51 protein-coding genes and 1 pseudogene (1 of these 52 only partly in view) are annotated in these 57,671 nt (G+C 37.7%); 30 read left to right on the forward strand and 22 right to left on the reverse strand.

Annotation, left to right across the window (positions count from 1 at the left end; translation table 11 throughout):
• Window positions 1-42: 42 nt before the first annotated feature.
• Both def and ASF86_RS00535 read left to right on the forward strand, forming a co-directional pair.
• The gene (def, locus tag ASF86_RS00530) at window positions 43-525 is read left to right on the forward strand and encodes a peptide deformylase (protein WP_003653096.1); all 483 of its coding nucleotides are present in this window, start codon (window positions 43-45) and stop codon (window positions 523-525) included.
• A 177-nt stretch (window positions 526-702) separates the two neighbouring features.
• The gene (locus tag ASF86_RS00535) at window positions 703-2,025 is read left to right on the forward strand and encodes a glutaminase (RefSeq protein ID WP_004641747.1); all 1,323 of its coding nucleotides are present in this window, start codon (window positions 703-705) and stop codon (window positions 2,023-2,025) included.
• Here the strand turns inward: ASF86_RS00535 and ASF86_RS00540 are convergent.
• Window positions 1,992-2,780: an AraC family transcriptional regulator gene (locus ASF86_RS00540; protein ID WP_056478465.1), complete on the reverse strand. Its 789-nt coding sequence runs from the start codon at window positions 2,778-2,780 to the stop codon at window positions 1,992-1,994. The genes ASF86_RS00535 and ASF86_RS00540 overlap by 34 nt on opposite strands.
• A gap of 105 nt (window positions 2,781-2,885) precedes the next feature.
• Here ASF86_RS00540 and ASF86_RS00545 point away from each other — a divergent pair, with 105 nt between their 5' ends.
• Window positions 2,886-4,106 (forward strand): MFS transporter, encoded by a 1,221-nt coding sequence (locus ASF86_RS00545; protein WP_056478467.1) that lies wholly within the window; start codon window positions 2,886-2,888, stop codon window positions 4,104-4,106.
• A gap of 69 nt (window positions 4,107-4,175) precedes the next feature.
• On the opposite strand, the gene ASF86_RS00550 is transcribed toward ASF86_RS00545, so the two are convergent.
• Entirely contained in the window at window positions 4,176-5,321 is a 1,146-nt protein-coding gene (locus ASF86_RS00550) for an aldose epimerase family protein (protein WP_056478469.1), read from the reverse strand.
• Window positions 5,322-5,512: 191 nt separating this feature from the next.
• Between ASF86_RS00550 and ASF86_RS00555 the strand changes: the two genes are divergently transcribed.
• The 3 genes from ASF86_RS00555 to ASF86_RS00565 all read left to right on the forward strand — a co-directional run bounded on the left by ASF86_RS00555 (window position 5,513) and on the right by ASF86_RS00565 (window position 9,105).
• A complete protein-coding gene (locus ASF86_RS00555; RefSeq protein WP_056478471.1) occupies window positions 5,513-5,974 on the forward strand; it encodes a hypothetical protein in 462 nt (153 codons plus the stop codon).
• An 81-nt stretch (window positions 5,975-6,055) separates the two neighbouring features.
• The gene (locus ASF86_RS00560) at window positions 6,056-7,780 is read left to right on the forward strand and encodes an ATP-dependent nuclease (protein WP_056478473.1); all 1,725 of its coding nucleotides are present in this window, start codon (window positions 6,056-6,058) and stop codon (window positions 7,778-7,780) included.
• The gene (locus ASF86_RS00565; RefSeq protein WP_056478475.1) at window positions 7,768-9,105 is read left to right on the forward strand and encodes a UvrD-helicase domain-containing protein; all 1,338 of its coding nucleotides are present in this window, start codon (window positions 7,768-7,770) and stop codon (window positions 9,103-9,105) included. The genes ASF86_RS00560 and ASF86_RS00565 overlap by 13 nt, the downstream gene beginning before the upstream one ends.
• Window positions 9,106-9,117: 12 nt before the next feature.
• On the opposite strand, the gene ASF86_RS00570 is transcribed toward ASF86_RS00565, so the two are convergent.
• Entirely contained in the window at window positions 9,118-9,993 is an 876-nt protein-coding gene (locus ASF86_RS00570; RefSeq protein ID WP_081407597.1) for a LysR substrate-binding domain-containing protein, read from the reverse strand.
• A 184-nt stretch (window positions 9,994-10,177) separates the two neighbouring features.
• Here ASF86_RS00570 and ASF86_RS00575 point away from each other — a divergent pair, with 184 nt between their 5' ends.
• The 5 genes and pseudogenes from ASF86_RS00575 to ASF86_RS19900 all read left to right on the forward strand — a co-directional run.
• Window positions 10,178-10,927 (forward strand): SDR family NAD(P)-dependent oxidoreductase, encoded by a 750-nt coding sequence (locus tag ASF86_RS00575; protein WP_056478479.1) that lies wholly within the window; start codon window positions 10,178-10,180, stop codon window positions 10,925-10,927.
• A 77-nt stretch (window positions 10,928-11,004) separates the two neighbouring features.
• Window positions 11,005-12,306 carry an MFS transporter gene (locus ASF86_RS00580; protein ID WP_056478481.1) on the forward strand — a complete coding sequence of 434 codons (1,302 nt, stop codon included), beginning with the start codon at window positions 11,005-11,007 and terminating at the stop codon, window positions 12,304-12,306.
• A 19-nt stretch (window positions 12,307-12,325) separates the two neighbouring features.
• The gene (locus tag ASF86_RS00585) at window positions 12,326-13,171 is read left to right on the forward strand and encodes a transketolase (protein WP_081407598.1); all 846 of its coding nucleotides are present in this window, start codon (window positions 12,326-12,328) and stop codon (window positions 13,169-13,171) included.
• A 10-nt stretch (window positions 13,172-13,181) separates the two neighbouring features.
• Window positions 13,182-14,186, forward strand: coding sequence for a transketolase family protein (locus ASF86_RS00590; protein WP_056478484.1), 1,005 nt, complete (start codon window positions 13,182-13,184; stop codon window positions 14,184-14,186).
• A 112-nt stretch (window positions 14,187-14,298) separates the two neighbouring features.
• Window positions 14,299-14,424 (forward strand): annotated as a pseudogene (locus tag ASF86_RS19900) (hypothetical protein); the annotation flags it as partial.
• A 9-nt stretch (window positions 14,425-14,433) separates the two neighbouring features.
• On the opposite strand, the gene ASF86_RS00595 reads toward ASF86_RS19900, so the two are convergent.
• Window positions 14,434-14,637: a hypothetical protein gene (locus ASF86_RS00595; protein WP_056478486.1), complete on the reverse strand. Its 204-nt coding sequence runs from the start codon at window positions 14,635-14,637 to the stop codon at window positions 14,434-14,436.
• A gap of 335 nt (window positions 14,638-14,972) precedes the next feature.
• Between ASF86_RS00595 and ASF86_RS00600 the strand changes: the two genes are divergently transcribed.
• Both ASF86_RS00600 and ASF86_RS00605 read left to right on the forward strand, forming a co-directional pair.
• Window positions 14,973-16,253 carry an AAA family ATPase gene (locus ASF86_RS00600; protein WP_056478488.1) on the forward strand — a complete coding sequence of 427 codons (1,281 nt, stop codon included), beginning with the start codon at window positions 14,973-14,975 and terminating at the stop codon, window positions 16,251-16,253.
• 3 nt (window positions 16,254-16,256) lie between these two features.
• Window positions 16,257-17,159 carry a DUF4435 domain-containing protein gene (locus ASF86_RS00605; RefSeq protein ID WP_056478490.1) on the forward strand — a complete coding sequence of 301 codons (903 nt, stop codon included), beginning with the start codon at window positions 16,257-16,259 and terminating at the stop codon, window positions 17,157-17,159.
• A 40-nt stretch (window positions 17,160-17,199) separates the two neighbouring features.
• Here ASF86_RS00605 and metH read toward each other — a convergent pair whose 3' ends face one another.
• Window positions 17,200-20,886, reverse strand: a complete 3,687-nt coding sequence (metH, locus tag ASF86_RS00610) for a methionine synthase (RefSeq protein ID WP_056478492.1) — start codon at window positions 20,884-20,886, stop codon at window positions 17,200-17,202.
• 464 nt (window positions 20,887-21,350) lie between these two features.
• Between metH and ASF86_RS00615 the strand changes: the two genes are divergently transcribed.
• A complete protein-coding gene (locus tag ASF86_RS00615; protein ID WP_017391706.1) occupies window positions 21,351-22,982 on the forward strand; it encodes an inorganic phosphate transporter in 1,632 nt (543 codons plus the stop codon).
• A 164-nt stretch (window positions 22,983-23,146) separates the two neighbouring features.
• Complete coding sequence (locus tag ASF86_RS00620) at window positions 23,147-24,481, forward strand: D-serine ammonia-lyase (protein WP_056478494.1); 1,335 nt, start codon at window positions 23,147-23,149, stop codon at window positions 24,479-24,481.
• A gap of 45 nt (window positions 24,482-24,526) precedes the next feature.
• On the opposite strand, the gene ASF86_RS00625 is transcribed toward ASF86_RS00620, so the two are convergent.
• The 5 genes from ASF86_RS00625 to ASF86_RS00640 form a co-directional block, all read right to left on the reverse strand.
• Window positions 24,527-26,074, reverse strand: coding sequence for a hypothetical protein (locus ASF86_RS00625; RefSeq protein WP_005042273.1), 1,548 nt, complete (start codon window positions 26,072-26,074; stop codon window positions 24,527-24,529).
• Window positions 26,075-26,628: 554 nt separating this feature from the next.
• On the reverse strand, window positions 26,629-26,793 hold the full coding sequence (locus ASF86_RS18835) for a hypothetical protein (protein WP_081407508.1): 165 nt from the start codon (window positions 26,791-26,793) through the stop codon (window positions 26,629-26,631).
• Between the two features lie 107 nt (window positions 26,794-26,900).
• Complete coding sequence (locus tag ASF86_RS00630) at window positions 26,901-27,905, reverse strand: formylglycine-generating enzyme family protein (protein ID WP_056478496.1); 1,005 nt, start codon at window positions 27,903-27,905, stop codon at window positions 26,901-26,903.
• A complete protein-coding gene (locus tag ASF86_RS00635) occupies window positions 27,902-29,578 on the reverse strand; it encodes an arylsulfatase (RefSeq protein WP_056478500.1) in 1,677 nt (558 codons plus the stop codon). Before ASF86_RS00635 ends, ASF86_RS00630 begins: the two co-directional genes overlap by 4 nt.
• A 169-nt stretch (window positions 29,579-29,747) precedes the next feature.
• A complete protein-coding gene (locus ASF86_RS00640) occupies window positions 29,748-30,365 on the reverse strand; it encodes a rhomboid family intramembrane serine protease (protein ID WP_003653076.1) in 618 nt (205 codons plus the stop codon).
• Window positions 30,366-30,523: 158 nt separating this feature from the next.
• On the opposite strand from ASF86_RS00640, the gene nfuA reads away from it, so the two are divergent.
• On the forward strand, window positions 30,524-31,162 hold the full coding sequence (gene nfuA / locus ASF86_RS00645) for a Fe-S biogenesis protein NfuA (protein ID WP_003653074.1): 639 nt from the start codon (window positions 30,524-30,526) through the stop codon (window positions 31,160-31,162).
• Window positions 31,163-31,331: 169 nt separating this feature from the next.
• Window positions 31,332-33,371 carry a ligand-gated channel protein gene (locus tag ASF86_RS00650; protein ID WP_056478502.1) on the forward strand — a complete coding sequence of 680 codons (2,040 nt, stop codon included), beginning with the start codon at window positions 31,332-31,334 and terminating at the stop codon, window positions 33,369-33,371.
• 22 nt (window positions 33,372-33,393) lie between these two features.
• On the opposite strand, the gene ASF86_RS19705 is transcribed toward ASF86_RS00650, so the two are convergent.
• Window positions 33,394-34,401: a hypothetical protein gene (locus ASF86_RS19705; RefSeq protein ID WP_056478504.1), complete on the reverse strand. Its 1,008-nt coding sequence runs from the start codon at window positions 34,399-34,401 to the stop codon at window positions 33,394-33,396.
• Window positions 34,402-34,427: 26 nt separating this feature from the next.
• Window positions 34,428-35,453, reverse strand: a complete 1,026-nt coding sequence (locus ASF86_RS00660; protein ID WP_056478506.1) for an alpha/beta fold hydrolase — start codon at window positions 35,451-35,453, stop codon at window positions 34,428-34,430.
• 284 nt (window positions 35,454-35,737) lie between these two features.
• On the opposite strand from ASF86_RS00660, the gene ASF86_RS00665 reads away from it, so the two are divergent.
• Complete coding sequence (locus ASF86_RS00665) at window positions 35,738-36,352, forward strand: carbonic anhydrase (RefSeq protein WP_003653067.1); 615 nt, start codon at window positions 35,738-35,740, stop codon at window positions 36,350-36,352.
• A 36-nt stretch (window positions 36,353-36,388) separates the two neighbouring features.
• On the opposite strand, the gene ASF86_RS00670 is transcribed toward ASF86_RS00665, so the two are convergent.
• Entirely contained in the window at window positions 36,389-37,012 is a 624-nt protein-coding gene (locus tag ASF86_RS00670; RefSeq protein WP_056478508.1) for an arylesterase, read from the reverse strand.
• 44 nt (window positions 37,013-37,056) lie between these two features.
• Between ASF86_RS00670 and ASF86_RS00675 the strand changes: the two genes are divergently transcribed.
• A complete protein-coding gene (locus ASF86_RS00675) occupies window positions 37,057-37,749 on the forward strand; it encodes an ABC transporter ATP-binding protein (RefSeq protein ID WP_056478510.1) in 693 nt (230 codons plus the stop codon).
• Window positions 37,750-37,752: 3 nt separating this feature from the next.
• Window positions 37,753-40,212: an ABC transporter permease gene (locus ASF86_RS00680; RefSeq protein ID WP_056481692.1), complete on the forward strand. Its 2,460-nt coding sequence runs from the start codon at window positions 37,753-37,755 to the stop codon at window positions 40,210-40,212.
• Window position 40,213: 1 nt separating this feature from the next.
• On the opposite strand, the gene ASF86_RS00685 is transcribed toward ASF86_RS00680, so the two are convergent.
• Window positions 40,214-41,023, reverse strand: a complete 810-nt coding sequence (locus ASF86_RS00685) for a rhomboid family intramembrane serine protease (protein ID WP_017391695.1) — start codon at window positions 41,021-41,023, stop codon at window positions 40,214-40,216.
• 76 nt (window positions 41,024-41,099) lie between these two features.
• Between ASF86_RS00685 and mtgA the strand changes: the two genes are divergently transcribed.
• A complete protein-coding gene (gene mtgA, locus ASF86_RS00690) occupies window positions 41,100-41,777 on the forward strand; it encodes a monofunctional biosynthetic peptidoglycan transglycosylase (protein ID WP_056478512.1) in 678 nt (225 codons plus the stop codon).
• Between the two features lie 105 nt (window positions 41,778-41,882).
• Window positions 41,883-43,964 carry a polyphosphate kinase 1 gene (gene ppk1, locus ASF86_RS00695; RefSeq protein WP_005042241.1) on the forward strand — a complete coding sequence of 694 codons (2,082 nt, stop codon included), beginning with the start codon at window positions 41,883-41,885 and terminating at the stop codon, window positions 43,962-43,964.
• A 59-nt stretch (window positions 43,965-44,023) separates the two neighbouring features.
• Here ppk1 and ASF86_RS18840 read toward each other — a convergent pair whose 3' ends face one another.
• The gene (locus ASF86_RS18840; RefSeq protein ID WP_080026496.1) at window positions 44,024-44,152 is read right to left on the reverse strand and encodes a hypothetical protein; all 129 of its coding nucleotides are present in this window, start codon (window positions 44,150-44,152) and stop codon (window positions 44,024-44,026) included.
• A 57-nt stretch (window positions 44,153-44,209) separates the two neighbouring features.
• Between ASF86_RS18840 and ASF86_RS00700 the strand changes: the two genes are divergently transcribed.
• Window positions 44,210-44,800 carry an SPOR domain-containing protein gene (locus ASF86_RS00700; RefSeq protein WP_056478514.1) on the forward strand — a complete coding sequence of 197 codons (591 nt, stop codon included), beginning with the start codon at window positions 44,210-44,212 and terminating at the stop codon, window positions 44,798-44,800.
• A gap of 40 nt (window positions 44,801-44,840) precedes the next feature.
• Here the strand turns inward: ASF86_RS00700 and oxyR are convergent, their stop codons facing one another.
• From oxyR to rubA, 4 genes are all read right to left on the reverse strand, one after another.
• A complete protein-coding gene (oxyR, locus tag ASF86_RS00705) occupies window positions 44,841-45,749 on the reverse strand; it encodes a LysR family transcriptional regulator OxyR (RefSeq protein ID WP_005042237.1) in 909 nt (302 codons plus the stop codon).
• A gap of 6 nt (window positions 45,750-45,755) precedes the next feature.
• Complete coding sequence (gene estB, locus ASF86_RS00710; protein WP_056478516.1) at window positions 45,756-46,700, reverse strand: esterase EstB; 945 nt, start codon at window positions 46,698-46,700, stop codon at window positions 45,756-45,758.
• 53 nt (window positions 46,701-46,753) lie between these two features.
• Entirely contained in the window at window positions 46,754-47,935 is a 1,182-nt protein-coding gene (gene rubB, locus ASF86_RS00715; protein WP_003653048.1) for a rubredoxin reductase RubB, read from the reverse strand.
• A 94-nt stretch (window positions 47,936-48,029) separates the two neighbouring features.
• A complete protein-coding gene (gene rubA, locus ASF86_RS00720; protein WP_000760495.1) occupies window positions 48,030-48,194 on the reverse strand; it encodes a rubredoxin RubA in 165 nt (54 codons plus the stop codon).
• A gap of 435 nt (window positions 48,195-48,629) precedes the next feature.
• Here rubA and ASF86_RS00725 point away from each other — a divergent pair, with 435 nt between their 5' ends.
• Window positions 48,630-49,070, forward strand: a complete 441-nt coding sequence (locus ASF86_RS00725) for an SRPBCC family protein (RefSeq protein ID WP_056478519.1) — start codon at window positions 48,630-48,632, stop codon at window positions 49,068-49,070.
• A 53-nt stretch (window positions 49,071-49,123) separates the two neighbouring features.
• Here the strand turns inward: ASF86_RS00725 and ASF86_RS00730 are convergent, their stop codons facing one another.
• Window positions 49,124-49,612: a YqiA/YcfP family alpha/beta fold hydrolase gene (locus ASF86_RS00730; protein WP_056478521.1), complete on the reverse strand. Its 489-nt coding sequence runs from the start codon at window positions 49,610-49,612 to the stop codon at window positions 49,124-49,126.
• Between the two features lie 258 nt (window positions 49,613-49,870).
• Between ASF86_RS00730 and lysS the strand changes: the two genes are divergently transcribed.
• From lysS to cysN, 5 genes are all read left to right on the forward strand, one after another.
• The gene (lysS, locus tag ASF86_RS00735; RefSeq protein WP_056478522.1) at window positions 49,871-51,400 is read left to right on the forward strand and encodes a lysine--tRNA ligase; all 1,530 of its coding nucleotides are present in this window, start codon (window positions 49,871-49,873) and stop codon (window positions 51,398-51,400) included.
• A 185-nt stretch (window positions 51,401-51,585) separates the two neighbouring features.
• Complete coding sequence (locus ASF86_RS00740) at window positions 51,586-53,031, forward strand: capsule assembly Wzi family protein (protein WP_017388753.1); 1,446 nt, start codon at window positions 51,586-51,588, stop codon at window positions 53,029-53,031.
• A gap of 253 nt (window positions 53,032-53,284) precedes the next feature.
• Entirely contained in the window at window positions 53,285-53,416 is a 132-nt protein-coding gene (locus ASF86_RS18845) for a hypothetical protein (RefSeq protein WP_080026499.1), read from the forward strand.
• Window positions 53,409-54,317 carry a sulfate adenylyltransferase subunit CysD gene (gene cysD, locus ASF86_RS00745; protein WP_004641806.1) on the forward strand — a complete coding sequence of 303 codons (909 nt, stop codon included), beginning with the start codon at window positions 53,409-53,411 and terminating at the stop codon, window positions 54,315-54,317. The genes ASF86_RS18845 and cysD overlap by 8 nt, the downstream gene beginning before the upstream one ends.
• A 30-nt stretch (window positions 54,318-54,347) precedes the next feature.
• Window positions 54,348-55,961 (forward strand): sulfate adenylyltransferase subunit CysN, encoded by a 1,614-nt coding sequence (gene cysN / locus ASF86_RS00750; protein WP_056478524.1) that lies wholly within the window; start codon window positions 54,348-54,350, stop codon window positions 55,959-55,961.
• Between the two features lie 53 nt (window positions 55,962-56,014).
• Here cysN and ASF86_RS00755 read toward each other — a convergent pair whose 3' ends face one another.
• On the reverse strand, window positions 56,015-56,563 hold the full coding sequence (locus tag ASF86_RS00755) for a DUF2239 family protein (protein ID WP_056478526.1): 549 nt from the start codon (window positions 56,561-56,563) through the stop codon (window positions 56,015-56,017).
• Between the two features lie 222 nt (window positions 56,564-56,785).
• On the opposite strand from ASF86_RS00755, the gene ASF86_RS00760 reads away from it, so the two are divergent.
• Window positions 56,786-57,298, forward strand: coding sequence for a hypothetical protein (locus tag ASF86_RS00760; RefSeq protein WP_005042220.1), 513 nt, complete (start codon window positions 56,786-56,788; stop codon window positions 57,296-57,298).
• 40 nt (window positions 57,299-57,338) lie between these two features.
• Here ASF86_RS00760 and ASF86_RS00765 read toward each other — a convergent pair whose 3' ends face one another.
• A protein-coding gene (locus ASF86_RS00765; RefSeq protein WP_017391687.1) for a CitMHS family transporter crosses the window boundary here: on the reverse strand, window positions 57,339-57,671 show its end. Its footprint extends 1,005 nt past the window's final position; only the last 333 of its 1,338 coding nucleotides appear in the window; its start codon lies off the right edge, out of view — the gene reads right to left on this strand; it ends in the stop codon at window positions 57,339-57,341.

The raw sequence follows: 57,671 nt of genomic DNA on the forward strand, positions 1-57,671 counted from the left end.
CAATAAAACTTGTCATAGCTAGTTTAATGAGAGATTCAAGGGATGAGTGTAGTTTTACCTGTAGCTAAGCGCGGTGAAGACATTTTAAAACTGATTGCTGCACCTGTCTCATCTAGTGAGCTGAACAGTGATTGGCTTTATGGGCTTGCAGCCGCTATGCATGCCACTATGCTTGAACGTAATGGTGTAGGAATTGCTGCACCTCAAGTCTATATCTCTAAACGAGTCATTATTGTGGCTTCTCGACCAAATCCACGCTATCCCGACGCACCTGAAATGGATGCGGTGGTGATGGTGAATCCTGAGATTTTAGAGTTTTCGAGTGAAACCCTCTTAGGTGAAGAAGGCTGCTTAAGCGTGCCGGATGAACGTGGACAAGTCGAACGCGCAGAAATGGTAAAGGTTAAATATTCAACACTTCAGGGTGAATTCGTTGAAACGATTTTTCACGGTTTTCCTGCTCGTATTGTTCAACATGAAGTCGATCATTTAAATGGAGTGTTATTTGTAGAAAGAATAATCTAATTTTCTGTTTAAAGTTTTGAAAAAGGTATAATGAGCTTGAAATAAAGAAGTCAACGGAATTACAATACTTATATCGTGATTTTTAATTCATTCAAAAAGTATAATTTTAATATTATCAGCAGGTTGTGCTGAAAAATTGCTCTAAAGCGCAAATCTCCTCATTTAAGGTTACGGACCATGAAAACCCCTCTCCCAGATTATTTGGCAAATGTGATAGAAGCCTGTGAGGTAGATAATAGCGGGCATCTAGCTGACTATATTCCAGAGTTGGCAAATGCAAATCCAGACCGATTGGCTTTGGCAATGTCTACGGTAGATGGTGAAATTTATTCGATCGGCGATGATGATACTGAATTCACCATACAGTCAATTTCTAAACCATTTGTATATGCTTATGTTTTACAACAGCTTGGCATTGATGCGGTACTCGCTAAAGTCGGGGTGGAGCCTTCAGGAGAAGCTTTCAATGAAATTTCATTGGGTAAAGATGGCCGTCCGAAAAACCCGATGATCAACTCTGGCGCAATTACTGTACATTCATTGATTCAGGTCAAACATGGTCTACATAGTGCAGAAATTCTACGCCGTTTTATGAGCGAGCTTGCTGGTCGCGAATTAAGTTTTGATGAGTCTGTTTACGATTCGGAAGTCAAAACAGCCTATCGTAATCTTTCGATCGGTTATATGTTGCGAACTGTCGGAATTTTAGAAACTGATCCAGTCGATATTGTGAATGGTTACATTCGTCAATGTGCAATCATGGTTACAGTTAAAGATCTGGTACGTATGGGCAGTGTACTTGCCAATGGTGGGGTCGACCCTAAAACCGGAAAACGCTTATTGAACCGATCTGTAGTGAGACAAGTACTCAGTGTCATGATGAGCTGTGGTATGTATGATGCCGCAGGTGACTGGCTTTCAACTGTAGGTATTCCTGCTAAAAGTGGTGTAGCTGGCGGTATTTTGGGTGTGCTGCCGGGTCAGGTCAGTATTGCTGCTTTTTCACCTCGACTAGATGAGCATGGTCATAGTATTCGAGGTATCGATATTTTAGAACGATTATCTCGTGACATGGGATTACATCTCATGGAAGGTACACCTTCTGCACAAACCATTGTACAAAGCCATTACCGTACAGGAAAAGATGCGTCATTAAGTGTGTATGTGCTTCGAGGTGTATTGAAATTTACCGAAGCTGAAATGTTGTTGCGTATTTTACAAGACGAGACAACTGATCAAAGCACAATCGTGATTGATTTGACCCAGATTTCGCTTATCCATGATGTGGGTAAACGTATGTTTTTAGAAGGCGTAGATCGTCTGATTGATGATGGTCATACACTCGTTTTGGTTGATCCTGAACAGCGATTAGATCATGCGAGAACCGGCAAAGATCGAGAACTTCATGTCTATCATGATTTCGATGATTTGCTCGAAAAGCATGACCTACCTGCAAAAAAAAAGACTTATAACGACATCGCGGCACTTCTAAATTGCTGAGGTGTTTTTCCGAGATGTCGTTTAAACATCGCACTGAATGCACTGGGGTTGTTATACCCCAGTGACTCGGAAATTTGAGCAATAGATTCACCATTCGCAATTTTACTCAAGGCAAGTGCGATATGCATTTGCTGTACCCATGCTCGATAAGACAACCCAGTTTCTTTTTGGAACATACGCATTAAGGTTCTCGAGCTCGCACCAATATCATCAGCCCAATCTGTTAAATCTTTTGAGTAATTAGGCGCGTGTAATAACGCTTGGCAAATTTTTAATAATCGTTTGTCTTTTGGCCACGGAATCTGGATAGGCAGCAAATTGGCCCGATGGATTTCTTCAAAAATCAAAATTTGTAAAGAACGGGAAAGCTCTTGAGAGGTGACAATATTTGGAGTCTCCTCTTGTTCAATTTCATTCAAACGAATCAAAAGCTCATGCAACAGGTTGCTCACCCGAATAATAAAGCAATGTTGCCCCATTAAAGCAGCTGCATTTACTTCAACCAATGCTGTATTTAACTTAACGTGACTCAGTGAAATGACACTATGCTCGACATGGGCAGGAATCCATAACGCACACATGGGCGGCACAATCCAGACATTGTTCGGTGTAAACACCTGAATGTTTCCTGTAGACGCATATAAAAACTGAGCGCGGGTATGTGTATGAGTCGGCGTGATTTCTCGGTAGGCATGCTCGGAAGATAGCCCAATCACAAGTTCAGACAAATCAGACTGAATAAGAGAATCGGACATAATCTATCCTAAAAATTGTCACTTATACGGTGATTATTGGAAGATAACTTTATAAGCGACAATTTACAATAAGCACCTTACTTAAAATATTGGAGTTTTTCAGGTATGACGTCTTCAATACAATTGAAAGATGGTATTGCCAATACCGTTGCAAATGATCAGCCTCAAGGAATGATTATTAAAATTGTAGGTGCTGTGGCGGTTGCACATTTACTGAATGATTTGATTCAAGCCGTGTTACCAGCTATTTATCCAATGCTCAAAGCAAACTTTTCGCTGAGTTTTGCTCAAGTTGGCCTGATTTCATTTGTATACCAAATTACAGGTTCACTGCTACAGCCTTGGATTGGACTTTATACTGATAAACATCCAAAACCTTATCTTCTACCACTCGGAATGGTCGTCACATTCTGCGGTATTATCTTGTTGGCATTTTCACCAAGCTTTACTGTGTTGTTATGTGCATCCGCGCTGATTGGGGTAGGTTCTGCAACTTTTCACCCTGAAGCTTCACGTGTGGCTCGAATGGCATCGGGTGGACGTTTTGGTACGGCTCAATCGACTTTTCAGGTGGGTGGAAATACAGGCACTGCCATTGGTCCATTGTTAGCAGCTTTGCTGATTGTACCGTTTGGACAGCATGCAGTTGCGGGCTTAGTTATATTTGCACTTTTAGCCATTTGGGTTTTATTTGGTGTAAGCCGTTGGACGATTGGTCATGCAAAAAATCAGGTAGTTACACGTGCAAACCAAGCACAGAGTAAATTACATGGTGGTAAGCTCATTATTGCCTTGAGCACCATTAGTGTGTTGATGTTCGCTAAATTTACCTACATTGCCAGCATTAGCAACTACTTCACTTTTTACTTAATTCAAAAGTTCCATATCAGCATCCAGACCGCCCAGTTGCATTTGTTTGCGTTTTTGGCAGCTGTTGCTTTAGGTACATTTGCAGGTGGCCCAATTGGTGACAAGATTGGTCGTAAAGCTGTTATCTGGGTTTCATTTGTGGGTATGGCTCCATTTGCATTAATGATGCCGTATGCAAACTTGTTCTGGACAACAGTCTTATCAATTATTACTGGTTTGGTGTTGTCGTCTGCCTTTGCTGCAATGGTGGTTTATGCACAAGAAGCTGTTCCGGGCCGTGTGGGGATGATTGCTGGTTTAATGTTTGGTCTTATGTTTGGGGTAAGTGGTATTGCCGCAGCAGGCTTAGGGCATTTGGCCGATGTTAACGGCATTGAATGGGTATTTGGATTGTGTTCATTGTTACCATTATTAGGTTTCGCAACCGCATTTTTACCAAATACAAAAGTTAAATAAATGAAAAGACTCTCAGTCATATTAAACTGAGAGTCTTTTTTTGGATGAATATAATTCTAATTAAAAAGACTATTTTTGAATACCAAATTTAAATACGGTGACACTGTTATACGTTTGATTTGGGTTCAAACGTGTAGAAGGAAAATTCGGTTGATTGGGGCTGTCTGGAAAATGCTGTGTCTCTAATGCTAGAGCATCTGCTTGTCGATAAAGTACACCGTTTGCACCTGCAACATTTCCTAATAAATGATTCGCCGTATACATTTGAACGCTTGGTTCAGTGGTTAGGACTTGCATAGTCCGTTTAGATTTTGGGTCAACAACACTAGCAGCAAGATTTAATTTCCCTTGAGGCTTTTGATTAATCACCCAAGTTTGGTCATAGCCATATCCATACGCCAATTGCTGATGATTCGCTCGAATATCTTTTACAATTGCTTTAGGAGTCCGAAAATCAAAAGGCGTACCTGCAACTGAAGCAATTTCACCTGTTGGTAACGAATTTTGATCGGTTACCAATATACGGTCTGCATTGAGCTGTACAACATGATCGAGTATGCCATAAGGGTTATTGCCAGCACCTGACAAGTTGAAATAACTATGGTTGGTGAGATTGACGACGGTCGGTTGATCAGTTTTAGCCTTATATTCAATCTGGAATTCATTTTGATCTGAAAGACTGTAGATCACCTCCACATCTAACTTTCCGGGAAAACCTTGATCACCATTTGGACTGGTTAACTTAAGAGAAGCTTTGACGGTTTCACCTTTAGAAACGAGGGGCTTAACTTGCCAAACACGCTTATCAAAACCAGGATTACCGCTATGTAATGAATTCGGTCCATTATTTTTTTCGAGGTTATATGTTTTCCCTTCTAAGCTGAATTTAGCATTGCAAATACGGTTCGCATAACGACCAATTAATCCGCCAAAATGAATGCCTTCCTTGGTATCAGTTACTTCATAGCCTTTTAGATCATCGAAGCCCAAAACAATATTATTTTGTTTACCTTGCGCATCGGGAGTCAAAATCTGTGTAATTACGCCACCAAAACTAATAAAAGAAACAGAGACTCCTTTGTTATTGCTCATGGTGTATAGATCAACTTTTTGACCATCTTGAGTTGTTCCGTATGGTTTTACATTTAATGTGGCTGCATTCGCAATTTGTGCAAAGCTATAGATCGTAAAACTTAAAATTACTAATTTTTTCATGTTTATACTCCATTTTGTAATGGTAGGATATTGATGAATATAAGATTGATTTTTCATCTTTTTAATGAGTTTTTTATTATATGGTGTTAATGATTATTAACTCAGTTCATTTTAGGTATTGAACAAACTGACACCTTTTAAGGTTATAAATAAATTAACTTTATTATCAAAATTCAACAGTAAGCTATTTTATGACTCATTCTGACTCGGCTTTAAAATTTTCACTCGGTCTTAATGGCCTATCATTTGACATAGACAATCAACATATTCAACTTGAACAGGGCTTGAGTTTTATTAATTCAAAAAGCATTAGCCATGGTGTGATTGATGAGCTAGCTATCGAAAAGATGATTCATTTTATTGAAGAAATTATAGAGTCTCAGCCACTCAGAGACCTAAATATAAGTGGTGTAGCTGTTACGTCTGATACAGCCATGACACAACTCAGTGAGTTATTTTTTAGTGCTAAAAAGCAAATCAGTCGCATTGAGCTTGAGCATGGATTCAATGAATTTATTGAGCATTTGAGCTACTACACAAGCCAAGTAGTCCCAAATCAGCTTTATATTTTTACCTACTTTGTGTTTATTCGAGAGATGATGCATCACTTAAGAGTTGAGCAAATTCAGATCAACTTAAAATTAAACGATTAAAGTAAGTTTTAATTATTCTAAATATTGATTTATTTTTAATTAATAGTTAAATTTAAATTTTATATTTAAAGATACTTAATTATGTTCAATAAATTAACAATTAAGAATTTTAGGAACTTTCATAACATAGAAATAGAATTAACTAACAAAAACATTGTAATTGGAATGAATGATGTCGGGAAAAGCAATTTTTTACACGCTCTAAGATTAATATTTGATAAGAAAGTACGTTTTGAGGAAATATGTGATACTGATTTTCATCAAAAAAATACTAGTTTACCTATTAATATAATTATAACTTTAGATATTTCTGATGAAAGTAATGAAGATGTACAAAAGGTTTTAGCTTGTGTAAAAGAGGCTAGAACACAAGAAGATTCAAAATTATTTTTTATTAAGTTGGAAGTTGAAAATAATCTAAGTAATGGGTATTTAAAGCATTATACATGGGGTGATGATCTTTTAAATTTAAAAGAAATAAAAACAAAAGGATTAGGTTATTTATTGTTAGATGATATATTTAATATTATTTATATTCCTTCTCATATTGAGACGGCAAAAATTTTTAACGATATTAGAAGAAATATTTTACAGGAAATAGAATATAGCGCTGATGATGAGAAAATCAAAGGCGAAATATTTGATGGTTTAAAAGGAGTTAATAATAATATAGAGAAATTATCATCTGTTAAAAATATTGCAGAACAAATTAATAAAAATTTAGAAATTTTTGATGAATCTTATAAAGTTAAAATTACATCACAATCAGTAGTAGATGATTTACATAAACAATTGAAAATTTTTACCTATGAAAAAGATGAAGATATACTATTTCCTGCATCTGGAGATGGTAGACAGAAAAAAATTATGTATGCTATGTTGCATTATTTCTTACAAAAAGAAACTCGAAAAATTCCTTTGTTACTTTTAGAGGAGCCAGAAAATCATTTATATCTTACTGCACAAATAGATTTGTCAGATACCTTATTTTCATCGAGAGATATAAAATATATATTTATGTCAAGTCATTCTTCACAGTTGTTATATTATATAAATAGTGATTGTAGTTTGATAAGGCTTTATAAAAATAAGAAAAGTGCCTGTAATAATACTTCCAGTAACTCATCTAAAATTAGTGAAGAGTATCATCAATTAAAAAAAATTTATGTTGAAGATATGAGTAAAGGGTATTTTGCAGATTGTGTATTATTAGTTGAAGGGTATTCTGAAAAGCTTTTATGTGACACTATTTTGAAAAAAGTATTACCACAAAATATTTATCAAAGGCTTTATGTCTTACCAGTTTTAGGTACTAATTTTAAACCTTATAGAGATTTATTATTAAATTTAGGAATTGATGTAATAATTAGAACGGATAATGATATTTATAAGAATGATATATATGGGCTTAAAAGATGTTATAAAATTATAGGGAAAAAATTTAAAAAAACAGTTCCTGAAGAAATTAAAGGTAGTAAATCAGAAGGTGAGCTAATATTAAATAGTAAAAAAAATAGACTTAATGAAATCTATAGAAGAATTATATCTTTTTTGAAAACTAAGAAAATATATTTAGCTGAGATAGATTTGGAATATGATCTTAAAAATGCTTTAGAAGAAAGTGGTATAGTAATGTGTAATTTTGAGGGAGAAGATATATCTAATACAGATTTAGTAGCAAGATTACAAGATAAGAAGTGGCATAATATGTATATATTTTTAAGAGATAATTCGGATAAATATAATAATATTTTTAATGATAAAAGATTTGAATTTCTAAAGGAGGTTGAGTTATGTCTGAATTAGAATTTACTGATGAACAAAAAAATATAATTAAATGTATTGATGATAATATTATTGTTTCAGCTTGTGCTGGTTCGGGGAAATCATCAACTTTGGTTGAAAAAGCTTTATCCGAAATAACTAATATTCAAAATTGGAAAAAACTTTCAATTCTGACGTATACTAATAAATCTAAACAAGATTTAGAAAAAAAGATTTATAATGAAAAGATTGTAATAGATACTTTTCATGGGTTTATATATAAAAATATTTTTCCTTTCGATTATGAGATTTCTCAAAATTTTATTGAAAATTTTACTTTTAGAGCAAAAACATATGAACAGTGGTGTAATAAGTTATATGATGAAAATATATTAGTTAGTTCTTTTGGTGGAAATGATTTTGTAATGGAACATACTCTATATTTGATGAAAAGAAAGAATCTCTTATCTTATTTAAAGTCAAAATATTATGCTATTTATATAGATGAAGCTCAAGATAATAATTATCATCAATATACTTTGTTAGAGGAGTTTATGAAATTAGGAATTAAATTGTTGATGGTAGGGGATCCAAATCAAACATTGTATCAATTTAGGGGGGCAAGTCCTGAAGATTTTAAAAAATATTTCTCTGATAAACGCTTTTCTTCATTTAGCTTAACAAAAAATTTTAGATGTCATGATATTATTGATAAAATAGCAAACAGTTATTGTTTTCCTGATTGCAATATTAATGATGCTAGTTTCGGTTATTACTTGATATCAAGTTCAAATTTAGAAGAAATAGTCTCCACTTATTCTAGCGAAAAAATTGCATATCTGAGAAAAGCTAATGCAGATTTGAGTGATTATTCGGGTAGATTTTCTATAATAAAAGATTTGGCATTTGATAGTGATGTTTCTGAAATTGTGAAGAATATTGTTTTATGTTTGCTTAAGTTTAAGTTTCAAAAAACTTACTATTTATACAGCTTGTTTGATGATTTAAAGATTGATGGAAATTTATATTCAAGTCAAAATCAGAAAAAATTAATAGAATTTCTTAATTTTTTAATTGAAGAAAAATGTAAGAAAAGTCTAATAAATTTTCTTGTTTTATTATTATTGGATGAATATATTGAAGAAGTTTTTAATATATATATACAGTTAGCTGATGATCCAATAACTAAGAATTTTTTTAATAATTTGAGTTTACATATAACTATGACTGTTCACTCATCTAAAGGGCTTGAATTTGATAATGTAATAATTAATAAAAATGATTTTTTTTATCAGCAGGAATTACAAAAAAATAGTTTTTATGTTGCTTTTACTAGAGCAGAAAAAAGAATTTTTGTAATTTATTAAAAATATTAAAATTTATTCTGCCAACTCATCATGAATCCAGTTTAAAAACAGCTCAATTTTAGGAATAAACTGATGGGTTCGCGGGTAAACCAAATGATGAGCAGAAATAGGAATCGATAGCTCATCTGCAAAAACTCTAACCAACTTTCCAGATTCCAAATAATTTTGAGTAAGTAAATTACTTTCTAAAACAAAACCTAGTCCGTGTGTGGCTGCTTCAAGTGACATGTAAGAGCGGTCAAAACTCAAAGTATAGGGAAACTCAGGAATGCTTAAGCCCTGATGCGCAAACCACTGGGGCCAAGTGACTAAGGTTGAGCGCGATAAAATCAGTTCTTTTTTTAATAAATCTTGGGGCTTATGCACTGGGCTACGCTCAAGTAACTTAGGCGATGCAAGCACTTCTAGCTTTTCATTACGAATCGTTCTGATTTCTACCCCTGTCCAGTTGGGCAAACCATGTCGAATATCTATGTCGATCTTATCGCGAGTAAAATGCAAATTTTCATAAGAACACGACAGATTGACCTGAATCATTGGGAACTTTTCTTTAAATGATTCGAGGCGTGGCAGTAGCCAAAGCAAACCAAAACTTGGGGATGAATGAATATATAAACTGTCTTTAGGGCTTTTATCGGCAGCTTTTTCAGTGGCTAACATCAGGTTATGCAAGATGGTCGTGACATCCTGAAAATAGCGTTCACCTGAAGGGGTCAGCGTCACACCACGGGCACCGCGAATAAATAAACTCTGCCCAATCATTTCTTCTAGTTTGGCAATTTGGTGACTGACTGCTGAAGGCGTGAGATTTAAATTCTCTGCTGCCTTTGCAACATTGCCAAAACGCGCAGTTTGTTCAAAAGCCTGTAATGTTTTAATTGAGGGCATCTGGTTGAAATTGTTTTCACTACTATCCATGAAATGATCCGTTTTTATCCCTAAAACTTATTTAAAAATAGCACAGGCATGAATTTTTTTCATGCCTTGTTGAATTCGAGATGATTGCTGGAACTTCTGAAAAAAGAGAATCTAAGTCTGAGCTCAGGAAATAAAGTGTAAAAGAGGATTCAACATGTTACTACAAGGAAAAGTGGCATTAATTACCGGTGCAGCATCAGAACGTGGAATTGGGCGAGCAACCGCAGAAATCTTTGCACAACAAGGTGCCAAAGTCATTATTGTTGATTTAGATCTTGCTCAAAGCCAAAACGCTGCAAAGGCACTTGGAGAAGGGCATTTAGGTCTTGCTGCAAACGTTGCAAATGAAGAGCAGGTCAAAGCAGCTGTTGAACAAGCTATACAACACTATGGAAAAATTGACATTTTAATTAATAATGCAGGCATTACCCAACCTGTAAAAACACTTGATATTCAACGCAATGATTATGACCGTGTTTTAGATGTCAGCCTGCGCGGAACACTCATTATGTCACAAGCTGTTATTCCATCCATGAAAGCAAATGGTGGCGGAAGCATTGTGTGTCTATCTTCTGTTTCAGCACAACGCGGTGGTGGTATTTTTGGCGGGCCGCATTATAGCGCTGCAAAAGCTGGGGTTTTAGGTTTGGCAAAAGCGATGGCTCGTGAGTTTGGCTCCGACCAGATTCGTGTAAATTCTCTTACTCCGGGTCTAATCCAGACTGATATTACGGGTGGTTTAATGAATGATGACCGTCGTCATGACATTCTTGCTGGTATTCCGCTCGGCCGTTTAGGTAAAGCGCAAGATGTTGCAAATGCAGCACTGTTTTTGGCAAGTGATCTGTCAGCGTACTTAACGGGTGTAACACTCGATGTAAATGGTGGCATGCTGATTCACTAAAGCTTGCCATTTAAAAACTAAAAATAGAATGATGGTCACAAGAGGATACTGTGGCCAAATGTAAAGGGATTCGCATGATGGATACAGTATTTTCATCTGAAGTAGATACGGCAGTTCGTAAATCGGCGTATCGAAAAATTGCATTTCGGCTTATGCCATTTTTAATGCTTTGTTATTTTTGTGCCTATTTAGATCGAGTAAATGTAGGTTTTGCCAAGCTCCAGATGATGAGCGATTTACAGTTTAGTGAAGCTGTATATGGGCTAGGCGCAGGGATTTTCTTTATTGGTTATTTCCTTTGTGAAGTGCCAAGTAACATCGTACTCCACAAAGTAGGAGCAAGACGCTGGATTGCCCGCATCATGATTACATGGGGCATTTTGTCAGGCTGTTTTGCCTTTGTTCAAACCGAATGGCAATTTTACACCTTACGTTTTTTACTGGGTGTTGCCGAAGCGGGTTTGGCCCCAGGCTTATTGCTTTACCTCACTTACTGGTTTCCGTCTTATCGTCGTGCACGCATGACCGTACTTTGGTTTATCGCTATTCCAATCTCGGGCATGATTGGTGGGCCACTTTCGGGTCTAATCATGGACCGAATGAGTGGTGTGCATGGCTGGTTTGGCTGGCAGTGGATGTTTTTAATTGAAGCGATTCCTACGGTTGTCGTCGGTTTGCTGGTACTCGGTGTTTTAAAAGATTCCGTTCAAGACGCGAACTGGCTAACTCAAGACGAGAAAAACTTGGTGAAGCAAGAGCTTGCTCAAGATAACCAACACAAAGAAGGCCACGGTAGCGTTAAAGAGTTTGTCGCGGATAAACGTTTATGGTTACTTGCAGGCATTTACTTCTGTGTGGTGATGGGCCAATACGCCATTACCTTTTGGCTACCTACTCTCATTCGTAACTCAGGCATCAGTGATAACTGGCATATTGGGCTACTTACGAGTCTTCCTTATATGTGCGCCATTGTGGTTATGCTTTTGGCAGGGCGTAGTGGTGACCATTTCCAAGAACGCCGTTGGCACTTAATTATCCCAATGTGTGCGGGTGCGGTCGCACTTACACTTGCGACTTTGCTCGCCTCAAATCTGACACTTTCTTTAATTTTCCTCTGTATTGCAGCCTCAGGTGTGCTCACTGCATCTTCTTTATTCTGGATGTTACCAACCAACTTTTTGGGTGGTGTTTCCGCAGCAGCAGGTATTGCAGCAGTCAATAGCTTTGCCAACCTTGCTGGATTCTGCTCACCTTATTTAATTGGTTGGGTCACCACCCACACAGGTTCAAATGCAATCGGCATGTTCTTAATCACAGCAGTATTAATTTTCGGCGCCAGTTTGGTTCTGCGCGTTCCGGCAAAACTGGTCAATCGTTAATAAGGAATAGTAAATGACAATGTTAAATGTTGATAAATCAGGCCAAATTGCCGAATTGCAACAACGTGCCTACCACATTCGCCAACATGCTTTACGTATGGGGCAAGTACAGGGCCAAGGCTATGTTGGACAAGCATTAGGTGCCGCAGATCTACTGGCCGTATCTTATTTTCATGCCATGAAATATCAACCAGAAAACCCAGAGTGGGAAGGCCGTGACCGTTTTTATCTCTCTATTGGACACTATGCAATTGCACTTTATGCAGCCTTAATTGAAGCAAACATTATTCCGCTTGAAGAACTTGAAACCTACGGTGCAGATGACAGCCGTTTACCGATGTCAGGCATGGCTTCTTACACACCAGGTATGGAAATTACAGGTGGCTCATTAGGTCATGGTTTGGGGATTGCAGTAGGCGCATGTTTAGGACTGAAACAGAAAAAGTCGGATGCTTTTGTTTATAACTTACTGTCTGATGGCGAGTTAAATGAAGGCTCGACATGGGAAGCGGTGATGTCTGCCTCTCATTGGAAACTAGATAATCTAATAGCGATTATTGATGTAAATAACCAACAGGCAGATGGATACTCAAGTGAAATTTTGGCTTTTGAACCCATTGTAGATCGTTGGCAGTCATTTGGTTGGTACACCCAACGCGTAGATGGCAATGACATGGAAGCTTTACTTGAGGCATTCGATCAAGCACGAAACCATGAAGGAGCATGCCCGCGAGTCATTATTTGTGACACCAAAATGGGCAAAGGCGTGTCGTTCTTGGAAAGCCGCGAAAAAACACACTTCATTCGTGTTGATGAACATGAATGGGATGACGCTTTAAATATTTTGACCCACTACGGACAGTAAGGAATATACCATGAGCCAGTTAGCCAATCCTCCTAAGAAAAAACTAACCACTTCGGCAATGATTGCTTCTATTGCTGCCGAGGGTCAACCGACCAAACCAGCGCCATTTGGACATGCACTCAATGCCTTGGCAAAAGAGCGTGATGATATTGTAGGTTTGTCAGCAGATTTATCAAAATATACTGACCTGCATATTTTTGCTAAAGAAAACCCAGACAAGTTTTTCCAAATGGGCATGGCAGAACAACTTTTAATGAGCGCAGCAGCAGGACTCGCGCGCGAGGGATTTGTTCCTTTTGCAACCACCTATGCTGTGTTTGCATCACGCCGTGCCTATGACTTTATTTGTATGGCTATTGCAGAAGATAACCTGAATGTCAAAATTGTGGCGGCACTTCCAGGGTTAACCACGGGCTATGGTCCAAGTCATCAGGCAACGGATGATATTGCAATTTTCCGTGCAATGCCGAACCTGATGGTCATTGACCCATGTGATGCCTTGGAAATTGAACAAGCGATTCCTCAGATTGCCGCTCATAATGGCCCCGTATATATGCGTTTATTGCGTGGACAGGTTCCATTAGTACTCGATAAATACAATTATCAGTTTAAATTAGGTAAGGCGCAGGTGATTAAACCAGGTAAAGATTTACTCATTATTTCGACGGGTTTATTGACCATGCGTGCGCTTGAGGCAGCTGAAGAGCTTGAAAAAGAGGGTATTGAGGTTTCGGTGCTGCATGTACCTACAATTAAACCTTTAGATGAACAAACTATTTTGGATGAAGTCGCAAAAGGCGGACGACCTGTTTTAACTGCCGAAAACCATTCTGTGATTGGTGGATTAGGGGAAGCAGTTGGGTCATTGCTTTTAAGAAATGGGCAACACCCTCGTTTTGATATGATTGGTTTGCCAGATGCATTTTTAGATGCAGGGGCATTACCTACTTTACATGATCGATATGGTATTTCAACTGAAGCAGTTAAAAAGAAGATTAAGTCACATTTGAAGTAAAATTCATGTGGGTTTGATATAAATAGTATCGAAAGGAAATCTCTTAATCTTAAAGATTGGGGGATTTTTTTATTTACGGATTGTTTAATCTAAAATTGCTAGGTAAATGGATTTTATTGAGCATTTGAGCTACTACACAAGCCAAGTAGTCCCAGATCAGCTTTATATTTTTACCTACTTTGTATTTGTTCGAGAGATGATGCATTACTTAAGAGTTGAGGAATTTCAAACCATATAAGAATTGACTTTAAAAGCGTAAAAAATAGGGAATAACGGATAATAGAGTACTAATGCCACTAAGCAAGACATTACCTTCAATAAAATAAGGGAAAATCATTAAAACTAAACCCACAGTAAAAGGCACAGTCATTTTTTGCTTTTTTCCATAGAGAAAATAGCCGAGTCCAATTGAGCTAAAGATTACGCCGAGAAAAAGTTGGGTAGTGTTCATGATGATGTTTCGTGTATTGTTATTCTCTGCCAGATATTATGCCAAGATTCTTAAAAGAAGATATGAAACTAAAGCTTTGTGATGCAAGCTTATAACAAGCGCTAAAAACTTCCATCACATTAATTACAAAGCAATATGACTGATGCAGAGTAATGGCTTTGGCAAAGATTATGAAGGAATTTAATTCTTGGATGTATCCTAATAAATTTTATAATAGCAATATTACATAAGTGAAATATTTAAAGAATATTTTAAATATCTATTTTTTTTGTGATAATATTAAAAAATTTATAAAACTTTAGATTAAATATTTAGTGGTAATTTTTGGGTGTTAAATGACTGAATTAAGTGTAAAAATTATAGATTTTAAAATAGAAGGCTTTAAAGGTCTGAATCATGAAATATATGCTAAATTCTCAAATGATGAAGCAACAGTGTTATATGGAGATAATGGTTGTGGTAAAACTACATTCCTAAAAACTTTGGCATTCTTTTTACAAAAAAATGATGTGGAGTTAACTAAACTGAATATTAAAAAAATTACAGCTACATTTTTTTATCATAATAATGAGGTTGAAGTTTCAGTTTTTAATAATCCAGAATTACGAGAGTTAGTTTGGAATAACAATAGTATAATTCTTGATAATCTAAAATCATTGTCATTAGGAGTAGAAAGAGGAGGGATTGCACAAACAACTAATATACCAGAAGAAGTTATCTATGATTATTTTAGGTTTTCTAACCACAACCTAAATGTTACCCCAGCTATTGCAAGAGAAATAGCATATGATTTAGCACAAAGAGCAAAAAAACATAATTTATTGTATAGAAAAAGAAAGAATATTAATTCTCAGATTGATTTTGATCAAAATCATTTATTTATACAAGATATTAAAATGGAGGTTATTGAAAATTTAATATTTACAAACTATAGGAGAGCAAAATATAGATCTACACACAGAATCCAAAATGCTTTATTTGATACTTTATCTGATGCTGTCGCGATAACTGAGAAAGTGGAAGAAAGTGACTCTTATTATGAAGAACAATTAATTCCTTTGCTTCAGGAAAAAAGTGAAAGGATAATTGAAGCTTTAATAAGTAGTGAAGATAATAGATTTAAAAATATGTTAATTGAAATTCTTGGTGATATAAAAAATTATGAAATACAACAGCAGATTCTTGATAATAAGTTATTAAGAAAACTATTTGCGAATATGTTGTTAGAGTTAGAGTACGAAAATATTCATTTAAGTACTATTAATAATTTAATTGAAACATTTAATTCATTCTTAAGTGAAAATAAAAAATTAGTTGTAAACGTTGATAGATTAATTATTGAAGTTGATGGTGTTGAACATTCGATAGAGGAGTTATCAAGTGGTGAAAGACATATGATAACGTTCTTATCATTGGTACTCTTTGTTGGTAATAATAGAAACTTCTTAATTATTGATGAACCGGAGATATCACTAAATATAAAGTGGCAGCGAAGTCTTATAAAGTTGTTCAAAGAACTACTGCCCAATGTTCAAATTATTGTTGCATCGCACTCTCCATTCCTAGCTAAAAATAATCCTGAATATTTAGCTAAATTGAAAGTTGGAGTAGAGTAACATATGAAATCAGTAATTGATGCAAGTGAGCTATTGACAATTTCTATAATGCAAGAATGTCCTATTATAATAGTTGAAGGTATAGGTGATATTCCTATATATGAAAAGATTTTTTCAACTATGCTTGATGAGTTTGAAATATATACATCTGAACAGATTAATGGAATTGAACCAGGTTGCCGAGGTGTAGAGAAAATAATAAGAATTGTTAATGAGGGTTATGACATTAATTTTATTAAAAAGTACATTGCTGGAATTATTGATAAAGATGTAAAGGATTATAGAGGAGAATTAAGTAATATTGATAACTTGGTTGTTACAGACTATTATTCAATGGAAACTCATTTTATAGCTAATATAGTTGTTAAAAAAATATTTTCCAACTTTATTAGGATCCCTGAATCAAAAATACCTGATGTATTATTACATGAATTTTGGGATTTTTTCTATTTTGAGTCGGAATATCTGTATTTAGCATCTTTGGATGCGTTGAGAAAATCAATTAATAGTGAAGCAGATGCTATATTCACATACACGTCAAACTATAATGAAACTAAAAATAGAATTGTTCAAGCAAAATTACAACAAGAAAAGATTAGAAATTTAATATTTGCATTTAAGCTTGGCTTAGAGTTTGATGTTGAATATTTAAAAAAAATATGTAAGGGGAAGTGGTTTCTAGAATTTTTTTGTGAAAAAATTAGTTATTTTATTACTAATGAAATCACGATTTGTCAAAATAATGAATATAAATGTGATATGTGTGTAAAAGGGAATAGCGAAGGTTGCTTATATAATTTTCGAGTACGACCTACTCCAAATGCAATTGAAGCAACAATTTATTCTTATCTTGAGTTTGGAAATTTTGAGTTTATTAGAAATAAAATAATAAAAAATTTCAGCTAATAAAAAATCCCCTCAATTGAGGGGATTTTCCTTTAATAACTTAAGCAATCGAATCATCCAAATTCGGCCCTAACCAACGCTTCGCTTCATCAAGTGTCCAACCTTTACGTTTTGCATAATCTTCAAGTTGGTCTTGAGAGACTTTACCCACGTTAAAGTATTCACTTTGTGGATGCGAATAATAGAAACCACTTACAGAAGATGGTGGCATCATCGCAAAGTGCTCAGTGAGTTTAGTGCCGATTTTGTCTGTAGAACCTAACCAGTCAAACAACACCGCTTTTTCAGAGTGCTCTGGACACGCTGGGTAACCCGGTGCAGGGCGAATACCGACATATTTCTCTTTAATCAGTTCTTCATTGCTGAGCTGTTCATCAGCTTTATAACCCCAGAACTCTTTACGAATGCGTTCATGTAAGTGTTCTGCAAATGCTTCAGCAAAACGGTCTGCCAACGACTGTACTAAAATTGCAGAGTAGTCATCACCTTTAGCTTTGTACTCATTTGCCAATTCTTCTGCACCAAAAATCGATACAGTGAATCCACCTAAGTAGTCCTGTTGCTCACGGTCAGTACGAATGTAATCTGCCAAAGACAAGTTTGGTTTACCTGTGACTTTGTCAGATTGCTGACGTAAATGTTCAAATGTGTGCGTAACATTTTGACCCGCTTCATCAAATACGCTGACGGTGTCGGCGTCAGTGCGCTGAGCAGGGAACATACCAAATACAGCACGTGCATCAAAAAGGTTGTTGTCGATAATATCTTTCAACATTGCTTGAGCTTGGTTGTACAAATCTGTTGCAGCTTCGCCAACCACTTCATCTTGTAAAATTTTCGGGAACTTACCAGCCAAGCTCCAAGAAATAAAGAATGGTGTCCAGTCAAAATATTCAACCAATGTTTCAAGCGGGTAATTGGTTAAGACTTGAGTTCCCAAAAGATTTGGTTTTGCTGGAACGTAACTTTCATCAATTTTAAAGCCATTTTGAACAGACTCTGCATAAGTCAGTTTTGCTGCTTTTGGTTGTTTGTTGGCTAAGCGCTCACGAATTTTGGCATATTCAGCACGGTGCTCTTCAATGAATTTTCCACGCATTTCTTTTGAAAGCAGGGTAGTTGCAACACCCACAGCACGTGAGGCATCGGCAACATAAATCACCGCATCGTTATGGTATTGAGGATCAATTTTTACTGCTGTGTGTGCTTTCGATGTCGTAGCACCACCAATCAATAACGGAATGTCAAAGCCTTTACGTTGCATTTCTTTCGCAACAAACACCATTTCATCTAAAGATGGAGTAATCAGACCTGACAACCCGATGATGTCACATTTTTCATCAATCGCAGTTTGCAAGATTTTCTCACAAGGGACCATCACACCAAGGTCAACAATGTCGTAACCATTACAGCCGAGTACAACACCCACAATATTTTTACCAATATCGTGTACGTCGCCCTTAACAGTTGCCATCAGGACTTTACCTTTAGATTGGCTACCTGTTTTTTCAGCTTCAATGTACGGGTTGAGCCAAGCCACAGCTTGCTTCATGACACGTGCAGATTTCACAACCTGTGGTAAGAACATTTTGCCTGAACCGAATAAGTCACCAACCACGTTCATACCGTCCATCAAAGCGCCTTCAATCACATCTAAAGGACGTTTGGCTTTTAGGCGAGCTTCTTCTGTGTCTTCGTCAATGTATGTGGTAATACCTTTGACCAAAGCATATTCAAGGCGTTTTTCTACAGGCTCGTTACGCCATTCAAGGTTTTCGGCTTCACGTTGTGTTCCGCTATAACCACGGTATTTTTCAGCGACTTCAAGCAGTTTCTCTGTGGCGTTTTGACCAGATTCACCTTGGTTCTGGTTTAAAACAACATCTTCAACTGCATCTTTGAGTTCTTTAGGAATATCATCATAAATTGCCATCTGACCGGCATTTACAATCCCCATGGTCATGCCTTGTTTAATGGCATGGTACAAGAACACAGAGTGAATTGCTTCACGAACAGGCTCATTTCCACGGAATGAGAACGATACGTTCGATACACCACCAGAAATCATGGCATGAGGTAAGTTCTGTTTAATCCAACCTGTGGCTTCAATAAAATCGACACCATAGTTATTGTGTTCTTCAATCCCTGTTGCCACTGCAAACACGTTCGGGTCAAAAATAATATCTTCAGCAGGGAAGCCTACATCGTTAACCAAAACATCATAAGAACGTTTACAGATTTCACGTTTACGTGCAGCAGTGTCTGCCTGACCTGTTTCATCAAAGGCCATCACAATAATCGCGGCACCATATTGACGGCAGAGACGAGCTTTTTCGACAAACTCGTCATAACCTTCTTTTAAGGAAATCGAGTTAACAACTGGCTTACCTTGTACGCATTTTAAGCCTGCTTCAATGATTTCCCATTTTGATGAGTCAATCATGATAGGTACACGTGAAATATCTGGCTCAGAGGCCACAAGGTTTAGGAAATGTACCATCGCATTTTGCGAATCGAGCATCCCTTCATCCATGTTAATGTCAATAATCTGGGCACCAGCTTCTACTTGCTGCTGTGCAACTTCTAAAGCTTCGGCAAAGTTTTCTTCACGAATTAAGCGTAGGAATTTTTTTGAACCGGTAACGTTAGTACGTTCACCCACATTAACGAACAATGAGTCATCATAAATATTAAATGGTTCTAAACCACTTAAGCGGCAAGCTGGCTTAGTTTCAGGAATTTGACGGGGTGCAATGTCTTTTACAGCATTGGCAATAGCACGAATATGATCTGGCGTTGTACCACAGCATCCACCTGTAATGTTAATGAGGCCACTTTCTGCAAATTCTTTTAAGAAGGCAGCAGTTTGTTCTGGTGTTTCATCATATTCACCAAAAGCGTTTGGTAAGCCAGCATTTGGATGGGCAGAAATGAAAGTATCAGCAACATCAGACACAGTTTTAACGTGAGGGCGCATGGCATCTGCACCAAGGGCACAGTTAAAACCAATTGAAAGTAAATCACCATGGCGTACAGAGTTCCAGAACGCTTCAGCAGTTTGACCTGTTAAGGTACGACCCGATGCATCGGTAATAGTCCCTGAAATCATGAGTGGTAATTCATGACCAATTTGCTTAAAGACTTCTTTCACCGCAAAAATTGCAGCTTTACAGTTTAATGTATCAAAAACGGTTTCAATCAGAATGATATCTGCACCACCTTCAATCAGCGCATGAGTGGCCTCAATATAGTTTTCTTTTAGCGCATCAAAGGTAATGTTACGAAAGGCAGGATCATTTACATTTGGTGAAATTGAACAGGTACGCGATGTTGGGCCGAGTACACCCGCTACAAAACGAGGTTTGTCAGGTGTTGAATATTTTTCACAGGCTGCTTTGGCTAAACGGGCTGCTTCACGGTTAATCTCGGGAACAAGGTCTTCCATGTGGTAATCAGACATAGAAACACGTGTGCCGTTAAAGCTGTTGGTTTCAATAATGTCTGCACCAGCATCAAGGTAAGCTTCATGAATGCCTTGGATGATTTCTGGCTGTGTCAAAACTAAAAGGTCATTGTTACCTTTTAAGTCATGTGCCCAATCAGCAAAACGCTCACCCCGGTAGTCGGCTTCTTCCAATTTATGGCGCTGGATCATCGTTCCCATTGCACCATCAATAATCAGAATGCGTTTAGCAAGAAGCGCTTTTAGGGTGGCAAGCGTAGACATAGAAAACCCCGATCTTTTATATGAATTTAAAAATGCGGCGCTATTGTAACAGAATAGCAGCACAATTGATGATCTATGACGACCCACCATTCACCGTAAATTAGTCGTAAAAAAAGTGTTTTCGAACAAAAAAGAGGGTATTTTTTCATCAAATATTCATAAAATGATCATGATATTGAAATATTTCATCTCCAATATTCTGTTTTATGACAATTAGGCTGTTTAAAAAAGCGTCATACAGGTGGTTTTTTAGATATTTTTGCTTTAAAAATAGTCATAAATAAGGAAGATATAAATTGATTTAAATTATTGTATTTTAATAAAAAAATAAAATGGATCGAGGAAAGGTGCATCAAATGAGGTCAAAATATGAAAAATTGACTTCATCAGGCGCCGCTTTGTCATATAATTGTCATAATTTAACTTAAGAATACAGAGGATTTTTCTATCCTCTTACCGTCTGCATGAATTCTAATCTACCCCCTGTTTCGGATTCAAAACTTGCGGCAAACCTGCAAGTCAAATCGACGAATGTACATGTCCCGACACCTAAGTTCTTTATGCCGGTGTTTCTGACAATTATTGTTGCAACACTTATTTATATTGGATTTCAGGTGAGTGCTGATTTAGCGCATGTACCGCCTTTGAGTCTTTATTCGGTTATTCTCTTATCTACCGCACTCTTGATTGCTTTAGGCTTTGAGTTTGTAAATGGCTTCCATGATACTGCAAATGCAGTAGCGACAGTGATTTACACCAATGCTTTACCTGCACCAGTTGCAGTCATGTGGGCAGGTTTTTGTAATTTTCTTGGGGTAATGGTTGCAAGCGGCGCAGTCGCTTACGGCATTATTGCATTGTTGCCTGTTGAATTGATTATGAACATGGGTAGCGGTGCAGGTTTCGCAATGGTTTTTGCGCTTCTTATTGCTGCAATTCTCTGGAACTTAGGTACTTGGTTCTTGGGTATTCCTGCTTCTAGCTCTCATACTTTGATTGGTTCAATCTTGGGTGTGGGCATTATGAACCATCTGTTGAGTGCATCGACTGGCGTAACGACCAGTGGTGTTGATATGGATCAGGTGATTAAAGTCGGTAAGGCCTTATTATTTTCACCTTTAATTGGTTTTGCTTTTGCAGCGATTGTATTCTTATTGGTTAAAACTATTTTTAAACGCCAATTAGAATTATTCCAACCACCAGAAGGTAATAAACCACCACCAGCAATCATTCGTGCAATTTTAATCTTTACCTGTACAGGTGTAAGTTTTGCACATGGTTCTAATGACGGTCAAAAAGGTATGGGTTTAATCATGCTGATTTTGGTTGGTCTGGTGCCATTGGCTTATTCATTGAATAAAAACCTTGATACACAACAAGTTCAATCATTCCATCAGCTTTCTTCTCAAACTGCCGTACTTTTGAATCAAAATCAGCCAGAATTAACCGATGAAAAAGCACGTGTTATTTTGACTAAATATATTCAGACTAAACAGCAAACTCCCGAAGTAGTGCCTGCATTGGCAAGCATGACTGATCATTTGGGTGAGCGAGTTTCTAGCTATAGCAACTTAAAAGACATTCCAGAAGCTGCAATCAGTGAAATTCGTAATGACATGTATTTAAGTACAACGACGTTTAAGCGTTTGGATAAAGCTGATGCTTTACCAAAAATGGATCAGTCACAAGAAAAACTCGTGAAAGAATACCGTAGTAGCTTAGATTCATTCTTACAATACATTCCAACTTGGGTGAAAGTAGCAGTTGCGTTGGCACTTGGCTTAGGCACCATGGTCGGCTGGAAACGTATTGTTGTGACTGTAGGTGAACGTATTGGTAAGCATCACATGACTTATGGTCAGGGGATGTCTGCTGAGCTTGTCGCAATGAGTACAATTGCAGCTGCCGACGGTTTAGGTATGCCTGTTTCAACAACACACGTTTTAAACAGTGCTGTTGCAGGTACCATGGTAGCGAATAGATCAGGCTTAAACTTCAATACAGTTAAAACGATTTTATCTGCATGGGTATTTACACTCCCTGCAACAATCTGTTTGTCAGGCGGTTTGTACTGGTTATTCTTACAGTTTGTATAAAAGTATTTAAAAAATTAAAGCCACTGTTCATAGTGGCTTTTTTATTTGTTTCTTTTTAACGTTCAGTCTATTTTCATGTACATTCAATTATAAATTAACGAGTTGTTATAAAGCCTCAAGTAACTTCAGAGGTTTAGCTTAAAACTTTTATATCAGGATAGATTATGGATGCGGTTCAAATAGATCATCTAAAACAACAATTTCCACTTATTGAGACACTGCAAGCCTATCAAGAAACATTTTGGTTTACACCTCATTGCCATCCTTTAAAAGAAGCTTTAGAAAAAGTTGGTCTCACAGCAGAGGACGTAAGTGAAGCAGAAGCTAGATTAGAGCGTTTCGCACCTTATTTGGCAAAAGTGTTTCCTGAAACTCAAGCGCAACATGGAAAAATTGAATCAGAGATCGTTGAAATTACCCATATGCAACAAGCACTTTCTTCAACAGAACAAGTGCAACTGAGTGGAGCATTCTGGCTGAAAAAGGATAGTCATCTACCTATTTCAGGCTCAATCAAAGCGCGTGGTGGAATTTATGAAGTCTTGGCTCACGCCGAAAAGTTGGCAATTGAGGCTGGACTTCTCAAGTTGGAAGACGATTACAGTAAGTTAGATCAAGATTCATTTAGGGCATTCTTTTCTAAGTATCAAATTGCAGTAGGTTCTACAGGTAACCTAGGGCTTTCTATCGGCATTATGAGCGCCAAACTGGGTTTTAGAGTCACTGTTCATATGTCTGCCGATGCGAGACAATGGAAAAAAGACAAACTGCGTTCATTGGGCGTTAATGTTGTGGAATATGCCAGTGACTATGGAGTAGCTGTTGAAGAGGGAAGAAAAGCAGCAGAACAAGATCCGCACTGCTTTTTTATTGATGATGAAAACTCAACAACATTGTTTTTAGGTTATGCAGTTGCAGGAATACGCTTAAAACAGCAATTTGAGCAAAAACAAATTAAAGTCGATGCTAAACACCCATTATTTGTTTATTTGCCGTGTGGCGTTGGTGGTGGCCCTGGTGGGGTAAGTTTTGGTTTGAAACTGGCTTTTGGTGAGCATGTACATTGTATCTTTGCAGAACCAACCCATTCGCCATGTATGTTACTGGGTGTCCACACAGGTTTGCATGATCAGATTTCAGTGAATGACATTGGCCTCGATAATGTAACTACCGCAGATGGGCTCGCGGTAGGCCGTGCTTCAGGTTTTGTGGGACGTGCTATGCAGCAGTTAATTGATGGCTATTACACCATTGATGATGAACGTTTATATGAGCTCATTGCGCTTTTAAATCAAACCGAAAATATTCAGCTTGAGCCTTCTGCGGTGGCAGGCATGATGGGGCCATATTATGTCCAGACTAGCCCTGATTATTTGGCTTTACATCAACTATCAGCTGAGCAGTTACAACAGGCAACCCATGTGATATGGGCGACAGGAGGCGGTATGGTGCCGCCTTATGAAATGCAAAAATATCTATCACACTTTCAAAGTAAATAGATAAATACAGAAAAAGCCCAATTCTAGAATTGGGCATTAATATAATTATTTTTTAGATGATTTTCCAAAAGGTAGTTTTTCTGTTGCAAAGCCATAGATTGCAGCAAAAGGCAGGGCAGTTCTTGCTAAATAAGCAACACGCCACAATCCGCCGTGGTTGGCACCTTCCATCATAAGTTCAAGTGGATGGTCCAGCTCAGTTTCAGGATTCGCTACAGAAGATTCATTTCTTAAGTCATGAATCCAGATTGCAGCCATAATTGCATTGGTAGTTTCAGGGCTAAATGCTTCTACATCAAAAAGTTCTGCACCATTAAAAGCTGCTTTCAACAATGGATTTTTAGTCACAGAGTGAGTCGTTGTTGATGGTGCAATATTAATGCTGACGTGTTGTCCTTGATGGCGGGCCAAAATAGCACGCCATTGTTGAATGCGTTTTGCCAAAGCATAATTTGGCCCTTGTTCAACAACTAGACAGTCGGCAATGCCATAAGTTTTTCCATTTTCACAAGCAATTAAGTCTTGATATGGCGCTTGAAAAAAACGATTGAGCGAAAGAGCGGAAACACCTTTCACCGCCATTTTTTGTATTTTTGTGCGTGATTTAAACTTTTGTTGAGCAGCTTTGGCGACTTCTTTAGGAACCGCATAAACATCGGTTGGCGTACACATAAACATAAGGCTCGTATCAGACTTATGCTCGCTCACAAATTGCATGATGCTGTCCATTGCCATGGAAACACGAACATGCTTTTCACCATCTAAATAGGCAATTGCGGCCAAATCTAACTTTTGCGGAAACTGAACTAACCACTGTGCAATTTCTGGTAATTGAGTCAATAAATTTGCACCCAATTTATCTTTTAATTCAGAAACTTTTGCTGATGAATCAATTTGTTCAACACTAGGCGCAATGAGGGTTGCGTTTCCTTGTTGAATCGTATTTAAAATCTTGCCCCAGACACGTGGGTTTGGTAAGTCGACAGCAACAATATTCGCTTTCCATTTGGCTAACCAAGGTAGAGGTCCTGCTTCTGAAGCTGCACCAAACAGCACCATAGTACGATCAGATAAATCAAACCATTCTGGGTGAGCAATAGCTTCACGCAAAGCTTTTGCATGACTTGGTTCAATAATACCAGCCTCTTCCCAACGTTGAATCTGGTCCAGTAAGCTTTGCCCGCTTAGTTTTTGCCCTTTGTAAGGAACATACCATTCAGGTGCTGCATCACTTTCACCTTTAAGTTTTACTGTATGAAGTGGCGTAGATGAAGCAATATTAACTGCATCTTTTAAAAGGTAGTGTTTACTATCACGATAATAGTCAAAAATATGGTGAGCTTTATGCAAACCTTGCTTCGCAATAGTAATGGGGTGGTTACTATTAGAAATTCCTTGTTTAACAAGTGCTTTAAAATATATTGGGTAATTTTTTCGCCAGTTTTTTTCATTCAACACTTGTTGTGCGGTTTTATTATCTACAACAGATAAAGCCTCTGACAAAATTTCTTGGCCAGTAAGAGATGTGCTTTGTTTTTTTGTTGAGGCGTGTACTGGAAATTGTAGACCTTCGACTTGACTTGTGCTGGACATAAAATATCTCGTTATACGACTGGGTTAATATACAGATGTATACATTATCTATGCCAATGAAAGGAAACGAGTGGCAATAACTGACAAAATAATATTGATTATTTATGTGATGAAACATGGAAGAGGGAATTATTATGATAAATTCATCTCATTTTGGTCTTAATTTTTTTCACAATTTTAGAACATTTTTATAGACTTACGTTACATAAATGATTATTTTGTATTAAGCAAATACATCAGTTTTAGCCTGAAGGTAAAATGTTCAAAATGTATCAATAATACAGATACAGAAATGATTAAAAACTAGACTTTTTTATTAAAAGATAAGAAAAGTCAGACTGAATAAGAAAGAATTGGGGTGAAACTAGATAGAAGACAACATAAGATTGTCTTTTAAAAATCTTGGGGATATGGTGATTTTTTTACACCATAATTTTCTAGTTTCACCCCATCTATTTTTGGGTTGGAACCCTCCATTTTTGTACTCACTTTATTACTTGATTGAACCTTATTTGTTTAAAGTAACTTCAAAATTACTTTAAAAGAAGCTATCTCTAACAACGTCCTTTTTTCGCTTGTCCTGGTGGGCAAAAGTCTCCTGGATGGTTGTGATAAGGTGAATCTGGATCAATCACAATACTACCTTCAGGTGTATGAACTGCACAGGCTGATAATGACATTGTGAACATTGCTGCTGCACAGAGAAGTAATGTTTTCATCTTGTTCTCACTTTTTTATCATTCTCCATTTTACTATAGAAATATTTTGATTATTTTTCGATCTACTTTTGGTTAAGAATATATTTAATAATTCTGATTTGAAGAAACTAATCAGACCGTAAAATCGTTCGGAAGCCCACATGGGTTGCTGCTAAATCAAAGTCTTGCGGATAGCGGCTACTGCTACGATAACGTGAACAATAATTTTGTGCACAAAGAAAAGATCCGCCTTTAATTACATATTGTATACTGGTGATTTGTTGTTGTCTTAAATCAGAATAATTTCCCATATGCTGGTCATGAGCACCTTGATATGGAGATGATGTCCATTCCCATACATTTCCAATCATATCAAATAGTTTGAAAGTATTTGGTGCAAAGCATCCAACGGGCGCAACATCCTTAAAGTGATCTTGATTCAGGTTTTGAAAAGGGAATTCACCTTGCCAGTAATTTGCTTGTGGATGTTGGTGTTCATCGGTAGGAGCTTGATGTAAGGGCGTATCAGTTTGCGAATTCGCTTTAGCTGCATATTCCCATTCTAGTTCTGTTGGTAAATCACGTCCTAACCAGACTGCATAATGTTCAGCATCGTTTTTACTCACATATCGCACAGGTTCGTTAGGATGGGGAGTAGCACCTTTACTACCATTTGGAGTTTTCCATGTATAGCCCGATTTTAGCTGCCACCATTGCTGTGGATGTTGAGGGTCTGGTGAAAAAACAGCAGCCTGCTTTTGTTTTTCGGCATCGGTGATATAACCCGTTGCTTTTACGAAACTAGTAAACTGAGCAACGGTAACTTCTGTTTGATCAATCCAGAATCCTTTAACTTCCCGTTGTTTTTCTCCAAAATTGAGCTCATCAGGATAGGCTTTTTCAGAACCAAAATTAAAATGTCCATTAGGAATTAAAACCATTCCAGCTGTGGGTTGTTTTAGCCAACCTTGAGGTAGTCCTGTGTAGTTTTTACATTTCTCAAGAGAACCCAAGTCAGCTAAAGAGGGTTGCTGCTGAGACGATGGTGCGGGTTCAGAAACTTGTGAAGATTGACTACAGCCTGCCATAAAAGACAGGCTGATGGTCGTAACTAAAAATGGTATCAATCTCATTTGGCGTTATATTCCTGCACACCATTTTTTTCAGTATATTTTTCATAGACCGATAATAGTTCTTGCACTTTAGCAGGGTAAAGCTGAGCAACGTTCTGTCTTTCCCCTCGATCCGCTTTAATGTTGTATAGCTCCCAAGTTCCTGTACCTAATTCAGGGCGCCCTTGAAGTGCAATTTTCCACTCGCCTTGTTTTGCATATTTACTGCAATGTAACTCATCAGCAAAACTAAAATTTTCGGGGCGAATCGTAGTTGTTTTATTTTCAAGTAAAGGTTTCCATGAAATCCCTGATGGCGTGTTAATGGTACGACCATTGTATTGGCCTTGAGGTACTGGAATATGAGCATATTCTAGTAAAGTTGGGAAAACATCGAGTACGGATGCAAAGCTATGATTCGTTTCTTCTGCTTTTTTCTGATTTGGTAATTTCACGATTGCAGGGGCAGTAGTTGCACCTTCACCAGCGGTATCTTTCCATAAATGAAATGGCGCCGCGCTGACCTCAGCCCAACGTGGTCCAATATAGTGATACGAAGTCGGTGTACCTACATTTGCTACAGAGTTATCAAAGCCAGATTCACTGCCGTATCCTCCACGTACAAAACCTTCTGCACCATTGTCGGAAACAAAGAAAATTAAGGTATTGTCATAAAGATTATTTTGTTTGAGGTATTGAATAATTCGGCCCACATTGGCATCGAGGTTTTCTACCATGCCTGCATAGATTTCCATTTTACGGGCTTCTAGTGCTTTTTGTTCAGCAGTTAATTCATTCCATTTTCCATATTTTTGTGGAGCATTTTGAGTTGCAATCGGTTCGGCTGCTTCAAATTTTGCCGGAATAATGCCAAGCTGTTTTTGGCGTGCGATACGCGCATTACGAATTGCATCGTAACCAACATCGTAAACTCCGCGATATTTTTCACGGTATTCCGCAGGTGCCTGAATTGGCCAATGAGGCGCTGTATAGGCAGCATAAGCAAAGAACGGTTTGCCGCTATTTTTGCCTGAGTCTAAATAGCTAAGTAATTTATCGGTAAAATAATTTGTCGAGAAAAAGTCATCAGGCAATGCTGAAACAGGAATAATTTGCCCATCTTCCGTATAGGTCGAATTCCGCTTAAATGCACTTGGCGCTTGCTTAAAGTGGTGATCTAGGCCTTGTAACAAGGTAAATGAATGGTCAAAACCTTTTGCATGGGCATTTGTTTCAGGGGTTAGTCCTAAATGCCATTTACCGCTGATATAAGTACGATAGCCATTATCTTTCAGCACTTGTGCAATGGATAGCGAACGCTCATTCAAATAGCCCTCGTAGCCAGGCTGGCCCTTTAAATGTTCTGGCGTGAGTTCAGCCATTGCACCAATACCAGCTAAATGATGATCAGTACCTGAAATCAGTTGAGAGCGTGTTGGGGAGCAGGTCGGGGCGGTGTGATAGTCAGTTAAAAGGCGACCTTCTTGAGCTAGGCTATCAATATTGGGTGTACGAATTTCACCACCGAAAGCCCCTAAATCTGAATAGCCTAAGTCATCCGCCATAATGAATAAGATATTGGGCTGCTTAGGAGTGCTGACCACATTTTCTTGTGAATCATTGTCATTACATCCAGCCAAAGATAAGCTAAATAAAGCAATGGAAAGGCTAGATAAAATTGCTTTGTACTTCATTGTATCATCTGAATTATTAAAAGATTTGGCATGAGTTTAATCAGATGGTTTTTGCAATCAAAACAAGGAAAAGATCAAAGAAAATCATAAAAAAGACTGAGAATTTATGGTGATAAATAAATGAGAAAAAAAGAAAAGCCCATTGCGGGCTTTTTTTTGAGTGCCTGACTTAGAACGGAATACGAGTCAGTTGATCTAAGAAATGTGGAATCACTTTCGGTTCGATCAAAATGGTGACAAGGACCCCGTAAGCTGCACCCCATAAATGAGCACTATGGTTGATATGGCTATTACCACGTTTACCAGCCCAAATGCTGTACGCTACATATAAAACTGCAAAAATAATGGCTGGTACTGGAATGAAGAATACAAAAATCAGCTTCCATGGTTGAAATAGAATATAAGCAAATAAAACAGCTGAAACTGCACCAGAGGCGCCGAGGCTCGCCCAGTTTGTATCATTTCTATGTTGTAAATAGCTCGGTAAAATAGCAAAGATTAAACCGCCTAAATAAAACAAAACAAAACCCATGTCATAAAAATATTGGCGATAAAAACTTTCAATAATGCTGCCAAAGAAGAACAGGGTAATCATGTTGAAAAGTAGATGTGTACCATCTGCATGGATAAAGCCATGAGTAATGAAACGATCAAATTGCCCACGTTGCATTGCAGGTGGCCAAAAAATCAAACGATTCATCACGTTTTGATTGCTAAAGGCAAGTAAAGAAACAATGACCGTAATAATAATAAGGGTAATGGTATGGTTAAACGGCAGATGCAACATAAGAAATATTTAAAAAATGATCAATATTGAGTCCAATAATGCCATTAAAAACTTCAGTTGAAACCCTGTTGTGTATAAATCCGACAAATTTAGTTGATTTTTTTTAAATCTACCTCATCTTCGGTTAATATAAAGGCATCAGCTTGAGGAATATTGTTATGTCGACTGAGAACACCAACACTGCTGTTGCAGAAGAAATTCCAAACCTTTTGATTACACCATCTGCACAAGAGTATTTGCACGATTTATTGACGAAGCAAAATACTCCGGGAATTGGCGTTCGAGTTTTTGTTGAACATCCGGGTACGCCACGTGCAGAATGCTGTATGGCATATAGTGCACCAGAAGAAGTAATCCCAACGGATTATAAACAGGACTATCCAGATTTCCCTGCATATATTGACGCGCCATCTATTCCTTATCTTTTAGATGCCGTAATTGATTACAATAAGGACCGTTTTGGTGGGCAGTTAACTTTCCGCGCGCCAAACTCTAAAGTTCCACGTGTTGGTCCAGATGCATCAATTGAAGAGCGTATTACTTACATTCTTCAAGCAGAAATTAACCCAGGTCTTGCAGGCCATGGCGGGAATTGTAGCTTGGTAGAAGTACAAGATAATCCAGAACATGGTTTAACTGCTGTATTGAAATTTGGTGGTGGTTGCCAAGGATGTTCTGCAATTGACGTTACCTTGAAACAAGGTGTAGAAACGACGTTAAGAGAGCATATTCCAGAGCTTCAACGTGTGGTTGACCAAACTGACCATACACAAGCTGAAGGTGCTTATTTCAAATAATTAAATTATTTGAAAAGTGAAATAAAAAAGCCTCGAAATGAGGTTTTTTTATTATTCAATATAAATAATGATAATTATTATCAATATCATTTGTAATTTTATTTAAATTTGTTACAATGCGGAACTTAAAATGAGAGATGTTTAATAAATCAATATATTGGGAATACTTATGTCGAAGCGTATTATCCAGTCAGTGCTTTCTGTTTCAGTACTGGCAAGTATGATGTCTATGGCTTATGCTGCTGAAAGTGAAAATATTTTAGTTGATTCTTCTATAAAAAATAAAAAAGAAAGCGAAGTTACACAACTAGAAAAAATTGTCGTGACGGCAAGTGGTTTTGAACAAGATGTAAAAAAAGCAGCTGCTTCTATTTCAGTTTTAACTCAAGACGAAATTAATAAAAAAGCATATCGTGATGTGACTGACGCGCTTAAAGATGTGCCTGGTGTAGTAGTTACAGGTGGGGGGAGTTCAAGCGATATTAGTATTCGTGGAATGGGAAGTGCTTATACCCTTATTATGGTCGATGGTAAGAAAGTAAACACACGTTCTGTGCGACCAAATAGTGATAATTCAGGTATTGAACAAGGTTGGTTACCTGGAATCGAAAGTATCGAGCGTATTGAAGTTATCCGTGGTCCAATGTCGGGTCTATACGGTTCAGACGCTATGGGTGGCGTAATTAATATTATTACTAAAAAAGTTGCAGATATTTGGAACAGTTCGGTTAAGTTAGATACAACCATTCAGGAAAATAATAAATCTGGAAATCTTTACCAAGCCAATACTTATGTGTCGGGTCCATTGATTAAGAATTTACTTGGATTAAAAGCCAATGGTACATTTTCACAGAGAGATGAAGATGAAATTATTGGTGGTTATAACAAACAAAAAATTCGTGCAGGAGGGGCTACTTTAAGCCTGACTCCTAATGATCAACATATCATTGAACTTGAATACCAGCGTTCCATTCAAAATCGTAACGCGACAATTGGAAAAACAGTTTCACCTGTTCAAACTGGTCGTAATCCACCAGCAGATTCATTAACAGACTATTACCGTACAGAATATAGTTTAACGCACCGTGGTGACATCGGTCCTGTGAAGACTCATTCTTATATTCAACGCGAAGAAAATAAGAACCCGTCTAGAAATATGGAAGCTGTAAATACTACATTTAACACGCTTAACCAGATCACATTAGCAAATCATGCACTTAGCGTGGGCGGAAGCTATTTAAAAGAAGAATTAGATGATTTAGGTAACCAGTTAAAAGTTGGTGGATCACAACCGGTTTCTAATTTAGATCGTTATAGCTGGGCGTTATTTGCTGAAGATGCATGGAATATTATTGATCCCTTCACTTTAACAATGTCTTTGCGCATGGATCAGGACGAAAAGTTTGGAGATCATTTTAGTCCTAAACTATATGGGGTATGGACTTTAAATGATAACTGGATTATTAAAGGCGGTGTATCAACAGGCTATAAAACACCTGCATTAAGAGCGACTGTAGCTGAATGGGGACAAGCTACAGGGGGGAGCAGCTCTGCAGGAGTAATTGTTGGTAATCCGAATTTAAAACCTGAAAAAAGTACCAACTATGAGCTTTCATTCTCTTGGGATAATCTTGATGACCTCAATGCTGGCTTAACGATTTTTAATAGCGAATTTAAAGATAAAATTACAGAAGTTAGAACCTGTTCAGGTGAGGCCGGTGCTCGTGAGTGTGAATGGTTAGGTTTAGAATTTGATTTTGTCAGTCAACGCACAAATGTAGATAAAGCTAACATGAGAGGAATTGAGGCAACGTTTGGTTGGCTAATTTCACCGGACTTAAAACTGAATGCTAATTATACCTATACTGATACAGAGCAAAAAAGTGGTCAATTTAAAGGCCAACCTTTAAACGAAATGCCAGAACATATGTTTAATACCACTTTAGATTGGCAAGTTAATGACTTAGTAAATATGTGGAGCCGTTTGAATTTCCGTAGCAAAACTTCTGAATATTTAAGCCGAACTTCAATGGCTGAAGGAAAGCCTGCTTATGGATTAGTTGATGTTGGTATGAACTATAAACCGACTGACAAAATTCAAGTTGCGGCAGGTATCTATAACTTATTTGATAAAGATATTGATGTAGCAACCTATAATTATGTTTTAGATGGACGTCGTTATAATTTAGGAATAATTTATAAATTCTAAATGGTTAAATAACAAAGGCGCTTTAAGCGCCTTTGTTATTTAAAATTTCTAAGGTTTTTTCAGAATAATAAAATTTCTCTAGGTAAACACGAGCACGTCTTCTTAAATGACCAGTTGTAACTAATTGCTGTAATACAGGCACAAGCAACTGAGTCAGTTCATGTTGAATTAAGCTTTCATCAATATTGAGGTCACGAAGTAACAAGTCAAAATTATGTTCCTGATTGCGCACATACCACGTGTAAATACCATCATGTACTTGTTGTTTCAAATAAGAAGTCTGGCGAATGTGATCCCAAATCTGATGTCCTAAACCCACAGTTTTTGATAAATCTTGAACTTCCACATAGTTCTTTAAAACGGAAAGAGGCATGGTTTTAACTTTATGCCAAATATTTGCCTGAAAATGGTAGAGCTTATCATTGTCAAAATGTTGGTTTAAAACGCGCTCACTCATTTGAGTGAGTTTTAAAATATTCTTTTGCAAATAATGATGAATCGTATCGTCTAGATTTGAATCGGTTACGGTTTCTAGAACCGATTTGCCCATCTTCATAAAACGACCTACACCCGGCACCCGTTTTGACATCGACTCATCTAAATAATCATGCATTGTTTGTTGAATAAGCTGTGTTAGAAGTGCTGAAAATGCAGGATTATTCACAATCGTTTTAATTAGCTTCTTACGATGCTGATCTTTACTTGCAACGTATTGCGCAATTCCATCAATTGTTAAAACAGGAATAACATCTTCAATTGTTGTACTGTCATTAGCAGGATGAATCAGTGCAAAACGGATATGTTCTGCAATTTGTTCAAGCAGGGAATCAGAAGCAGGGGGGTCTAAAATTTGCTTTTGAATCAGCTGCTGAATTTGTTCGAAAGTCCAGAGGTGTTGTAGTTGCCGACTACCCAACCAATGATAAAATTGCTCAAATTCTTGTTGGATAACATGGGACTGAGCAAATTCCTCATCTAAAAAATCAAGATGAGCTTCAATGAGTTTTTCTATAAGCGGTTGGGTAGACATAAGGTCTCACAAGTCCGAAGTTTTATTTAAGGTGTAGTTGCTTTTGGCGACTGATTTGTTTCTACTTTCAGTAAAAACGGTACATATTGTTGAATAACCAGCTGCTCAGCTTCCAATATTGGCATATGGCCAACATTTTCTAAAATAACTGGAGGTTGGGCATTCTTTAAAAGTCGTTTTAGTTCACTTGCGACTTCGACATTAATAATCTTATCTTGCTTACCCCATAAAATCAGTGTCGGTGCATCTATTGTTTTTGTGAGAACTGCAAATGAATCGGGAGTGTAAACCTTATTTAGCGCAATAAGTTGATCAACCAGTTTCTGCGTTTGAGGTGCCTGATTAATCATGAGCTTTTCTTGAGCTTCTAAAAATTCTTTTGGAATAAACGGAGGATTAAACATGGTTTGTTTTAACAAATAGTTAAAGTCACCCTTTTTAGATACTAAAAGTTGTTTTAGGTAAGCAGGATCTTTTAGATAAATTGTATTGGCTGAACGGAAAATACCGCCACTATCAACTAAGAATAGGCTTTTTGTTTCAAATGGATATTGTCCGGCATAGAGTAGGGCAATTGAACCGCCAAGTGAGTGGCCAGCAATATGAATAGGGCCTTTTAAATTTGCAGCTTCAACAAAACGACGTAATTTTTCGGCAAGATTAGGCACTGAATAATCAAAGTCTTGTGTAACTAAGGTTTCACCACTTCCTGGTAAATCGGGAATAACGACATGGTAATTTGCTGTGAGATAACGAGAGACACGGTTCCAGTTATCACGGCTACCTCCTAATCCATGGATGAGTAACAACGTAGGTTTAGTGGTAGATCCACCTTCACTATATGACCAAGTTATATCACCAACTTTTAAACTTTTACTTTGTAAACCTGCCCAGCTTCGTTCTTGCTGCAAAATATTTTGAAAGCTTATATCAATCGTATCGGCAGCTTGTGTCTGAGAAATACTCATTATTGTTGTAAGGCTGCATGCTAAGGTAAATGCTGCAACGGTTTTTTTTAGAACAGTTTTTTTTGATGCGGACAGCGTTGTCATAAGATTTCATCCTTGATGCATAAGCGAGTTTGAAAATTATTGAAAAACTTTGCCAATGAGTCATTTGCTAAATGATTAAAAGGAGGAAAATTATAGTCAATCCATTTGCTAAAGTATGTCTATTTTTTCACTAAACAGCAGTGAATGTGCAGTAAATTCTCCATTCAAATAGAGGAAGTATTTTTAAAATTTTTCATGGGAAATGATTTAATTTTTTGTCAGTGACATTCAAATTTTGACACATTAAAATGATTTCCAACCTTGAAAAACAATGGAAATATAAAATGCCTACTGCGCAAGAAGTTTTAGATCGTCTGAAAGCTGGTAATCAACGATTTGTAAATGGAAATACTTCCCTTGCAAAAACCTTATCTCATCATGAACGCGCTGAAATGGCAAAGGATCAAAATCCGTTTGCGATTGTATTAGGTTGCTCAGATTCTCGTGTTCCAGCAGAAATGGTATTTGACCAAGGTCTTGGTGACTTATTCGTAATTCGTGTTGCTGGTAATGTTGTGGCACCTTCACAAGTCGGTAGTGTTGAGTTCGCAGCAGAACGCTATGACTGTCCGGTTGTAGTTGTATTAGGACACAGCCATTGTGGCGCGATTCAAGCGACAATTGATACCTTAATGAACCCTGATCAACCGCCATCATCTAACTTAATGTCGATTGTGAACCGTGTTCGTCCATCAGTTGAAATTTTAATGCAAACTGACTTAAAAAATGATTTGAAAAAATTATCATGTCATGCAGTACGTTCAAACGTTTTTGCTTCAGTAAATCAATTACGTCATGGTTCAAGTGTCCTTGAAAGCTTGATCGCAAAAGGTGAGTTGATTGTCGTTGGTGCAGAGTATTCACTAGAAACTGGTGAAGTTACTTTTTTTGATTTCTGATTATATTAAAAAATACTGCTTAAAACTAAAAGGTGCCTATAGGGCACCTTTTATGTATGGATAAGCTAAATTAAGTAATTTTGACTGTGCTTGTGCATTTGGATGAATCAAATCATTTTGCATAAGCTGTTTTTGACCAGCAACACCATCTAGAAAGAACGGAAGCAATTTCACCTGATATTTCTGGCTTACAACTTTATAATTATTTTCAAAAGCTTTGCTATATGCAGCCCCATAATTTGGCGGAATTTTCATACCAAAAATAACAACTTTGGCTTTTTGTTTTTGGCTTAATTGAATGAGCTGATCCAGATTTTTTTGAATCATTTTAGGTGGTTGCCCACGCAAGCCATCATTTCCGCCTAATTCAATCACGACTACATTTGGCTTATAGGTCTGCAATAATTTAGGTAATCGTGCCAAAGCACCGCTTGTTGTTTCTCCACTAACACTTGCATTGACCACTTTGTGTTGTTTGGGATACTGTTGGTCTAAACGTTTTTGCAGTAGTTGTACCCAACCTTGTTTGGGATCAATTCCGTAACCGGCACTGATACTATCTCCTAAAATTAAAATAGTTTTCGCCGATACAAACATGGGCAGCATACTTAATGAGATGAGCATGATGCTTTTAGAACCAATCAAAAAAGATTTATACATTTGTACTTCGACTCTGATTCTGAATACATAGGACTTTTCACATCATGCCACAACCCATCATTGCTGCCCATCAAGTTACACAAACTATTCAGATTAACCAAAATCAGTTTACGATTTTAAAAGATATCGATTTAGAGATTTTTGAAGGGGAACAGGTAGCAATTACGGGACGTTCCGGCTCAGGTAAATCAACCTTACTCGGAATTCTAGCGACTTTAGATCAACCGTCTGAAGGAGAAATGTGGCTATGTGGTCAAGCAGTACATGAGTTAACCGAAGAACAACGCGCTCAAATTAGAATGCAGCATATTGGTTTCGTATTTCAGTCTTTTCAGCTTTTACCTCAGTTGAGTGCGCTTGAAAATGTGATGTTACCTTTACGGTTACGTAAAGATTTCGATTATAAAACCGCAGAGAAAAAAGCTTTAGATTGGTTGCATCGAGTGGGACTTGGTCGTCAGGTGGAGCAAACTCCTAAAGTCTTGTCTGGAGGAGAACAGCAACGTGTGGCAATTGCGAGGGCGCTCATTGCAGAACCACAAATTATTTTTGCAGATGAACCGACCGGAAATTTAGATGGCCAAACAGCACAAGAAATTGAAAATCTGCTTTTTGATTTAAATCGAGAGTTAGGTACAACCCTTATTTTGGTTACACACGACCGTAACTTAGCAAGCCTTTGTCAGCGCCATGTTGAGTTAGATGATGGTCGATTAAAGACAGTACAGGGTGGTTAAATGATGCGTAATCTTCTAAAACCACTTTTACTTCAAAGTTTCCGCACGGGTGGCCTCTATCTACTTATTATTGCTCTATCGCTTGCGATTAGTGCCACAACTGCTCTGAAATTTAGCAATGACCAAGTTAAAAATGCTGTCAGTTTACAGGCTTCCCAAATGTTGGGTGCCGATTTAGTTCTGTCGAATAACGAACCGATAGAACAGTCATGGAAAAAAAGAGCAGAGCAGCTTGGTTTCAAGCAAACCAATGTCACTATGTTTAGTTCTATGGCCCATACACAAGATCAGTTTGTCATGGTCAATGTGAAAGCGATAGAGCCTTTATTTCCGTTAAGAGGGCAGCTTGAAATTGAGCCAACTACGCAAAGGATTCAGTCTGGCGAGGTGTGGTTAAGCCAAAGGGCGGCAGATTTATTAAAAGTAAAACTGGGTGATCCTGTTTCTATTGCGGATGGTACATTTCGTTTTAGTGGTGTGATTGTACGTGATTCAAATCAAGAGTTAGGTTTCTCTGGCTTTTCTCCCACAGTTATTATCCATCAAGCTGATATTGCTAAAACTCATGCAATTCAGACAGGCAGTAGAATTGACTATCGTTTATTAATGGCGGGTAAACCAGAACAGGTACAGACTTTTGCTAAGCAGTTTAAACAACAACATCAAACCACTAAAGACCTAGACGAAACAGCGGGTTTACGGTTACGCGATGCAAGTGAGTCGAATAGCAGATTATTACGTCCACTTGAAAACCTTGATACCTTTTTGCAATTGGCCAATATTTTAACGATTTTATTGTGTGGTATTGCCATCGCTTTAACGAGCCAAAGATATGTTCAACAAAATCAAGATCACATTGCGCTCATCCGGTGTTTAGGGGGAAGTAAATTCCAAATTTTATTGGCATATATTGGATTACTTTGTGTTGTTAGTGCGATTTCAATTGTTATAGGAAGCTTATTGGGGCTGATATTGGGCTATGGCCTGCTTCAACTCATGTTGCAATTGATTCCTCAATTGGAATTAAATTTTTCGGTAATACCACTTTTACTTGGGCCTTTGCCAATCGCCATTTTTACAAGTGTAATTGTTTTGCTTGGATTTATCTTGCCAAGCATTTGGGAGCTTTTAAATACGCCTCCAATTCGTGTTATTCGTGAACAAGCAAAATCTCGAAAATCATTATTTTTTATGTTTTTTGCTGGCATTAGTAGCCTGATCGTTTTTAGTTTGGTGTTGAGTGAAAACTTGATGCTCAGCATTATGGTTTTGGCTGCGATTATCGTTCTTTGTATTTTGCTTTACACCGCTGTCTGGTTGTTGCTTCGTAGCCTAAAAAAGATGAAAAATCGTTTGTCTTTTTATATTCGTTCTCCTTCCCAAAGCGCACTACAAATTACTGCTCTAGCTTTAGGATTAAGCCTTATTACAGTGTTAAGTGTATTAAGAACTGATTTATTAGAGCGTTGGCAGCAACAACTTCCCGAAGGAACGCCTAATCAGTTTGTTTATGGTTTGCCTCCATTTGATTTAAAAGCTTTTGAACAACAGTTGAAACAAAATGGTTGGCAAAGCACTCCTTTATATCCAAATATCCGCGGCCGATTGCTAGCGAAGAATGATGTACCTTTTTCAGAAGAGGCGATAAAACAAAATAACTCTTTACATCGTGAGTTAAATTTAACTCAGTCTAATCAATTACCGAATGACAATGCCATTACAAACGGTCAAGCTCAGTTTAGTGGTATAGGGCAAGTTTCTGTCGAAAGCAAAACGGCTGAAAGCCTTGGTATTCAAATTGGAGATAAGCTTACCTTTAGCTTGCCGGAGGGCAATTTACAGGCCAAAGTGGTTAATTTTCGAAGTGTAGAATGGGAAAGTTTTAGTCCTAACTTTTTCTTTATTTTTTCTCCGAAAACTTTAGATGAAAATGCTGGAAGTTATTTAGGCAGTTTTTATGTGCCTAAGCAAGACCAACCAAAAATGATCAATATCATTCAGCAATTTTCGAATACGGTATTTATTGACGTCGATCGAATTTTAGATGAAGTAAAGCGTTTAATGAATGTTTTAGTGAAAATTGTGACCGTGCTGGCGGCTTTGGTAGGTTTCTCTGGGATTTTAGTACTTATCGCATGCTTAAACTTGTTAATGGATGAGCGACGCCGTGAAGTTGCTTTGTTACGCTCATTTGGATTGTCTAAAAATAAAATGAAACAGATGCTCAGTCTTGAAGTTGGATTTTTAGGATTGTTAGCAGGCATAGTTGCCTGCTGTTTTGCAGAAGTGATTAGTGCTATTGCAAGCTATAAAATGAATATGGCACTACAGTGGCATATTGAAATATGGCTAATTTTACCTCTTGGCATGATGCTGGTTTGTGCCCTGATAGGACGTTATCGACTGGGCTATCTTTGCAACTTACCACCTTTACAAAGCTTAAGAGAACTAAACCAGCTGTAGCTTAAGGAATAATGTCAGGATTCTGGATGATGATTTCATGCCATAACGGAAGTAAAGGTGAGTTGAGTTGTACACAGTACATATAAAAACCACCTGTAATTACAACTGCCCCTAATAAGCCTAAAAGTTTGAGCGTATTTTTAAATTTGCTGACATAACTTAAGTACCACATCAGCGCAAGAAATGCTCCAATAATCATGCCGCCAATATGCGCGGCATTATTAATTCCCGTTGCGACAAAACCAAAAATAAGGTTGATTGCCATAATCATTAATAATGCTTTTTTATCGAGTATGTAGGCTTGATGAGGTAGCGGTGGAAATAAAGAAAGCACTGTTAACGCAGCACCTAATCCCATCACAGCACCCGAAGCGCCTGCACTGACATGAGGAAGTAAGCTCTGGTCAAAATGTTGCAGCAATTCATGTCCATTTTGAATCGTCATATAACTACTTAAAAGGCTACCAAATAAGCCAGCGAGTAAGTACATCCCAATAAAATAGAAGCGACCAAATAGTGACTCAGCAACATTACCGAAAATATACAAGGCCCACATGTTAAGCATGAGATGAACTAAACCAAAATGAAAAAACATGCTGGTAAATAAACGTTCGGGCTGCCCAGAAAAAGTAAGTGGTGTAAAATCAGCCCCCCAATGAATGGCGTCTTTCATAGCTGGGTCACTAATATCGACGCCAGAGACAATTTGCCAGACAAACAAACCTACATTGATTGCGATGAGTAGGGCGGTCAGCCACCAATTTTGTACATTGAGTTTACGATTAATGTGCGGAGGCTGATATTGAGTCATGCTATGCTTTTGTTATATATGAACATGCTTTACAGCTTAACATGAAAAAAGTTGAATACAGGAGATCAGGACGAACATGAAAGCTTTTATTGTTCGCGTGTTGTTAATTTTTATTGGGGCGATTCTCCTTATTCAACTTTGGATTTTTTCGAGTTTGGTCTGGTGGCGGACACATGAAGTGGATACCACCATGTTCATGCGAATAGATTATTGGTCTGATACATCAGAGCCAATCATCCATAAGTGGCTTGATTATGATGATATTAGCGACAATTTCAAACATGCGATTTTAGCGGGTGAAGATGCAAAATTTATCCATCATCATGGTTTTGACTGGCAGGGTATTCGTTTTGCCCTTGAGCGAAATAATGAAGAAGGTGAAGTTGTTGCTGGCGGTTCTACAGTATCTCAACAACTTGCAAAGAATCTGTTTTTATACAATAAGCGTTCGTTTATTCGTAAAGGTCAAGAAACAGTCGCGACTTGGATGATGGAGCGCATGTGGTCAAAACGCCGAATTCTTGAGGTGTATATGAACTCGGTTGAATTCGGTAAGAATTTGTACGGTGTTGAAGCAGCCGCTCAACATTATTATGGTAAAAGTGCTAAAAGCTTAACGCGTGAACAAGCCGCTTTCTTAGCCGCATTATTGCCTGATCCGAAATATTATCAAGATCACCGTAACGATCATAAACTACAATATAGAAAACGCGTTATTTTACGTTATATGAATAGCACCCAGATTCCTGAATAATGCTGTTTTAAAGATGTGTTAATTTTTTAGTTTTTACCAAATTGTCATATTTTTGCAGCATACTGGTTTATAGAGATTTTGGCTGGATAGAGAATTGAGTTAGACATGAATACAGCGATTACACCAACAACGACCCCAATAGAATATAGTTATAATGACCGTTATATCAATCGTGAATTGTCTATTCTTGACTTCCATTTGCGTGTATTGGAACAAGCGGTAGACCCTTTACATCCATTACTTGAGCGAATGAATTTCTTACTCATTTTTTCACGTAATCTCGATGAGTTCTTTGAAATTCGTGTTGCCGGAGTGATGGAGCAATTTTCTCTAGACAATGAGAGTCGTAGCCCGGATGGTCTTACGCCAAGACAGGTCTTACAAAAAATCTCTGAAACTGCTCATGCTGCGATTGAGCGTCAATATCGTATTTTAAATGAGGAAATCTTGCCTAAGCTACGTGAAGAAGATATTTGCTTCTTACGTCGTGGTGAGTTAACTCCAGCCCAGTCTGCTTGGGTAAAAAAATATTTTCAGGAACAAGTTGCACCTGTATTAACACCAATTAGCTTAGATCCAGCACATCCATTCCCACGACTTGTGAATAAAAGCCTGAACTTCATTATCACTCTTGAAGGTAAAGATGCTTTTGGTCGTCAAATTGATTTGGCTGTTGTGCCTGCGCCACGTTCATTACCTCGCGTTGTACGACTACCAGATGAATTAACGGGTGGTAAAGAACATCATGTGATGTTATCGGCAATTATTCATGAGCATGTATCTGATTTATTCCCGGGAATGACAGCAACTGGATGTTACCAATTCCGCGTTACACGTAATGCAGACTTGGCATTGAATGAAGATGTTGAAGACTTAGCTAAAGCATTAAAAGGTGAATTAAGTTCTCGTCGTTTTGGTCGTGCCGTTCGCTTGGAAGTAACCCATAATTGTCCACAGCATATTTATGAGTACTTACTGGAAGAGTTTGATTTAACCGATGAGCAATTATACAAAGTTGATGGTCCGGTAAACTTAGCTCGTCTGGTTTCAAATTTTAAACGTCCGCATTTGCGTTACGACTCGCATACGCCAGTTGTGCCTAAAGTGTTTAAAAAGACCGAAAGTATTTTTTCGGCAATGCAAAAACAGGATATTTTACTGCATCATCCGTTTGAGTCTTTTGCGCCAGTTATTCAATTGCTACGCGAATCTGCACGTGATCCGCAGGTATTAGCAATCAAACAGACGTTATATCGTAGTGGTGCTAATTCTGAAATTGTGCAAATTTTGGCTGAAGCCGCTCGTAATGGAAAAGAGGTTATTGCCGTCATTGAGTTGCGTGCTCGCTTTGATGAAGAATCAAATATTGAAGTAGCAAATGTTTTACAAGAGGCTGGGGCAGTCGTTGTTTATGGCATAGTCGGTTATAAAACCCACGCCAAAATGATTATGGTGGTGCGCCGTGAAAATAATAAATTGGTGCGTTACGTTCATTTAGGAACAGGTAACTATCATGCGATGAATGCTCGAATTTATACAGATTATGGTCTCATGACCACAGATAAAGATCTGTGTGAAGACGTACACCGTATATTCCAAGAATTGACTGGCATGGGCAAAATGGCGAAATTGAAAAAGCTATTACATGCACCATTTACCTTACATGCTCAGCTCATTAACTTTATTGATGAAGAAATTGCTAATGCTAAGGCAGGACGTAAAGCTCAAATCATTGTTAAAGTAAATGCGTTAACCGAAGTTCAGTTAATCAATAAATTGTACGAAGCTTCTCAGGCGGGTGTTCAGATTGACCTGATTATCCGTTCGATTTGTTGTTTACGTCCGGGTTTGCCTAACTTATCAGAGAATATTCGAGTGCGTTCAATTGTAGGACGTTTCCTTGAGCATACTCGCGTTTATTACTTTAGTAATAATGGTGATGCACGTATTTACTGTTCAAGTGCAGACTGGATGGACCGTAATTTATTTAATCGTGTTGAAGCGTGTTTCCCTGTTGAAGACCCTGCGTTGAAAAAACGTATTTATCAACAAGGTTTGGTGAACTACTTACAAGATAATCAACAAGCATGGCTGTTACAAGGTGACGGTACTTGGATCCGTGCTGAGCCAGCTGAGGGTGAAAAGTTGCATAATGCTCAAAGGGCATTATTGGAAATCATTAAATAATGAACTCTCAAGATTAAATAAAAGCCGACATTTTGTCGGCTTTTTTAATTAACTGAAATTCAAAGTAATTTAGTTAGTTTTTCTAAATGGTTGCTGGATAAACGACAATAATTTGAAGCACTGCAATATGTTTTTAAAATATGTGATTTTTTACATAAAACATTGAATTTTAAAAATATACAAATCACAAAAAATCTACTTTAATACGGCGCATTAAATATACTTAACTTTGGTAAATGAATAAGATGCAATGCTTTATTAGAAGTTTACTTATTAAAATACTTTTGGGGATAATGCCAGTGACCGCCTATGCAGATCAGAAGTGTTATGGGGATATCATCGTATTTCAAAGATTTGATGATCAAGCGATGTATCCTTATTTTGTAAATCCTTCTAATGATAAAGCGAAAAAAAGTGGGGACAAAAATAAAACAATAGTCATCCAGAAAAGAAAACCAAAACAAGATGAATTATTAGCCCAAAAGAAAATTGAAGACGTCCACACAAAAAAAGTAGAAGAAAAGAAAAATTTTGACAGTAAAAAGCAACTTGATGCAGCGATCGCTAAAGAAATTTTGGAAAATGGTGAAAAGAAATGGATGGTACAAGTTGCATTGGCAGCTAATCAAAATAAGGCAAGTGCAGTTCAGTCGCAGTTAGAAGCGAAAGGGTACAAGGTTGTAACCAGTGCAACGACTAAAGGAATACGAGTTATGGTGGACCCTGCAAATGACTATGCTATAGCACAAATTATTAGAGAGAAAATTATTGCTGATAATAGTTTGAATCTGCCATCTGCTTGGGTGTTTAAGTGGGCATCTTTAACACCACAGTAAAATAAAAAGGAGTCCGAAGACTCCTTTTTTTATACATGTTTTATGCGTGCAAGTTCGTTGTAATTTTCTGCATAATTTGCAGTAATACATCGAACTCACTTTGTAATGGTGTACTTTTACGAGTTACTAGCGCTAAAGTGCGGCTCGGTGCATCTTCAATTGGTTTTGCAGTAATCTGATCATTAAACTTGATCATACTATTTTCAATTGCAATTTCTGGTAAAAGCGTAAAGCCTAAATCAGAAGAAACCATTTCAACTAACGTTGGTAAAGAACTTGCTTTTAAACGGTTGTCGTTTTTACGCTCACCGATAGGGCACGCACTCAAAACGTGGTCACGTAAACAGTGGCCTTCCTCAAGCAAAATTAATCTTGATAAATCAAGATCATCTAGAGAGTTTGCTTGAAGAGCATTCGTATCTTGTTTACTACATACAAGGTACAAATTTTCTTTCGAAATTTCAGCGACTTTTAGACCTCTGGTGTCGAACGGTAAAGCAAGAACGATCATATCTAGATTACCGTGTTCTAGACGCTCTACAATTTTTTCACTTTGTGCTTCATGCAAATGTAGCTGAATTTTAGGTAGCTGCTGATGCACTTCATTAAGTAAGCGTGTCAGGATAAAAGGTGCAATGGTTGGAATAACACCCAAATGCAAATCACCCGTTAACGGCTCACTCATTTCACGGCTCAAACGCATTAAATCTTGAGCATCTGCTAGTAGTACACGGGCACGAGCAACGACTTGTTCACCTAAAGGTGTTAAACGCACATTCTGACGATCACGTTCTACCAGAACGCCACCTAATAACCGTTCAAGCTCCATAATGCCGCCTGATAACGTCGATTGAGTGACAAAAGAGCGGCGTGCTGCTTCAGTAAAATGCAAAGTTTCCGACAACGTAACTAAATATGATAGCTGTCTTAGTGAGGGTAATGCAGCCATAGTGTCCTAGTCTGATGATTTAAAATGATGCGCAAATAAACCGCTAAGCTGTGGAATAAAATGTGCAGGGATATCATGCCCCATTCCATCAATTAATTCAAACTTAGCACCGGAAATTGCTTTTGCTACAGCCTTACCGTGGCTAGGGGGAAGTAAGCGATCGCGAGAGCCATGTAAGACTAAAGCGGGTTGCTTAATTTCACGGTCCAGTTGTAGTAAGGAGCCTGTACATAATATTGCTAAAAACTGCTGAAGTACACCAGCAGGATAGTAGCTACGTTGATAAAGCTTACGCGCAGTTTGTATTGCTTCAATCTGGTTGATATAACCAGGTGAACCAATCAGTTGAAATAGTTTTAAACTATGATTCACAATCCCTTCTTCGTCACGCGTCTCAGGTTTACCGATTAAACTCAAAAGTTGTTTCGGAAAAGGTGGTGGTAAAAAAGGCTGGTTATTACTTGTAAACATGAGCCCTAATTTTTCAACCTTTTCTGGATATTTTGCTGCAAGAATTTGAGCAATCATCCCACCCATTGATGCACCAATGACATGCGCTTTGTTCACGCCTAAACGATCAATGAGCATAGATACATCGTCTGCCATATCATGCAGAGTATAGGGCGCACCCTGATTAGTTAGCCCCAGTGCAAAGCGGCCCATCAATTTGACAGTATTTAACCGTTTACCTTCGTGACGTACTTTTGAAGAAAGGCCAATATCACGGTTATCAAAACGAATAACACGAAATCCTTGATCAATCAGCGATTTACAGAAGAAATCTGGCCAAAAAAGCATTTGAGCACCAAGGCCCATAATCAGCAAAATGGTTGGATGTTCTGGTTTTCCACCTACTTCTACATGTAACTCAATTCCATTGCCTAAGTTGACTTTGGTTTCTTGCATGAAAGATGTGTACGGTGAAATGTTAAACTGTAAGGCGCTATTCATGTTATTCATTCCTTAAAGGAATACTCTCTAAGTGAGTATTCCTGATACAAACCTTATGCTTGGGCTGGAATAAGATCTGGGACAAGCTTTGTCAAAGTTAAGCGTTGTTTACCTGCGGTTGCACCTAGCAATACAAAACCACGCAATGTTCCTTCATTGTCAATTGCTTTGGCAAGCATACCATCGTCGAATTCTTCTGTTTCCCAGTTCACTTCTACATCAACTGGAGCAGGCAAAACTGTAAGTGGAGCAGCTGGCGTTTTTACTGCAACTGGCATAGCAGGGTAGTGCACAGCAGTTTGTTGCCCACTGAGTGTTTTTGCGAGAGCACGAGCCTGTTGCATAATCGGCATAACATATGGAAGTAAAGTACCGTTTACCTCTGCGCAGTCCCCAATTGCATAAATGTCTGCTTGATTTGTTTCTAGTAAACTATTGGTAATAATTCCACGGCTCGTTTGAATATCTGCACTTTGAGCAACTGAAATATTTGGCTGTAGCCCAATTGCAGAAAGAACAATGTCCGCAACCAGTGTTTGTCCGTTTGCGAGTGTTATCGCATAATCTTCGCCATTATTAATTTTGCTAACTTTTTCAACGGTTGTTCCGAGTGCAAATTTCACTCCAGCTTCCTCAAGGTTTTGCTGGAAAGCAGAAGCAATATGTGATGGAAGTAAACGACCTAATGGTTGCGGTGCTAAATCAATGACAGTGATGTCATATTCACTATGAAGTAAGTCGTTGGCAAATTCGCAACCAATTAAACCTGCACCCAAAATAACAACACGTTTGTCTTTACGCTGAGCTAGATTTTCACGAAAAGCGCGGTAATCAATGAGTGAGTTCACAACATGAATGTCATCGCTACCATCACCTGCAATTGCAAGGCGAATTGGGTTAGCACCCACGGCTAAAATCAATTTTGAATAGGGTTGCTGAGAAGTTACACCATCTTTTTCAAGAACAAGCTCATGGCGTTCAGCTAAAATTTCTTTCACAAAGGTAAAAGGCTCAATACGCATATTGAGTTGAGTACCCATTTTTGTCGCATCGCCTAAAGGAATTTGTTCAGGTGCTTTTTTACCTGCAAATGCATTTGATAATGTTGGCTTTGCATAGTTCACTGCATCATCCGCACAAATCATCACAAGTTCTTGCTCTGGGCTAAGCTTACGGAACTCACGTGCTAAGGTATAACCCGCCATGCCTGATCCGATAATGACGATAGGATGCATTTTTTTCTCCAGAGTTAGAATTATTTATTTAATACGGTGATTAGTAATATTCGTAAAAAAGACCATGTCGATCATGGCCTTTTACTTTACGTTCTTAGATTTCGATCATTTCGAAGTCAGCTTTTGAAACGCCGCAATCAGGGCAAGTCCAGTCATCTGGAATATCTTCCCATTTTGTTCCAGCTGCAATGCCGTCTTGTGGCCAACCTTCCGCTTCGTCATAAATCCATCCACAAACGATACATTGATATTTTTTCATGAGACTCTCCGCACTGATAAGTTTGCTCAAAGCTGCCTTTCAGTAAAACTATTCCATCTATTAATAATGTAACTACGATCCGGTCAATAATAACCAATGTGCCTTTGATCGGATATCAAATTTTTACGCAGTTCTACATTCAAAGTAAAGTAAATAACGGAGTTTAATCATTCGTAAGCAAAGATGAATGGCAGGTTAGGACAAATAAGTGGTTATTTAGGCAAAACTTCGCCATAAACTAATAATAACTAATGCATTCTTAAAATTAATTTTATTGATGAAAATATCTTGAAATAAAGAGCATCTCATAATTTAAAAGATTCATCTCATACGAAAGCTAAATAACAACAAACTATGATGCGACAGAATGTCATTATTAAAACCGAAAATTAAAATTTGCTGTCTTTAAGGCGGTATAAATCAGGGAAGTGAAATATGGAAAATTTAGTATATGAAGTAGAAATTGAGGCGCCTATAGAAAAAGTATGGGACATACTTTGGAATAGCGAGACATATAACGCTTGGACGAAATTCTTTGCACCGGATTCCTCCATGCGTACCGACTGGCAAATAAGTGGTAAAACTTATTTTCTTGACGGTGAAGGAAATGGCATGGTTTCTACAATTGAACAAATGCAAAAACCGGAAATATTGATTTTTAAACATTTAGGAATGATTAAGGAGGGTAAGGAAGATTTAGAAAGTGAAGAGGTTAAAGCGTGGAGTGGCTCCTTAGAAAAATATTTTCTAACCCAAAAAGATAATATAACCACTTTAAAAGTTGAATTGGCCACTTTACCTGAATATATGGGTATGTTGAAAAGTGGCTTTGTTCAAGGTTTTGAGGTGGTTAAAAAAATGGCAGAAGCAAAATAGAGCTTCGTTTATTTACGCATAAAACCGATTTTCAATAATCAAACTATATAAATCTAAGCCAAATATTTTTTATAAATTTTCATAATGAGATCATTAAGTCGTGAAGGATAGGCCAAGCGATGATGTCCACCTTCAAAAGTTTCGATGTTCATGTAGGGGGCAAGTTTTTCTTGAACCTGATACATATCAAGTTGCTCATCTCCTAACTCTAAATAAGCCATTTTAGGGTTAGAGAGAGTGAGTTCATCTTCAGAAAGTTGAGGATAGTCAGTCCGAAAGTTAGGTGTAAGACTTGGATTCGCCACAATAACAGCTAATTTATGTTGAGCAGCAGTTTTTAGCGCCCAATAGCCTCCAATGCTATGTCCTACCAATAAATCTGGTTTGATCGTCTGAATAGCCTGATGGTAAAAGTACTCAACAGATGCATAACTTAAGTTACGATAATCGACGTCAATACAAAATTTTTCAGGATGTAAAATGGCATGGAACTTTGTCGATTCACGCGAAGAATCCAAGCCATGTAAAAATAGAATTTTCATTATTTACGACACAATCTCATTGATAAAATAAAAGGTAAATAGGGCCTTTTGAATATCGAGGTTATTTGGATTTTTTTATATTTTACTAAATGCTTTAAAAAATGATCTTAGCGATTGGTCTAAGTCATTTTGCCTTTAAAAAGTATTGTTCGGGTCTATAAAATTGTCTTTTTTCATTTTTGTTTGATTGAAATCATTCGAAAAACTCCTGCAATCTGTTAAGATATAGCACTTAATTTTTACTTAATCGAGGCAGAGATGACGCAACAAAACGATCAATCGACTTCTGAACCAACTATTTCCGAAAACGATTTAATTGCACAGCGTCATGCCAAATTAAAGCAAATCCAAGATATTGCGAAGGAAACTGGAAAGAGTCCTTGGCCGAATACGTTTAAGCGTGAACACTACGCTGCTGATCTACAAGAACAATTTAAAGATCAGTCGAAAGAACAAATTGAAAGCGCTGAGCATGTCTATGTAAAAATTGCTGGTCGTGTCATGTTAAACCGTGGATCTTTCATGGTTATTCAAGATATGACAGGCCGTATTCAGTTATATGTTGACCGTAAAGGTTTACCAAAAGATATCCTCGAGACCATTAAAGGTTTAGATCTTGGTGACATTATTGCTGCTGAAGGTTATATCGGACGCTCAGGAAAAGGTGATTTGTATGTTCACCTTGAAGGTTTTGAGCTTTTAACGAAATCGCTTCGCCCGTTACCAGATAAATTTCACGGTTTAAATGATACAGAAGTTAAGTACCGTAAACGTTATCTTGACTTAATTGTGAATGAAGAAACACGTAAAACTTTTGAAATCCGCGCCAAAGTCGTTGCTGGAATTCGAGCATTTTTAAACAATGAACGTTTCATGGAAGTTGAAACGCCAATGATGCATGTGATTCCGGGTGGCGCATCTGCACGTCCGTTTGAAACACATCACAATGCTTTGGATATGCCATTATTCTTGCGTATTGCACCTGAGCTTTACTTAAAGCGTTTGGTTGTTGGTGGTTTTGAGCGTGTGTTTGAAATTAACCGTAACTTCCGTAACGAAGGTGTTTCAACACGTCATAATCCTGAATTTACAATGATCGAGTTTTATCAAGCTTATGCTGATTATAAAGACTTGATGGCATTGACTGAAAATATGATTGAAAAGTTGGCCTTGGATATTTTAGGTACAACTGATGTGCCTTATCAAGATGAAGTGTTTAGCTTCAAAGGGCCATACAAAAAAATCTCTATGTTTGATGCGATTTTAGAGAATAACCCACAGTTTACACCTGAAAATGTTGGTGACCGTGAGTTTCTTGCTCAATTTATTCGTGAAGAGTTAAAAGAACAAGTTAAGCCAGGTTTTGGTTTAGGTAAGCTTCAAACTATCGTATTTGAAGAAACAGTTGAAACTAAACTTCGTCAGCCAACATTTATTACTGAATACCCAGCTGAAACATCTCCACTCGCTCGTCGTAATGATGACAATCCACATGTTACTGATCGTTTTGAGTTTTTCATCGGTGGTCGTGAATTGGCAAATGGTTTCAGCGAGTTAAACGATCCAATTGATCAGGCTGAGCGTTTCCAAGCCCAAGTTGCAGAGAAAGATGCTGGTGATGACGAAGCAATGCATTACGATGCAGAGTTCGTTGAAGCACTTGAGTATGGTTTACCACCTACAGCGGGTGAAGGTATCGGTATTGACCGTTTGGTAATGCTATTTGCCGATGCACCAAGTATTCGTGATGTAATTTTATTCCCACACATGCGCCGTAAAGAAGGTTAATCTTCTAAAGGTAAAAAAGGCAGTATTTATACTGCCTTTTTTATTACTTATATATCTCAAAAACTTACCTATCTACACTAATCTTAAGATAGCGTTAAAAAATGTAATTGCACAGTTTAACAATTGCAAAGTTGTGATAAAAAATTTAAGGTGTTGCTCATAAATAACTTTGAGAATTGGCTGGCATGTTTCTAAGAAAAACACTTTCGATTGCAATATTGGCAACTGCTTCATCCGCTATTTTTGCACAAGGTTTAGTGCTAAATAATGAGGACTTACGTACAGACTTAAATTGGTTGAATCAACAAGGTGTTATCAATATTAGCACTTCAACTTGGCCGTTAAGTGGTGATGAAATTCATCGAGCACTCTCTCGGGCAGAAGTGTCTCATCCAGCTCAACAAAAAGTTATTAATTCAGTTCTTAATGCATTAAAAGCAGATAACAATACGGTTAAAGTGGGCGCTTTTGCTGAGACTGATGCTAAAAATGTTCCTCAAGCATTTGGTGATAACCAGAAATCACAATATCAAGGTTCTTTAGAGTTTAATGCAGGCGGTGAAAACTGGGATGCAAAAATCCGAGTAAATGCAGAAAAAGACCCACAAATTGATAATGGGCAAGATGTGAATGTTGAAGGCTCATATGTGGCAGGTAAACTTTGGAATCAGTGGGTAGTTGCGGGTCAAATTCCAACATGGTGGGGCCCTGGACATGATGGAAGCTTAATTCGTGGTGATGCTAGCCGTCCAGTTTATGGTGTAACGGCACAACGTGCTGTGCAAAATGCTTTTGATACAAAATGGTTATCTTGGATTGGGCCTTGGCAATATCAAGCTTTTGCTGGTCAATTAGATGACTATAAAGCAGTCCCTGACGCTAAGTTAATTGGATTACGTGTAACTGCACAACCATTGCCATATATTGAGTTAGGCGCATCGCGTGCTATTCAATGGGGTGGGGATGGACGTCCTGAAAGTTTTAGTTCTTTGTGGGATGCATTTGTCGGCAATAAAGATAATGGCGGAACTGGTGAAGCAGATCCATCAAACCAAATTGCTGGCTTCGATGGCCGCTTATTATTACAACCGCTATTCCAAGTTCCAGTTAGCATATATGGACAATATGTAGGTGAAGATGAAGCGGGTGGTTTACCTTCTAAGAAAATGTACTTAGCAGGTGTCGACTATTCATCTAGCTACAATAACTTGCCTTATCAACTTTATGCAGAATGGGCTGATACACGTACTAATGGTGATGTAAGAGGTATCTCTTATGCTCATTCAACTTATAAAGATGGTTATTACCAACATGGTTACCCATTAGGCCACGCGATGGGTGGTGATGGACAAATGTACTCAGTGGGTGGTGATATCCGCTTTGATGTAATGAACCGTTTAAGTGGTCGTGCAATGGTGGTTAAAGTTAATCAATCTAACTTGGCAATCAATAAAGCATTTCCTAAAGATGATGAAATTAAAGCGCTTGATTTAACTTGGACGCATTACCTTAAACCTGATCTTCCATTAAAAATTAATGGCTGGGTAAGTGATTCTGATCTAGAAGGTAATGACGCGGGCGCATCGATTGGTATTGAAATTCCATTAGAACGTAAAATGTTCGGTTTCTAAGATTAGATTATGTTTTAGAAAAGAGAAGCTATTAAGGCTTCTCTTTTTTATGGTTTTTAGAGAAATCTAAAGAGTAGATCATGATTTGCTTAAGTTGGCTGCACAAGCTACGATTGCAAAGTTGTGCAAGTGAATCAGCATATTATATGTATATGATGAAATCGAATATCAATATGAAAAAACAAGCAAAAGGAATCGGTTTTAAATCACTATAATGCATAACTAATGCTATAAGCCATATAAAGGCTTGTGGTTGGATTATTTATCACGAAAAATTGGAGTTGTTATGGCACTCGTTCCTCCACATGGTCTTCTACGTGGTGGTTTAATACCACTTCTAGATTTTATGGGCAAAATGGATAGAGAAGGACGTGTTCATGACTGAATCAAGACTCACACATCTCAAGCAACTTGAAGCTGAAAGCATTCATATTATCCGTGAAGTTGCTGCTGAATTTGAAAATCCAGTCATGCTTTACTCAATTGGTAAAGACTCTGCGGTAATGCTTCATCTTGCGTTGAAAGCGTTTTACCCAGCTAAACTTCCATTCCCATTATTACATGTAGATACTGGGTGGAAATTTAAAGAGATGATTTCATTTCGCGATAACATGGCAAAAACGCATGGCTTTGATTTAATCGTCCATCAGAACAAAGAAGGTCGCGAAGCTGGAATCAATCCATTTGATCACGGTAGCTCAAAATACACAGATATTATGAAAACCCAAGCTTTGAAACAGGCTTTGGATAAATATCAATTTGATGCTGCTTTTGGTGGTGCACGCCGTGATGAAGAAAAATCACGTGCGAAAGAGCGTGTTTATTCATTCCGTGATAGTAAACACCGTTGGGATCCGAAAAACCAGCGTCCTGAACTTTGGAATCTTTATAATGGTAAAGTGAACAAAGGTGAAAGTATTCGTGTATTCCCTTTATCTAACTGGACTGAGTTGGATATCTGGCAATATATCTATTTAGAAAATATTCAAATTGTTCCTCTTTATTTCTCTGCTGTTCGTCCGGTAGTAGAGCGTAGCGGTACGTTAATCATGGTTGATGATGAGCGTATGCGTTTAAAAGAAGGTGAAGTTCCACAGATGAAGTCTGTACGTTTCCGTACGCTTGGCTGTTATCCATTAACTGGTGCAGTTGAGTCTGAAGCAGATACGTTACCTGAAATTATCCAAGAGATGCTTTTAGCCACTAGTTCTGAGCGTCAAGGTCGTATGATTGACCATGATGAAGCGGGCTCAATGGAAAAGAAAAAGCAAGAAGGCTATTTCTAAGACAATTTCTAAATTTGTGGAGTTTGAGCAATGTCTCATCAATCAGAATTAATCAGTCAAGATATCTTGGCCTATTTGAAGCAACATGAACAAAAAGATCTTCTGCGCTTTTTGACTTGCGGTAACGTAGATGATGGTAAAAGTACTTTAATTGGACGTTTACTTTACGACTCAAAATTGATTTATGAAGATCAATTACAAGCTGTAACGCGTGATAGTAAAAAAGTTGGAACCACGGGCGATGCACCAGACTTGGCATTACTTGTAGATGGCTTACAAGCTGAGCGTGAGCAGGGTATTACCATTGATGTGGCTTACCGCTATTTTTCAACGGAAAAGCGTAAATTTATTATTGCCGATACACCGGGACATGAACAATACACCCGTAACATGGCAACAGGTGCATCAACAGCTGATCTTGCAATTATCTTGATCGATGCGCGTTATGGTGTACAAACTCAAACTCGTCGTCATACGTTTATTGCTAGTTTACTTGGTATTAAAAATATCGTTGTTGCTATTAATAAAATGGACTTGGTTGAATATTCACCTGAACGCTTTACTGAAATTCAGATTGAATATGATGCTTTCGTAAGCCAATTGGGTGATCGTCGTCCAGCCAATATTCAGTTTGTACCGATTTCTGCTTTAAATGGCGATAACGTGGTAAATGCTTCTGAGCATACAGCTTGGTACAAGGGTCAAACCTTGATGAGCATTCTTGAATCTGTGGAAATTAGTCGCGAATCAAACAAACACGAATTCCGTTTCCCTGTTCAATATGTGAACCGTCCAAACCTAGATTTCCGTGGTTTTGCTGGTACTGTTGCTTTAGGTGAAATCAACGTTGGCGATGAGATTGTTGCATTACCATCAGGTAAGCGTTCAACAGTTAAAGAAATCGTAACATTCGACGGAAACCTTGAGCAGGCTGTAGCAGGTCAAGCTGTAACATTAACGTTGAATGATGAAATTGATATTAGCCGTGGTAACGTTTTGGTACGTGCTGGCGAGCAACCATTAATTTCACGTAGTGTTCGTGCTTCAGTGGTGTGGATGAATGAACATCCACTGGTGAAAGGTAAGTTGTACAACGTTAAAATTGGTACACAGACTGTTCCTGCCAAAGTGACTAATATTCACTATCGTGTGAATGTGAATACGCTTGAGCATACTCAGGTTGAAGAGCTTGAGTTAAATGCAATTGCAGACGTTGTGGTTGAGTTTGATGCGCCAGTCGTATTTGATCAATATCAAGATTCACGATACACAGGTTCATTTATTTTCATTGATCGTTTAAGCAATGTAACGGTTGGTGCGGGTATGGTTGAATCTGCGGTAGAGTGGACTGCGCATAGTAATCCTGTTACTGCGGAAGACCGTGCTGCACGTTTAGGCCAAAAGCCAGCAGCAGTTCAAGTTTCTGCAAAAGTACTCGAGCAAGCTCAAGTCATCGAAAGTTCGTTAATTCAGCAAGGCGTAGTTGCTATTGCTAAAGCTGATTTAACGGAAGAACAAGTTGCTTTGCTCCGTCAAACTGGCGTAACTGTTTTGACTACTGTAGCTGAAGGTACTGATACTAGCATTACTACTGAAAATGTAGATGAGTTGGTTGAACAAATTATTGCATTAGTCCGTCTTTAATAGGCTGAATTGATTTTGAAAAAACCCGCGTAAGCGGGTTTTTTTTATTGGGTTTAGAAAATACTTTGAGTTTTTAAAGTTAAATATTCTCTTAAATCCTTAGGATAGCTCTGAATCATCTTTAAAAATATATCTCGATCGCCTTGATATAAGGCGCGTGTTGCTTCTTCGTAATTTGGCATATTACCCAACATGGCAGACATAAAACGGTCGATGGCTTGTTTAGCGAGCATAATATTACCTTCAGAATTTGGGTTACTTAACTCTTTATCAATTAACTTACGAATTACTGCTGATGCACTCGCACTTTGTTGATCTAACCAATCCCAATGTTTTTTCTGTAAAGTGATTTCACGAGAAATTACTCCGAGTTTAGGTCGTCCAACTTTTTTAATTTCTTTCGGTTCAGCATAACGTTGTTGAAATTCTTGTTCCGAACCAGAAAGATCAAGATCAATTTGTTGACCTGTTTGATCGTTAAAAATCAGAATATTTTCCGTTGTTTTAGGAATATCTTTGAGTTTTTTTGCAAGTTCAACTAGGGAGTCACTCGCAATAAGCGTGCTTCCAGTGAAAGCAGTATAGGTGATTTTAGTATTCATTTTAGCCGTATATTTTTATCTGGGTAAAATAATATTATCAGGGTAAAATTAATTTGGCAAATAATTAAAATTATAACCAAAGAATTATTTGATTTTATGCGTGTAGTCCCTGAAGTTGGGACTATAAAAATAGTCAAGTTAATAGGCTATTTAAAATTTTACTCTGCTTTAGTAGCGCTTTTATGAGAGAATATGCCTTTAGTTTTATGTATAAGGACTCCTATGTTTGAGCAATCTCCTGAATCTTTAAGCGATATCGAAATTTTAGACATTTTACAGTCTATGAAAAAAGATAAGCTGGATACGGAAGCAAATGAGATTATCCGTAATGGGGGGAAAGCTGGGCGTCAAGAAGCACATAAACAGGCTTTAGTTGCATTGAATGCAAACTTTGAAGAAAAGTTTGTAGAAGCTGCTACGCTGGCATTAGGCTTGAATTCAGGTCAGGCGAAAAAGATTCGTTATAAAAAAGACCGTATCCGTATTTTTAAAGCACGTGGTATTGATTATTTAGCTATTGATGGTGCAGAAACCGCTCAGGTTTTAGCTCAAGTTGCTCAAGCGATTAGTCGTGAAGACGCGATCGTGACTGAAGGTCTACACAATATTTTTCCATTTTGGAAAGAAGGTTGGCCAATGGTTCAGTTTGATAATGCTTATAAAATTTTAGAAGAAGACATTACATTGCATTTTAACATTGTGTTAGATCACTTAATTGAATATGTACAGAAATAAAAAAAGCCCCGATTGGGGCTTTTTTATTGCATATGAATAATTAAAGCGTGCTAAAGAGTGGGAAAACACCAATCACTAAAGCAGTACCCATTAATACCATACACGTTATGAATGCCCACTTTAAAGTGAATTTTTGATGGTCGGCAAAATCGACTTTAGCAAGACCACATAACAAATAGGTTGATGGAACAAGAGGTGATAGCAAGTGTACAGGTTGACCTACAATCGAAGCGCGAGCAATCGCTTCTGCACTAATACCATAATGTGAAGCGGCTTCAGCAAGAATAGGTAAAACGCCATAGAAGAAAGCATCATTTGACATAAAGAATGTCAAAGGCATACTCACTAAAGCTGTGATCGGTGCAAGATATGG

Origin of the sequence: Acinetobacter sp. Leaf130, from assembly GCF_001423205.1 — a bacterium.
GTDB classification, from domain to species: Bacteria; Pseudomonadota; Gammaproteobacteria; order Pseudomonadales; family Moraxellaceae; genus Acinetobacter; species Acinetobacter calcoaceticus.

What these genes read in the sequence shown, in the direction of transcription:
- ASF86_RS00700 (WP_056478514.1), top strand. Translation starts at nt 44,210, where the DNA reads ATGCAATGCTTTATTAGAAGTTTACTTATTAAAATACTTTTGGGGATA.
- ASF86_RS00670 (WP_056478508.1), bottom strand. Translation starts at nt 37,012, where the DNA reads ATGTATAAATCTTTTTTGATTGGTTCTAAAAGCATCATGCTCATCTCA.
- ASF86_RS00685 (WP_017391695.1), bottom strand. Translation starts at nt 41,023, where the DNA reads ATGACTCAATATCAGCCTCCGCACATTAATCGTAAACTCAATGTACAA.
- ASF86_RS00560 (WP_056478473.1), top strand. Translation starts at nt 6,056, where the DNA reads ATGTTCAATAAATTAACAATTAAGAATTTTAGGAACTTTCATAACATA.
- ASF86_RS00675 (WP_056478510.1), top strand. Translation starts at nt 37,057, where the DNA reads ATGCCACAACCCATCATTGCTGCCCATCAAGTTACACAAACTATTCAG.
- ASF86_RS00625 (WP_005042273.1), bottom strand. Translation starts at nt 26,074, where the DNA reads ATGTCCAGCACAAGTCAAGTCGAAGGTCTACAATTTCCAGTACACGCC.
- ASF86_RS00760 (WP_005042220.1), top strand. Translation starts at nt 56,786, where the DNA reads ATGTTTGAGCAATCTCCTGAATCTTTAAGCGATATCGAAATTTTAGAC.
- lysS (WP_056478522.1), top strand. Translation starts at nt 49,871, where the DNA reads ATGACGCAACAAAACGATCAATCGACTTCTGAACCAACTATTTCCGAA.
- ASF86_RS00725 (WP_056478519.1), top strand. Translation starts at nt 48,630, where the DNA reads ATGGAAAATTTAGTATATGAAGTAGAAATTGAGGCGCCTATAGAAAAA.
- ASF86_RS00605 (WP_056478490.1), top strand. Translation starts at nt 16,257, where the DNA reads ATGAAATCAGTAATTGATGCAAGTGAGCTATTGACAATTTCTATAATG.
- ASF86_RS00630 (WP_056478496.1), bottom strand. Translation starts at nt 27,905, where the DNA reads ATGAGATTGATACCATTTTTAGTTACGACCATCAGCCTGTCTTTTATG.
- ASF86_RS00570 (WP_081407597.1), bottom strand. Translation starts at nt 9,993, where the DNA reads ATGCCCTCAATTAAAACATTACAGGCTTTTGAACAAACTGCGCGTTTT.
- ASF86_RS00590 (WP_056478484.1), top strand. Translation starts at nt 13,182, where the DNA reads ATGAGCCAGTTAGCCAATCCTCCTAAGAAAAAACTAACCACTTCGGCA.
- ASF86_RS00585 (WP_081407598.1), top strand. Translation starts at nt 12,326, where the DNA reads ATGTTAAATGTTGATAAATCAGGCCAAATTGCCGAATTGCAACAACGT.
- ASF86_RS00640 (WP_003653076.1), bottom strand. Translation starts at nt 30,365, where the DNA reads ATGTTGCATCTGCCGTTTAACCATACCATTACCCTTATTATTATTACG.
- cysN (WP_056478524.1), top strand. Translation starts at nt 54,348, where the DNA reads ATGTCTCATCAATCAGAATTAATCAGTCAAGATATCTTGGCCTATTTG.
- ASF86_RS00635 (WP_056478500.1), bottom strand. Translation starts at nt 29,578, where the DNA reads ATGAAGTACAAAGCAATTTTATCTAGCCTTTCCATTGCTTTATTTAGC.
- estB (WP_056478516.1), bottom strand. Translation starts at nt 46,700, where the DNA reads ATGAATAGCGCCTTACAGTTTAACATTTCACCGTACACATCTTTCATG.
- rubB (WP_003653048.1), bottom strand. Translation starts at nt 47,935, where the DNA reads ATGCATCCTATCGTCATTATCGGATCAGGCATGGCGGGTTATACCTTA.
- ASF86_RS00555 (WP_056478471.1), top strand. Translation starts at nt 5,513, where the DNA reads ATGACTCATTCTGACTCGGCTTTAAAATTTTCACTCGGTCTTAATGGC.
- ASF86_RS00565 (WP_056478475.1), top strand. Translation starts at nt 7,768, where the DNA reads ATGTCTGAATTAGAATTTACTGATGAACAAAAAAATATAATTAAATGT.
- ASF86_RS00680 (WP_056481692.1), top strand. Translation starts at nt 37,753, where the DNA reads ATGCGTAATCTTCTAAAACCACTTTTACTTCAAAGTTTCCGCACGGGT.
- ASF86_RS19705 (WP_056478504.1), bottom strand. Translation starts at nt 34,401, where the DNA reads ATGTCTACCCAACCGCTTATAGAAAAACTCATTGAAGCTCATCTTGAT.
- ppk1 (WP_005042241.1), top strand. Translation starts at nt 41,883, where the DNA reads ATGAATACAGCGATTACACCAACAACGACCCCAATAGAATATAGTTAT.
- ASF86_RS00755 (WP_056478526.1), bottom strand. Translation starts at nt 56,563, where the DNA reads ATGAATACTAAAATCACCTATACTGCTTTCACTGGAAGCACGCTTATT.
- ASF86_RS00730 (WP_056478521.1), bottom strand. Translation starts at nt 49,612, where the DNA reads ATGAAAATTCTATTTTTACATGGCTTGGATTCTTCGCGTGAATCGACA.
- ASF86_RS00540 (WP_056478465.1), bottom strand. Translation starts at nt 2,780, where the DNA reads ATGTCCGATTCTCTTATTCAGTCTGATTTGTCTGAACTTGTGATTGGG.
- ASF86_RS00580 (WP_056478481.1), top strand. Translation starts at nt 11,005, where the DNA reads ATGGATACAGTATTTTCATCTGAAGTAGATACGGCAGTTCGTAAATCG.
- ASF86_RS00575 (WP_056478479.1), top strand. Translation starts at nt 10,178, where the DNA reads ATGTTACTACAAGGAAAAGTGGCATTAATTACCGGTGCAGCATCAGAA.
- ASF86_RS18835 (WP_081407508.1), bottom strand. Translation starts at nt 26,793, where the DNA reads ATGAAAACATTACTTCTCTGTGCAGCAGCAATGTTCACAATGTCATTA.
- mtgA (WP_056478512.1), top strand. Translation starts at nt 41,100, where the DNA reads ATGAAAGCTTTTATTGTTCGCGTGTTGTTAATTTTTATTGGGGCGATT.
- ASF86_RS00620 (WP_056478494.1), top strand. Translation starts at nt 23,147, where the DNA reads ATGGATGCGGTTCAAATAGATCATCTAAAACAACAATTTCCACTTATT.
- ASF86_RS00740 (WP_017388753.1), top strand. Translation starts at nt 51,586, where the DNA reads ATGTTTCTAAGAAAAACACTTTCGATTGCAATATTGGCAACTGCTTCA.
- ASF86_RS00650 (WP_056478502.1), top strand. Translation starts at nt 31,332, where the DNA reads ATGTCGAAGCGTATTATCCAGTCAGTGCTTTCTGTTTCAGTACTGGCA.
- ASF86_RS00615 (WP_017391706.1), top strand. Translation starts at nt 21,351, where the DNA reads ATGAATTCTAATCTACCCCCTGTTTCGGATTCAAAACTTGCGGCAAAC.
- ASF86_RS00595 (WP_056478486.1), bottom strand. Translation starts at nt 14,637, where the DNA reads ATGAACACTACCCAACTTTTTCTCGGCGTAATCTTTAGCTCAATTGGA.
- oxyR (WP_005042237.1), bottom strand. Translation starts at nt 45,749, where the DNA reads ATGGCTGCATTACCCTCACTAAGACAGCTATCATATTTAGTTACGTTG.
- nfuA (WP_003653074.1), top strand. Translation starts at nt 30,524, where the DNA reads ATGTCGACTGAGAACACCAACACTGCTGTTGCAGAAGAAATTCCAAAC.
- ASF86_RS00600 (WP_056478488.1), top strand. Translation starts at nt 14,973, where the DNA reads ATGACTGAATTAAGTGTAAAAATTATAGATTTTAAAATAGAAGGCTTT.
- metH (WP_056478492.1), bottom strand. Translation starts at nt 20,886, where the DNA reads ATGTCTACGCTTGCCACCCTAAAAGCGCTTCTTGCTAAACGCATTCTG.
- def (WP_003653096.1), top strand. Translation starts at nt 43, where the DNA reads ATGAGTGTAGTTTTACCTGTAGCTAAGCGCGGTGAAGACATTTTAAAA.
- ASF86_RS00550 (WP_056478469.1), bottom strand. Translation starts at nt 5,321, where the DNA reads ATGAAAAAATTAGTAATTTTAAGTTTTACGATCTATAGCTTTGCACAA.
- rubA (WP_000760495.1), bottom strand. Translation starts at nt 48,194, where the DNA reads ATGAAAAAATATCAATGTATCGTTTGTGGATGGATTTATGACGAAGCG.
- ASF86_RS00545 (WP_056478467.1), top strand. Translation starts at nt 2,886, where the DNA reads ATGACGTCTTCAATACAATTGAAAGATGGTATTGCCAATACCGTTGCA.
- ASF86_RS00660 (WP_056478506.1), bottom strand. Translation starts at nt 35,453, where the DNA reads ATGACAACGCTGTCCGCATCAAAAAAAACTGTTCTAAAAAAAACCGTT.
- ASF86_RS00665 (WP_003653067.1), top strand. Translation starts at nt 35,738, where the DNA reads ATGCCTACTGCGCAAGAAGTTTTAGATCGTCTGAAAGCTGGTAATCAA.
- cysD (WP_004641806.1), top strand. Translation starts at nt 53,409, where the DNA reads ATGACTGAATCAAGACTCACACATCTCAAGCAACTTGAAGCTGAAAGC.
- ASF86_RS00535 (WP_004641747.1), top strand. Translation starts at nt 703, where the DNA reads ATGAAAACCCCTCTCCCAGATTATTTGGCAAATGTGATAGAAGCCTGT.